Source organism: Pyxidicoccus fallax (genome assembly GCF_012933655.1).
Taxonomy (GTDB): domain Bacteria; phylum Myxococcota; class Myxococcia; order Myxococcales; family Myxococcaceae; genus Myxococcus; species Myxococcus fallax.
In genome coordinates, this window is the sequence record NZ_JABBJJ010000081.1 from 1 (window position 1) to 40,866 (window position 40,866).

Sequence of the window (40,866 nt, forward strand, 5' to 3'; positions counted from 1 at the left end):
ATTTGTATAAGAGACAGGTCCGAAGCCCTGGCCGTGCCGCCACGCCGCGGACGCCACGGCCAGGGCTTCGGACAGGTCGGCCAGGCTGAGCAGACCGAGGTACACGTCGTCGCGGTACACGGCGACGATGCCCACCCGCTGCTCGGCCATCAGCCGGCGCGCGTCCTCCAGCGTGGCGTCCACGTCGATGCGCGGCACGTCCCGCTGCATGAGGCCGGAGACGTAGGTGGCGGGCCCCTCGTACGCGAGTCCCTGGAGGGCGCGCTCGCGGGTGAGCACGCCGAGCAGCCGCTCGCCGAGCACCACCGCGAAGTCGGCCTGGGGGCTGGTGAGGAGGTACTCCATCACGCGAGACAGCCTGTCTCCCGGTGCGAGCACCAGGGCGTGCTTGTTGTAGGCGTCCTCCACGCGAACGCGCGAGAGCACACGGCGCGTGAGCACCTCGTGCTGTTCCCGGCCCGCGCTCATGAAGACGACCAGGCCGATGAGGGCGAGGCCGAGCTGCCCCTGGAAGATACCGAAGAGGCCCATGCCCACGGCGAGCACCCGGGCCACGCCCGTGGCGACGGTGGTGGCGCGCTCGGCGCCCAGGCGCATCGAGAGCGCGGCGCGGAAGATGCGGCCACCGTCCATGGGCAGCGCGGGCAGCAGGTTGAACAGCGCCATGGTGGCGTTGGCTCCGGCCAGCCACGCCAGCAGCGTGGGCAGCGACGGCTGGGTGAGCAGCGTGCTCAGCGTCTCCGCGTCGGTGAGGCCATTGGCGCCCAGGGTGAGCGCGGTCGCGCCGAAGAGCAGCGCGGCCAGCACCGCGCTCACCGCGGGGCCCGCGGCGGCAATCCACAACTCCTGACGGGGCGTCTCCGGGGCGCGCGAGAGCTGGGCCACGCCGCCGATGGGCAGCAGGGTGATGTCGCGCGTGGGGATGCCGAAGCGGCGGGCCACGAGGGCGTGCCCCAGCTCATGCAGCACGACGCACACGAACAGCAGGCTGACGAGCAGCACGCCGAAGAAGGCACCGCGCGGCCCGTGGGGCACACCCCACTGGAGCGCGCCCACCATGAGGATGAGCGCGAAGGTGAAGTGCAGCTTGAGGTCGATGCCGGCGATGCGTCCGATACGGATGGACCAGGGCATGACGAAAAAGGCTCCTCTCCTGGCGGAGCGCGCCGGACGGGGAGACCTGTCTCCCACCTCCGGCGCGTTGACCGCCCGGGCCCGGCCGCTCCATGCGGTGGGCCCGATGGACTTGAACTAAGGAGCCGGTGACGCTTCGTAAATCGGAAAAACAGGAGCCAATCCTTCGGTTTTCCCGAAGAGTCGCCCAGGAGGGTGTCACCCGCTGAAGATTTGCGAGCGGGCCGCCTCGGCGATGGCGACGACGGCGGGGTGGCGGAGCCGGCGCTCCACGGTGATGGCGTAGAAGCAGGTCTCGATTTCGTCGGTGCGGCCGATGACGGAGCAGTTGAACTGGCGCTCCACCTCGGCCTCGATGGCGGTAGGCATGGCGAAGACGCCGTGGCCGCGCTGGCCGAAGGCCTGGAGGAGCGCGCTGTCGTCGAAGTCCCCGGCGATGAGCGGGCGCAGCCCCTGGCGCTCGAACCACAGCTCCAGCGAGCGGCGCACCGAGGACTCGTCCGACGGCAGGAGCACCGGGGCGCCGTTGAGCGAGCGGGGGAAGTCCTTCTTGAGGTTCAGCAGCTTGCCGGCCGCGAAGAAGGACACGCCGCTCTTGCCGAGCAGGTGGTTGAAGGAGCGCACGCTGACAGGCTCGGAGCTGGGGGCATCGGCGAGCACCACATCCAGCTCGTGCAGGGCGAGCGAGGCGAGCAGCTGGGGCAGGGGGCCCTCGCGGCAGATGATGCGCAGGTTGGGGCCGGCATCGAGCGCGGGCTTGAGGAGCTGCTCGGCGACGAGCTTGGGGATGACGTCGAGCACGCCCACGTTGAGGCGGAGCTGCTGGCCGCCGGGCATGCCGGAGACGACGTTCTTCAGCTCGTTGCCGAGCCGGAAGATTTCGTCCGCGTAGCGCATGACGGTGCGACCCACGTCGGTGAGGACGAGCTTGCGGCCCTGGCGCTCGAAGAGCTTGTGGCCGAGCGACTCCTCCAGGAGCTTGAGCTGGCTGCTGATGGTGGGCTGCGCCAGGTGCAGCTCCTCGCCCGCCTTGGCGATGCTGCCTGCCCGGGCCACGGTCCAGAAGTAGAGGAGGTGGTGGTAGTTGAGCCAGCTCATGGACATAGAGATAACCGAAGTATCGTACTCAAACTATCTCATTTTTTTATGGATGTCGGGCACTTAGTTTTTGCGGCGTTCGCGGGGGGGGATTTCCCCCCGCGGCAGACCGGAGGAGGTCCATGGAAGCCGCGAACCAGAACGTGTCCTTTGAGTCCCCGGAGCTCGATCTGACGGGAAAGCAGGCGTCGAGCGAAGTGGTGGAGGAACGTGTCCGGAAGCACCTGGACCTGGTGCAGCGGCTGGCGTGGAAGTACCGGTGGACGGGGTTGCCGCTGGAGGAGCTGGTGGGGGAGGGGAACGTGGGGCTGATGGAGGCGGCGGGCCGGTTCGAGGACCGGGGCATCCCCTTCGCGGTGTACGCGAACCAGTGGATTCGGGCGCGCATCCGGGCCTACGTGGGGCGCAACTGGAGCATGGCGGGTGGGCGAGCGCCCTGGGTGGTGTTCCAGCTGAGGCGGGAGCGGGCGCGCCTGGAGGCCCGGTGGGGGGAGGGGCATCCGGAGGTGGCCCGGCGGCTGGCGGAGGCGCTGGGGAAGCGTGAGGAGGAGGTGGAGCGGGCGACGGAGGCGCTGGCGCGGGACGTGTCGCTGGACGCGCCGGTGACGCCGGACGGGGAGGTGACGCGGCTGGACGGGCTGGAGTCGGAGTGGGCGTCGCAGGAGGACGTGGTGGACCGGGCGAAGTGGGCGGCGAGGCTGCGGGCGAGCGTGGCGGAGGCGTGGCCGGAGCTGGACGCGAGGGAGCGGGCGCTGGTGGAGGAGCGGATGCTGGTGGACGAGGGGGCGAGCGCGGAGCTGCTGGCCCGCCGGTTCGGGGTGACGGCGGTGCGCATCCGGCAGATTGAGCAGGGGCTGCGGGCGAAGCTGCGCCGCAGGCTCACCGCGAGTCTCACGCCCTGGGACGGCGAGACCTTGTCCCTGGCGGCCTGAAGAGGAGGGAAGGGGGAGGGCGAAAATGGATGTTGACGGGTGAGGGATGGGCTCGCTATGAGGGGCCCATCTCGCGGTGACCCTCACGCCCAGATAGCTCAGTTGGTAGAGCAGGGGACTGAAAATCCCCGTGTCGCTGGTTCGATTCCGGCTCTGGGCACAGCAGCTTCGAAGGCCTCTGGACGCAAGTCCGGAGGCCTTTGTCGTTTCCGGGCTCAGGGCAGCGTGTAGGCGTTCCGGGGCGTTGGGGGCATCATGGCGCAATGTCGAAAGTCTCGGTGAATGCGCCCAAGACGCCCGTAACAGAGGGAAGCAGCGGGCTTGCCGCGGCGACGCTCCCCAACATGTGCAAGATGCCGGGCCCCCCGGCCCCGTTCGTCCCGATGCCGCTGCCCAACATCGGCAAGAGCGGAACCGACCCGAAGAAGTACTCCAAGAGCGTGACGATTGGAGGGAAGAAGGTGGCGATACGAGGCGCCACCTTCGGCTCCATGGGGGATGTGGCCAGCAAGGGGACCGGCGGCGGGCTCGTCTCCGCGAACGTGGAGGGGCCCACGAGTTTCGCTGGGCCCGGCTCCATGGACGTGAAGATCGAAGGCAAGAACGTCCAACTCCTCGGCGACCCGATGCTCAACAACTGCGGGCCGAGCGGCAGTCCGGCCAACTCGGCGACTCTGATGGGGCTCGTCCAGGTGTCCAGCGGGATGGTCACGGTCGTCACGGGGGAGAAGCAATGCCCTCTCTGTGACAAGCAACACGGTTCGGAAGGCTCGCTGAAAGAGACGGACGACACTCGGAGCCATGCCAACAAGCTGGCCCAGGCGCTCACCCAGAACAATGCGAATCCTGTCCAGCCCAACAAGTTCCCAGAGGGGACCGGCGACTCAGGAAGAATGCTCGGCGTGGTCCGGTGTGCGTGCCAACAGACGTACGCGGATCACTCGGGCAAGAGGACAGAAGAGGTATTCCTCGCAGTCGTCAGTGGAGAGCTGCAATGGCACGCGCCAGCGGGTGGGGCGCACATCGTCTCCATCAACCGCAAGAATGCAGCGACTGGGAAGGTCGAAAACAAAAAATTCACAAGGGCCGAGGTTTTCGCCACGAACCTTTGCGTGAAGCTGGGCAAGGACCCGGTTCGCGTGAGGGAAAGATGGCTCCTGGCTGAGAATCTTTTCGACCAGAAGAAGAACGACGTCGAAAAAGTTCTTCCCGCGTGCTTTCCGCCAGGATTCTGTGCCGGCCCCAAGGCCCTCGCGCTCGCCATGGACGATGGAGCCCAGGTCACTGGCCTCACCGAGCAGTGGTTCCACAGCGCCGGACAGGGAACCGACGGCAAGGTCCAGCATCTGCGGAGTGACCTTCAGGACCCGGTCATGAGTACCTTCGGTCACGGAGAGAGCGTCCCTCCGTGCGGCAGCTGCAATATCATTCTTCCCTTGTTCCTCTGCTCCGATGGCAAGCCAAAGGACGTGAAATGTCAGCACAAGAGCAAGAAAAAGAGCTAGTGGCCTCGGTCGAGGCGTTGCTCTTGAGGGTCGTGCCTGGGCTCGCGGAGCAGTGGCAGGGCGTCACGCCTGACGCAATTGCTCACATCGAGCAGCTCGCGGGGCGCCCTCTGCCTCACTTCTATCGCTGGTTCCTGGCCCACATGGGCCAGGGTATGGGGGCTCTGACCTTTCCAACTCTCGACTTCTCGGCGCGGCGTGTCATCGAATGCTACACCGAGCGCCTCGTCGAGCCTCATCCCCGGTTCCTGCTGATCGCGGATGACTCCGACGAAATGATGCCCTTGCCACTGTTCTACGATTTCGACGCGCAGACACGGGCCGATGCGCTGGTCACAGCGCGTGAAGCCCGGGGCGACGAGGACGAGCTCTACGATAGATTCGAGACCCTGCACGAGATGTTGTCCTGGGGAGCGCTCTACCGATTCCGGCTGAGCAAGATGCCACAGACATGCACTGGCACGTTCCGGGGCGAGCCTTCGGACATCCAGGTGTTCATCGAGCGGGTGATGGACAGCCTTGGGTTCAGCAAGCCGATCTCCACCGGTTCCCTATGCGGGCTGTACGAGCGGGCCGACGCGGTCATGATCTGCAAGGGAATACCCAGGCATGAGTTCAACGATGTGAGGAGTTTCAATCTCGGAGGCGCCAGCCCGGGAGTCCTCAGGAAGATCCTGGGTGAGCTCGCAATGGTGTCCGCGCTGGAGGTCAAGGTCGCCGAATGGTCTCCGGCTCTTGCGTGAGGTGGAAGGCATTACGCAAGGGTTACCCTCCTCGGGCACGTGGGTGCCTCGGGAAGAACAAGGCCCAGCGAGAATCAATCCGCCTGTCCCACATCGGAGGGCCGCAGCTAGCTGCCACGCCCATGGCCCAGCGCACGCCAGGTGACGTAGTCCACTGGCTCAGCGAGGGCCCATTGGGCCTCGTCATCGCGCCAGCGCGCCACGCCCCAATAGCGCCAGGGGTCCTGTGCCGCCTCGCGAGTGAGCACATAGGCCGTTTCCGCGTGCCGCCGGTCGGCAATGCGCAGCTTCAGCCGGTCCGGCTCGGAGAGAATTCCCTTCTTCGTGACGCAGAGGAAGAGCTGGCCTTCATGGCGCCCCGTCTTCGGTGAGGCGCTCAGACCAAAGTGCTCCATGAGCTGCTCATCTGTGAGCCGCGCCCCGCGCTCCGGACCGAGGTGCTCGGGCGGAATGACGTCGACGAGCAACGCGATGGGCACCACGTCCTTGCCCGCCTCGAACGACGGGCGCTCCGGATTGTCCGAGCGAAGCAGCCAACGCCCATCGACTCTTACGAGCCGCTTCACCTGATAGGCATGGCCGGCCGCGTCCGGAACCTGGACGAGAGCCACCTTGCCTTCGACCTCGCCTGCGCCAGCGGCTCGTGCATAGCGCATCACCAACCAATCGCCGTCGTGGATGGGGCGCTCTCCTCCTTCCATCGAGTCGCCGGAGGCGCGCACCGCGAACAAGCCCTCGCCACGCGCTCGCACCGGCAGACGGACCCGCTCCGCTTCCGGTGCGTTCTCCAGTGAGACCGAATGGTCCACGGCGCCTGCCGCGGCTCGCAGGCTGGGGAAGGCAACGAGCGTTCCGGGCCGGGCGAAGGGAACGACCTCGGCCCGCACGGGCTCCGCCCACCAGCCATCGGGCCCGGGGGCGAACCGGACGCGGAACGCCGTGCCCGGCATACCCGCCTTGGGCCCGAACCACTCCCTCAACAGGTCCGGAAGCTGGTTGCGCTGGGTGCCCGGCCGCCGCGCCACGTTCACGGCGATCTTCACGAAATCGAAGCTCCACACACTGCCATCAGGCAATCGGACATCGGTGGGGCCCGAGGGCAGGTCTGGACGCTTGTCCCGGTCCGGGAGCTTGAGGATGGGGTCTCGCTTGTTGGAGAAGACCTTTGCCTCGAACGCCGTCCCCTGCACCTGGGCCTGCCGTCGCCTCCGGTACTGCGCGAGCCGGTAGTCCACCAGCTCCCGGGTCATCTCCTCGAAAGCCTGCTTCGCCTCGGCGGCAATCGGAAGTCGCGGGACGAATCGGTCACCATCCACATCGAACCACGGCCCTCCCTGTGTCCAAGCCTCGATGGGATTCGACTTCCAGTAGGCGAGGAACTTCGAGGCGCTCGGGCTGCGAGCGTTGTCCAATGCCTCCACGTCCTCCAGGTCCTGGAGCAGCTCCGGCGAGCGCTGGAGGATAGCTAGGCTTCGCGCGGCCAGCTCGGACAGGGACATCCCCTGCACCAGGGCGTCTGCTTCGAGCAGGGCCTCCAGCAGCACCATCTTGAAGCACTTGCGCATCGGCGTGGACTCGAGCTCCTCGAACCACTCCCGTCCCTTCTCGAACGCTCGGGTTTCCTCTTCGGTGAGGTCTCCCTCCTTCCCCACGAAGTGAAACCAGCCATCGTGCGCCTTGCGCAGCGTGCCGGGCGAGTAGCCCTTGCGGTACAGCTCACCCACCGTGGGACGATGGCCACGTGCGGCCCGCAGCTCGCGGTAGACGCGCTCGACCTCCGTGCCTCCGCTGGGCAGCAGTCGCTGGAGCAGCTCCTTCGCCTCCAGCTCCACCTGCACGTCGCAACCCGGAGGCAGGTCCGGCGCCTTGCCGTCCACCAGGAAGTCACGCAGGGACACCGTGCTCCTTCCCAGCGACAGCAGCGTCCTCACCCGGTCGAGGAACACACGGTGGTTGCCCACGAAGTCGATGACGGTGACCTGCTCCTTCCCCTCGAACTTCCGCAGTCCGCGGCCGAGCTGCTGGAGGAACACCACCGGAGACTCCGTGGGGCGCAGCATCACCACTCGATCGATGCTCGGAACGTCGACTCCCTCGTTGAAGAGGTCCACGGCGCACACCGCGTCCAGCGAGCCCTCCGCGAGCTGCCGGAGCGACTGGGCCCTGTCGGCCGAACCCGCTCCCGAGTAGACCGCCACCGCGCGCACGCCCTGCTCGCCCAGCCACCGCCGGACGTAGTCGGCATGGGCCACCGAGCAACAGAACACCAGCGTGCGGCTCGCGGTGTGTTCACGCCATGCGCGCCACAGCGTCCGCATGCGCGCTTCCGTCTGCACCGCCTGGGCGAGCTGCTCGGGGTCGAAGCGCTGGTTTCGCCAGGGGATGTTCTCGTAATCCACCGCATCCTTCAGGCCGAAGTAGGCAAAGGGCGCGAGCAGGCCCTCCTGGATGCCTTCACCCAGGTCCGAGCGCCAGGCGAGGTGGTCATCGAACAGGCCGAGCACATCCCCGTCGTCCGCGCGCTCGGGCGTCGCCGTGAGCCCGAGCAGGAACGCGGGATTCAATTGCGCGAGGATGGAGCGGTAGCTCGCCGCCGCGGCGTGGTGCACCTCGTCCACGATGGCGTAGTCGAACGCCGCCGTCTCGCGCAGCCGCTGGAGTCCCTCCGGACGAGAGAGCTTCTGCACCGACGCGAACACCACGTCACCCGTGAGCTGTGATTGCTCGCCGACGTACCAGCCGAATCGCAGATGCGGCATCTGCCGCCGGAACGTCTCCGCCGCTTGTACGAGCAGCTCCTCGCGGTGCGCCAGGAAGAGCACCCGGGGCGTCTGCTCCCGCTCCTTGCCAAAGGCCACCACGTCGAGCGCCGCGAGCAGCGTCTTCCCGAGGCCCGTCGCGAGGACCACGAGCGCCCGGCGGCGACCCTCGCGCCTGCTTCGCGCCAGTTCCTCGAGCGCTTTGCGCTGCAGGGCATGAGGCTCCCGGGGAGGAAGCGGCGGCTCCACCTCCACATCACCTGGAGGGAGGTTCCGGCTCGCGTCGCGTGCCCGGCGGGCGTAGCGCTCCACCCAGTCCGCATCCAGCGGCGTGGCTCGCTTCCACCAGCCTTCGAAGGCTTCGACCACCTCATTCCAGGCCCGCGGGTCGCGGTCGCGCTCGACGCGCAGGTTCCACTCGATGCCTGTCTTCAGCGCGGCGCGGGAGATGTTGCTCGACCCGACGTAGGCCACCGCCAGCTCCGGCCCCAGGAAGCGCCAGGACTTCGGGTGGAAGGAGGGGACGCCCTGCTTCTCCACCTCCACCACGCGCGCCTCGAAGCGCCCCCGGCCTTCGGCCTGGAGCGCCGTGTCCTCGTCCATCCAGTCGAGCAGCCGCCGCAGCGCATCCGCCTGGGTGATGGCCAGATAGTCGCCCGTGAGGATGCGAACCCGCGCGCCCCTGGCCAGCGCGGCGTCCACGGAGTCGCGCAGCACCTCCAGCCCGCTGTCCTGGACGAAGGCCGCCAGCACCGCGACCTCCATCGCCTTCGCGAACAGGGGCTCCAGGTGGTGGAGGAACGGGTCCTCCGAGCCGCCCGTCGCCAGCGGCTTCGCCTGCCCGGCCAGGTAGTTGCCCTTGCCCGGAATCACGTGGCGGACGCCCCCGCGCGGGTCCGCCATGTCTCCCGTGAAGCGGGGAATCACATGCACGTGCAGGTGGAACACCGTCTGCCCGGCCGCCGCGCCGACGTTGATTCCGATGTTGTAGCCCTGCGGCCGGAGCTCCGCTTCCAGGCCCTGGCGCACCACCTCCACCAGCTCGAAGAGGGCGCGCTGCTCCTCGGGGGTGGCGTCGAACCAGGTGGCCACCAGCCGCCTGGGAATCACCAGCGTGTGGCCGGGGCTGACGGGGAAGCGGTCCCGGATGGCGAACGCCAGGGCATTGGACGCGACCCACTGGGACTCGGGAATCGCCAGGAAGGGGGAGGACACCCGGACACCCTAACCCAGCCATGCCCCCCTGCTCCCCGACTGCACAGGCTGTATGGGAAGGGCAGGGACCTGGAGTCCGCCGCCCATCGCCGCTTCCTGGACGGTGGCTCACGAACCCGGGTGCACGAACCGGCCCTGGCGGGGTACACAGAGGCTCTCGGAGGAACGGAACACGATGGACGCGAACGCAGTGGCGGAGCTGGAGAAGGCGGGCGTGAAGGTGGACCAGCCGGACCGCCTGTATGTCGCCGTGGAGTGGGAGGACGGAAAGCGCGTGCTCCCCGTCGGAGAGCGCGTCCAGGTCCGCGCCGGCGAGCAGCTCACCCACGTCACCCTCCAGCCCATCTCCAAGCTGTGGACCGGTGACAAGCAGCCCCCCAGCTTCGCCAAGGCCCCGCCCCCCGAGTACCACCCCTTCTTCTTCCTCATCGAGGCCACCGCCGCCGGCTACTGCCGCGCCGTCCGCAACACCGAGACCGACCAGGAGTTCGAGCGGCTCTACCGCCACCTCCTCCGTCGCCCCGACGGCACCGACCGCAATCCCCTCTTCTCCTACCTCCAGGGCGCCGCCCGCCTCTACATGTCCCTGCGCGACGTCAGCCAGGCCGAGTTCGAGGCCGTCGTCGAGCGCCTCCACCAGTCCGCCAGGCACCACCAGACCCACGTCGGAAGCATCAACTACTTCCAGGACGTGCTCCGCGGCGTGCTCGGCGCCTGAGCCCCTCCGCCCGCTTCCCTGGAAGCGGACGGGCAAACCTGGAATATCGTGCTCCGCGGCCCGTTCCCGGGCGTCTTCTCTCGACAGGAGCACGGATGTTCCGTCAGTCGTTACTCTGGGCGTCCTGCCTCGCCCTGCTCGCGGCCCCCGTGTCGGGCGCGCGGGCCCAGGGCAAGGCGGCGACCCGGCCCGCCACCTCCGCCGCGCCGAAGTTCGGCGCCGGCATCGAGGCGCGCACCCTCAAGAATGGGATGAAGGTCATCGTCTGGCCCGACCAGGACATCCCCAACGCCGTCCTCTACAACTGGTTCCGTGTCGGCAGCCGCAACGAGTACCCCGGCATCACCGGCCTGTCCCACTTCTTCGAGCACATGATGTTCAACGGCGCCAAGAAGTACGGCGCCGGTGAGTTCGACCGCGTCATGGAGGCCAACGGCGGCGCCAACAACGCCTTCACCTCCGAGGACGTCACCGTCTACATGGAGTGGTTCCCCCGCTCCGCCCTCGAGCTCATCTTCGACCTCGAGGCCGACCGCCTCCAGCACCTCGCCTTCGACCCCAAGGTCATCGAGTCCGAGCGCGGTGTCGTCTACTCCGAGCGCCGCTCCGCCGTGGACAACTACAACGCGGGCGCCCTCATGGAGCAGGTCCAGGCCACCGCCTTCGTCGCCCACCCCTACCAGTTCCCCGTCATCGGCTGGCCCTCGGACATCGAGTCCTGGAAGCTCGAGGACCTCCAGCGCTACTTCAAGACGTACTACGCCCCCAACAACGGCACCCTCATCGTCACCGGCGCCGTCACCCCCGCCGAGGTCTTCGCCCTCGCCGAGAAGTACCTCCAGCCCATCCCCTCGCAGCCCGCTCCCGAGCCCGTCCGCACCAAGGAGCCCGAGCAGCAGGGTGAGCGCCGCATCGTCGTGAAGAAGCTCGCCCAGTCGCCCATCCTCCAGCTCGCCTACCACGGCATCGCCGGCAATGACGCCGACGTCGAGGCGCTCGACCTGCTCCTGCGCATCCTCGCCGACGGCGACTCCTCGCGCCTGCACCACCGCCTCGTCGAGGAGGAGCGCGCCGCCATCAAGGTCGATACCTATTTCACTCCCGGCTTCGACCCGGCCCTCGTCTGGATTCTCGCGGACCTTCCTCCCGGCGGTGACCTCGCGAAGACGGAGGCGCTCGTCACCGAGGAGCTCGCCCGCGTCGTCAAGGAGGGCGTCACCGAGGCGGAGCTGCGCAAGGCGCGCAACATCGCCCTCGCCAACCACTGGCGCAGCCTGGAGACCAATGACGGCCGCGGCCGCGCGCTCGGCGCCGCCGAGGTCTTCCGCGGCGACTACCGCCAGCTCTTCGACGCCCCCGCCCGCTTCGAGCGCGTGAATCGCGAGGCCGTGCGCAAGGTCGCCGAACGTATCTTCAAGACCCAGCGCCGCACCGTCGGCTGGCTCGTGCCGGACACCGCCCCCGAGGCCCCCAAGGAGGCCCAGCGATGATTGCTCCCCCGTCCTGGAAGGCCGTGCTCGGCGCGGCGTTCCTCACCGCCTTCCCGTCCGCCGCCCAGGGGCCCGCGGCCCCGAAGCCCTCCACGCCTCCCGCGTCCACCACGCCAGCGCCCACCGCGAAGCCGTCCTCGCAGGGCGTGACGCTCCCCAAGGCGACCACCGTCACGCTGAAGAACGGCGCGAAGCTGCTGCTCGTGGAGCGCCGGGAGCTGCCGCTCGTCGCGTTCAGCGCGTGGCTGCGCGGCGGCGCGCTCGGAGCCCCCGCCGGCAAGGAGGGCCTGGCCGCCCTCACCGGCGAGCTCCTGCAGAAGGGCGCCGGCTCGCGCGATGCCCGCCAGTTCGCGGAGGCCGTGGACAGCGTGGGCGGCTCGCTGGAGGTGACTCCCGCCCTGGAGTCGCTCGTCATCAACGGCCAGTTCATGTCGCGCGACACCGGGCTGATGGTGGAGCTGCTCGGCGACATGCTCACCCGCCCGCGCTTCGACAAGGCCGAGCTGGAGAAGCTGCGCGAACGCATGGTCTCCGAAATCGCCGCCGCCAAGGACGCCGACCTGCGCGCCCTCATCGGCGCGTACTTCCAGGCGTTCCACTTCGCCAACCACCCGTACGGCGCTCCCGTGGGCGGCACCGAGGCGTCCCTACCGGGGCTGACTCGCGACGACGTGCTCGCTTACGCGAAGAACCACCTCGGTGGAGACAGGCTCATCCTCTCCGTCGTCGGTGACTTCGATTCGAAGGCGCTCGCCGCGAAGCTTGAGGCCGCGCTCGGTGGCTGGGCCCGCGCCGCCGCGCCCGCCCCCGAGGTGCCCGCCACCGCACCCTCGCAGGGCCGCCGCGTGCTGCTCGTGGACAAGCCGGACGCCACCCAGACGTACTTCTGGATTGGCAACACCGGCATCGCCCGCACCGACCCGGACCGCGTCGCCGTGGACCTGGCGCGCACCGTCTTCGGCGGTCGCTTCACCTCGCTGCTCAACACCGAGCTGCGCGTGAAGTCCGGCCTCAGCTACGGCGCCAACTCCAGCTTCCTCCAGTACACGCGGCCCGGCCCCGCGGTCATCGCCTCGTACACGAAGACGGAGTCCACCGGTCAGGCCATCGACATGGCGGTGGACGTGCTCAAGCGCTACCGCCAGAGCGGCATGGACGACGCCACGCTCGCCTCCGCCCAGGCGTACGTGCTGGGGCAGTTCCCGCCCAAGCTGGAGACGGGCGCGCAGCTGGCCGGCAAGCTGTCCGAGCTCGCCTTCTACGGCCTGGACGCCAGCGACGTGGACCACTACGCCCGCGCCGTCACCGCCACCACGCGCGACGGCGTCCGCGCCGTCATCCAGCGCACGCTGCCCGCGCCGGAGAACCTCACCTTCGTCCTCATCGGCAAGGCGTCCGCCATCCGCGACGTGGCCCGCAAGTACGGCACCGTCACGGAGATGAAGATCTCCGACAAGTCCTTCGCTCCGCCGGCTTCGGCGAAGCGCTGAGCCTCCCCGCGCCTCACCGGCCCGACACGCTCCGGGCCGGTGGGGCGCACCCGAAGTGCGGAGGCAGCTCGCCCCGCCGTACACCGCGAAGCGCTGAATCCCTCCGCGTACCGCCGGTCCACAATGCTCCGGGCGGGCGGTACGCATTCGGTGTGTGGAATTGCAACAGTGACTCCGTCACTGTCAGGTTGCTCACCAGGCGACGTCAGAGGCCCCCGGTAGGGTTTCCCACCCTTGCCATTTCCCCGGGGGATTCCTCATGCAAATGCGTCACCTTTCCTTCCTGCTGGCACCCGTGTGTGCCACGTGGCTCGGCTGCGCTGGCGGCGAGCCCGGCACCTCTCCGTCGCCGGACACCGGTCAGTCGCCGGTGAAGAACAGCGACAATCCGAACACGGGCGACGGCACGTGGATGGGCGAGCCGCTGGCCGAGGGCTGTGCGCCCGACGGCGGCACTCCCACGGGCGACACCGTCTTCGTGACGAACACCACCCGCTTCATCACCGCCACGGGCGTGGTGGAGCGGTCCGAGCCGATGTCCACCGGCGCGTACGAGGTGCTCGTCCCCAACGGCGCGACGTTCACCCGCATCCTCGGCACGGCCACCGACGGCGGCATCCAGTTCACCGGCGTGCCCTCCGGCCCGTACTACCTGCGCGCGGGCACCACGCACGTCGTCACCGACGAGCGGCACGTGGACGTCGGCAACAACCGGTTGGGCCGCGCGGACACCGTGTTCAGCGAAATCTACGAGACGCCCGTGCAGGTCAACCTCGTGAACCTGGCGCCGTGGGCGCCGTGGCAGGGCTCCTCGCTGCCCGGCTCCTCGCTGCAGGTCGCCTCGCGCCAGGTGGACCTCTACGGCGGCGTGGATGTCTTCGACATGCCCTATGAGGGGCACACGAACATCGTCTCCGCCAACGCGAACCTGTGGTCCGGCACCGGCTTCATCCCCGTCTTCGAGGCGGACAAGGGGGACCGGCTCGTCGTCAACCAGCTCAGCCCCATGGACGCGGGCACTCTGCCGGACGGCGGCGCGTTGGCGTATACCACCGTGGTGCGCAGCGTGGAGATGGGCGCCTTCGACTTCACGCCAGACGGCGTCACCTCCCTGCCCATCACCGGCGTGATGCAGCCGGTGCGCATGGGAGAGTTCCCCATCGAGTGGCGGCTGCCCCGGTACGCGGCGCTCGCCACCGACGTGCACCCCTCGGCCACGCCCTCCATCCCCTCGTTCTACGTCACGCCCGCCGCGCACGGCCTGCAGCACGGCTGGGTGGGCTACTCGGGTGAGTTGCTCTCGCTGCAGCTTCCCCGGGGTGTCTCCACGCAGGACTTCACGCGCCGGCTGACGTACGGCAACCCCTACCCCTCGAGCTGGGACATGGTGGCCATGGCGCAGCACTCGTTCCGCACCCTCCAGACGATTCCGGACGGCACCGGGACCGCGTTCTACGTGACGGGCTCCGTGGTGACGTACGACCGGCTGGACAACCTCGTCGCGGGGCCCGTCGAGCCGCGCGTGTCGCCGCCCCGGGAACTGAGCATCGACGGGGTGCCCGCGAGCGTGCCGCGTGAGGTGGGCTCGGCCAGCCCCGTCATCTCCTGGCGGGCTCCGTCGCTCGGGTCGCCCAGCGCGTACCAGGTGAGCTTCTACCGGGTCGAGAGCCCGGACGGGTTCCCCACCGCCGGCATCTACCGCCGGCTCTACGCGCCCGGCTCGGCCACGCAGGTGCGGGTGCCGCCCGGGACGCTGGCGCCGGGAGGCACCTACTTCGTGCGCGTGGCGGCCGTGGTCTCGCCCGGGTACGACGTGGAGCGCAAGCCGTTCGTCTTCGGCGAGCCGCTGCCCTTCTACTACGCGGAGGCCGTCAGCTCCCTGTTCACCACGCCGTAGTCCGTGAGGCCCAAAGGCCCGCTACTTCGCCATGTCGCGGTAGCGGGCCTGGCACCTCTGGAAGCGCGCGTCCACCGAGCGCGCGAACCACGCGGTGGTGCGCTCCCCCTTCAGCTTGGGACTCTTGAGCGTCACCTGCGGGAGCTGGGCGTAGGCGGGCGTCTCGCCCGTCTCCCGCGCGTAGACGCGCTTCACCGCGCGGAAGGTGTCGGTGGACTCGAAGTCCAGCTCCTTCTCCTTGCGCACGTCGCGGCGCACCTGCCGCTCGCTCAGCTCCTCCGGCACGTAGCGCTTGCGGAAGGCGAGCAGCGCCTTCAGGGAGTTGCTGTCCTCGTCGAGCGGTTCGCCGTTCTTGTCGTAGAGCTGGAGGTCGCCGTCCGGCACCAGGGAGATGCCCGTGAGGCGCGTCACCTGGACCTGGAGCGCCGCGTTGCGCGAGGCGTACAGGCCCGCGTTGTAGTCGGCGAAGCGAAAGAGGGGCTCGGGGTAGGAGGCCTCGTAGTCCAACAGCCGCGCGGTGCCGTAGCGCACGCCTCCGGCGCGCGTGTACAGCGACTCGCGCACCTCCACCGGGTCCGCGTCCTCGCCTTCCTTCTCCATGGCGTACCGCACGCTCACCTGCATGGAGCCCGCGGTGGTGATGGGGTTGAGGTCCTCCAGACTCCCGGAGGCGAAGATGTGGCTGGCCATCTCCGCCATCGCGTAGGTCTTCGGGTACTCGTCCTCGTAGTACGCGAGGATGTCGCGGAAGAGGCGGTCCAAATCCCGCTCGGTGCGCACCGTGCGCAGCCGCTCGTCGAAGGTCCGCTTCTGCCCCGGTGACCTACCCTCCAGCACGGAGGAGAGCGCCTTGCGGCCCAGGGGCCCCAGCTTGTCGGCATGTGCCTCCAGCCGGCTTCGCACCATCGCTGGCAGGCCCGCCACCGCCGGGTCCGACTTGAAGCCGGACTCCTGCTCGATGACGGCAATCACCGAGCACACCGCGGGCGGGGAGGGGGCAATCTCCTCCGCCTCCAGCGCGGCGAGGATGTCCCGGGCCCAGCCCTCGCGGTCCTCCACCTTCTGCGGGAGCAGCCTCGCCACCTGCGCCGCGCTCAGGCGGGGCGGAGGCGGCACCGACGGCTCCGGCGCCTTGCGCGGGCCGCACGCGGCCAGGACACACGCCACCCAGAGCGCGGCGAACCTGCCACGGCTCCGCCGTCGTGCCTGGGTCCGCCCCGGTTCGGGTTCCTCCATGTGCTCGCCTCCGGGACGGTCCGCCCCGACTTCGTCGGAGAGTGGAACAGCCGGCGCGGCGCCATCCTCCCGGCGCCGCCCGTTCCCTCGACGGGCGGGCGGCCGGGTCCATTCAGTGACACGGGACGTCATGTGTGATGACGCCCCTCTACACCGCCGGAGAGCGACTCAGCGGCGAATCTGCACGTCGCGCGCGACGGTGCGGCCACCCACGAGGTCGAAGCGAGCGCGCACCGGCGTGCCCTCCTCGATGCGCCGCAGCGACACCTTGCGGCCCTGGCGCAGGCCCCGGCTGCGCGCGTCGAGCTGCAGCTCGTAGACGCCGCCCTCCCTGTCGCGCACGGTGATGGCGTTCTTCCCCACGCGGGTGACGCGCCCGCTCACCGTGCTGGAGGCGATGACCACCTCGTCGAGCGAGCTGCCCGCCTTGCCGGAGCCGCCCGTCGCGGCCTCCTGCGCCGCGCGCGCCGCGCCCAGGTGCCACGCCTCGTCGTCGCGGGCCTGCACCGCCTCGTAGCCAATCATCACCCGCCCACCCCGCGCGGGAGCCGCCGCCGTGGCGCCCGTCCCCGCCGGAGCCGCGGCCGTGGTGCCCGTGCCCGCCGGAGCGGCGGCAGTGCCACCCTGGACCGGCTCACGCACCGGAGTGCTCGTGGCCGGAGCCCGCTGCTCGGGCGCGCCCGCGGGAGCCGCCGTGTTCTGGGCCACCGGCGGCTGCGCCGGGACAGCCGCCACCGGACCCGCGGGCACGAAGCCCGGGTTCGCCGGCGCTTCCGCGCGCGGCTCGACGCGAGCCTCACCTTCTCCACGCTCACGGCAACCCGACGTCAACGCGCAGAGACCCACCATTCCCACCCACGCCCATCGACTACCCATCCGTCCACCTCGCGTTCCCATCCGTGCTGCTTCGCGACCTGTGGCTGCAAGCTGCGTGCTCGGTTGCCAGGAGGGGAGGGGTGTCCGCCGTCACACGCTGGCGGGTGGACAGTGGGACACGGGACTGTGCGGTGGCGGACGGACGATGGTGGCGCTCACGTGGGGAGCAGTCGCGCCACGGCCTTGACGTGCGTGCGCACCAGCTCGCGCGCGGCCATCAGCTCCGTGGCGTCGCCCGGCGTGTAGCCCAGGCACAGCACGACGTCGTCCTCCGGGGCCGCGCGCACGCCCAGCTTCATGTAGTCCACCGTTCGCGGTACCGGCTCGCCATCCGTGTCGCGGCTGAAGCGTCCGAAGACAGTGGCCTTCGAGTCCCGCCGCGGGGCCGTCTCCTTCAGCGCGAAGAGCTTCCGCACCGCCGCGAGCACCTCGGGCTTGTCCACCAGCACCTCCGGCTTCGCCGGCCCGCCCAGCTCCCACTCGATGAGCCGCAGGCAGCCGCGCACGAACTCCACGTCGGTGATGACCAGCCCGTACAGGTACCAGTCCGCGCACGCCGCCTGCACCAGCCGCGCCTGCGCGTCCGTGAGCCAGCCGAAGGACGGACAGGTGAAGGTCTCACACACCGACGCGCGGTAGACGCCGCAGTCCCGCAGGTCCACGCCGCCCGTCACCAGCGGGTGCCCCAGGCAGCCCACCTGCTTGCGGTCCTTGTCCAGGAAGCCCAGCAGCGGGCACACCCGCACCGCGGAGAACATCGGCGCCGCGCGCCGCACCGCGATGAGCTCGCGCGCCGCCTCATGCCAGGCGGAGAGCTCCCACGGCGTCCGCCGCAGCCGCTCCGTCTGCATCGCGAGCTGCTCCGTCAGCGCCTCGCGCGAGTGGTCCCGGAAGTTGTAGAGGCCGCAGCAGGCGCCACATGACGCCCCACCGCCGGGTTGGCACAGGTGAAAAGAAACCGTCACGCTTCACATCTTACGTGCACCAAATATCCGTGCAGGGGAATCGTGAGTCACAGGCCCGGGGGCCCGGACCGGCGTGCGGCCGGTGGCTCACTTGGAGTGAAGCACCCGCTCAGAACCACTCCGGGCGCATGCGGGCGTAGGAGTCCTCGCCGGTCCGGCAGAGCTGGATGAGCAGCGGCACGCGCGGCAGTTCCGTGGCGAACCAGTACTGGGCCGCCGCCAGCTTGCCCTCGTGGAAGTCGCGGTCGCCGCCGCCCCGCGCGAGGCCCTCCTTCGCCGCCGCGGCCTGGGCCAGCCAGCGCCACGCCACCGCGAAGACGCTGAACAGGTCCAGGAAGTCCGCGCTGTGGCGCAGCATCAGCTCCACCTCGCCATTCATGCCGTGCGCGCCGAGCTCCGCCACCTGGCACCGGCGGCTCCGCGTCCATGGGACGGTAGGTGGGGTAGAGCACCTCGCGCGCGAAACGGCGGGTGCTGTCCAGCAGCAGGTCGAAGGTGTCGCGCGAGTGCTCCGAGAAGTCGGGCAGCGCGCACAGTGACGCCGCATCCAGCACCTCGTAGAGCTGGAAGTCCACGTCGCGGTCCGACAGCAGCGGATTGGGGCGGGGCGCGGTCATGCCCCGGGTGTTAACAGGAGCGCTACCAGGACGCGATGGGTGCTTCGAAGTCGATCGCGCCCCCGTTCTCTCCACCATTGTATGCCGAGCGCTTGTCCGCTCCGCGTGCGCGCTCGGGAGCCCCTGCTGGAGCGGGCTCCACCAGCAGCGGCAGGGCCAGCGCGCCGAGCATCGCCACCGCGAGCGTCGCCTCCACCGGCTCGCGCAGCGCACTGCTCGCGCGGGCCCGCAGACGGGCCAGCCCCCTGGCGCGCCGCGTGTATTCCGCCAGACGCAACCGCAACAGCCGCAACGTCGCGCTGCCCAGGGTGGCGAAGGCCAGGTTCCGTGTCGTACTCCGCCTGCGGATGAGGGGCAGGCCGTACGACTTGTGGCGTGGAGAGAGGACCCGCAGCACCGCGAGGGTGACCGCGGCCGTGCGCTGGTTCATGAACCCGGCGCGTGGGCGCTTCCGGAAGCGCGCTCGCCAGGACGAACGACTCGGGCTCCGGAACGATGGACTCCACATGGAACCGCCACTCCCCCCCGGATGCAGGCACTCCGTGCAGGCACATCCGCTCCGGAAAGGTGATGCCGCCGGGCCGATCCGCCATGTAGGGAGCGCTCGGCCCCTGGCTGCCTGGAGGCTGAAAGGGGAGGGAGAGGAGCGCACGCCCGCTCGTCCGCCTGACGGTGTTCCCTGTTACACTTGTAGCCACGCTCAGGGGGTGACGCGATGAGATACGCGGAGCCGGAAACGGTGGAGGAGGGGCTCGCGCTCCTCGCCGCCCATGACGATGCGCGCTGCCTCGCCGGCGGTGCCTCGCTGGTGGCGATGATGAACGCGGGCCGGGTCGCGCCCGGGATGCTGGTCAGCCTGCACCGCATCCCGGAGCTGTCCGACATCACGGAGACCGGGGACGGGCTGTGGCTCGGGGCCATGTGCACACACCGCGGGGTGGCGGCCGAGCCGCGCCTGCGCGGGGCCATGGCCGTCGTGCGGAGCGCGGCGGGGCAGCTCGCGCACCCGGCCATCCGCAACATGGCCACGCTCGGAGGTTCCGTGTGCCTGGCGGACCCACACACGGAGCTGCCCGCGGCCCTCGTCGCCGCCTCGGCGCGGGCGGAGGTCGCGGGCCCCGGTGGCCGGCGCCTCGTTCCCGTCGAGTCACTCCTCGTGGACGGCTTCCGCACGTCGCTCCAGCGCGGGGAGCTGGTCACCCGCGTCTTCATCCCCCGGGGCACCGACGGCGCCGTGGGCCACCACCTGCGCTTCAGCCGCGTGTCGTCGGACTACCCGACGGTGTCCCTCTCGCTGGTGCTCGTCATGGACGGCGACACGTGCCGGCAGGCGCGCGTCGTGGTGGGGGCCAGCGGGCCAGTGCCGCTCCACGTGGACGCGGCGGACCAGCGGCTCGTGGGCACCCGGCTGGAGGAGGCGGACGTGGCCGAGGCGGGACGGCTCCTCGTCCGCGCCGCCACGCCCCTCGATGATGTCCGCGGCTCGGCGGAGTACCGGCGCATGCTGATTCCCCGCCTGCTCGGCCGCGCCCTGTCCCAGGCCCGGGAGCATGCCCATGTCTGACAAGGTCTCCCTTTCCCTCTGCCTCAACGGCGCGGAGCACGCGCTCACCGTGGCCCCGGAGCGCACGCTGCTGGACGTGCTGCGCGAGGACGTGCGCGCCACGGGCACCCGGCGTGGCTGTGACGAGGGCAACTGCGGCGCCTGCACCGTGCTGGTGGACGGCGTGCCCGTGCTGTCGTGCCTGACGCTGGCGGTGAGGATGCGCGGCCGCGCCATCACCACCGTCGAGGGCGTGCAGACGGGCGCCGAGCTGCATCCGGTACAGCGGGCGCTCGTGCGGCACGGCGCGGTGCAGTGTGGCTTCTGCATGTCCGGCATCGTCCTCACCGCGAAGGCGCTGCTGGAGCGCAACCCATCCCCCACCGCCGAGGAGGTCCGGCAGGCGCTCGGCAGCAACGTGTGCCGGTGCTCGGGCTACGCGCGCGTGGTGGAGGCCATCGTCTCGCTGGGAGGTCGTCCATGAGCAGCCACCCGAAGCCGGAGCCCGTGGGCGACGTCGTCGGCGCTTCCGTGCCCAAGCCGGACGCGCGCGAGAAGGTGACGGGGCGCGCCGTCTACACGGATGACCTGCGCGTGCCCGGAATGCTGCATGGCGTGCTGCTCGGCAGCCCGCATGCCCATGCGCGCATCCTCTCGTACGACACCTCGCTGGCGAAGGCGCTGCCCGGCGTGCGCGCCGTGCTCACGGCCGAGGACCTGCCGCCCGTGGACATCGGCGCCGTCATCAAGGACCAGCCGCTGCTCGCGCGCGGCAAGGTGCGCTACGTGGGTGAGCCCGTGGCCGCCGTCGCCGCGGTGGACCCGACGACGGCGCGCAGGGCGCTCGAGCTCATCCGCGTCCAGTACGAGGTCCTTCCCCCGGTCTTCGACGCCGAGGCGGCGCTGCGCCCGGACGCGCCCGTGCTCCACGCGCCGCGAGGCCCCGGGCACCCCAACGCCGCCTCGCACATCCGGCTCATCGAGGGCGAGCCGGACGGGGCGTGGGCGAAGTGCGACGTCATCATCGAGGACGTCTACGAGACGCCCGCGCAGCAGCACATCTACCTGGAGCCGTGCTCGACGCTGGCGGAGGTGGACCCGGACACCGGCCGAATCACCCTTCACACGTCCACGCAGACCGCATTCCGGGTGCAGGCCATCACCGCCGAGGCGCTGGCGGTGCCCATGTCCCGCATCCGCGTCCTGGTGCCCCGCGTGGGCGGCGCGTTCGGCGGCAAGGTGGAGTCCACCAACCAGCCCATCACCGCCGCGCTGGCGCTGGCCACCGGGGCGCCGGTGAAGATGACCTTCTCCCGCACCGACGACATGACGATGATGCGCTCGCGCCACGGAGCGCGCATCCACATGCGCACGGGCGCCACGCGGGACGGACGCATCCTCGCGCGCCAGGTGCGCATCTACTTCGACACCGGGGCCTACGCGGACGACGGACCCTTCGTCGCCAACATCGGCAGCTACTTCGCGCGCGGGCCGTATCGCATCCCCCACGTCGACGTGGAGTGCTGGTGCGTCTACACCAACAAGCTGCGCGCCGGAGCGTTCCGTGGCTTCGGCAACCCGCAAATCCACTTCGCCAGCGAGGTGCAGGTGGACCGGCTCGCCGAGGCGCTGGGGATGGACCCCATCGAATTGCGGCTGCGCAACGCGCTGGAGACGGGCGAGAAGTGGCTGGGCGGCGCGCCGGTGGAGAGCGGCACGCTGCACGCCTGCCTGGAGCGCGCCCGCGAGGTGTCGGACTGGCAGCGGCGCCGGCAGCGCGCGCCCCCGGCTCCCGGGAAGCGGCGAGGCATTGGCATGGCGGCCGTGGCCCACGTCTCCGGGCTGCTGGGCTCCAGCGCCACCGTGCGCATCAACGAGGACGGCTCCGTCAACGTGAGCACCGGCGCGGTGGACACGGGGCAGGGTTCGGACACCGCGCTCGCGCAGGTGGCGGCGGGCGCCCTGGGCGTGCCGCTGAGCCAGCTCCACTTCAGCCGCCCCGACACGGACACGTCTCCCTACGACTGGTGCACCGGCGGCACCCGCACGACGTTCACCGTGGGCCACGTCATCACCCAGGCGTGCGAGCAGGTCCGCGAGCAGCTCTTCGAGCACGCGAGCGCGATGCTCCAGCGCCCCGTCCAGCAACTGGAGCTGCGGCCCGGCGGCCACGTGGGCGTGCGCGGCGAGCCCGGGACGTCCGTCTCCTTCGGCGCCATCTCCGGGTACGCGCTCTACGTCGCCGGAGGCCCCATCCTCGCCTCCGCGCGCTGGCTGTTCCCCGCGTGGCAGCTCGACACGCAGAGGACGCACGTCGAGGGGCTGACGTCCATGGGCAATGGCTTCTTCGTGTTCGCCGCGCAGGTGGCCGAGGTGGAGGTGGACGAGCTGACGGGCCACGTCGAGGTGCTGGAGGCGTGGAGCGTCCACGACGTGGGCCGCGTCATCAACCCCGCCGCCGCGGAAGGGCAGATTCAGGGCGGCTTCGTCCAGGGCCTGGGCTACGCGCTGACGGAGGAGCTGCTGTGGAAGGAGGGCCACCTCCTCAACCCCACCATGGGCGGCTACAAGGTGCCCGGCGCGCTGGACGTGCCCCGCGCCATCCACTCCGTCCTCTTGGAGCACCCCGCCGGGCCCGGGCCCTTCGGCGCCAAGGGCGTCGCGGAGGTCAGCCTCGTGGGCGTGGCCCCCGCCATCTGCAACGCCATCCGCCACGCCACGGGCGCGAACATCCGGCGGATACCGGCCACCGGCGAGCGCGTGCTGCGGGAGCTGCTGGCCCGCGAGACACAAGGAGGCCACTGACAGGCGCCACCGGGTGGCGGAAGGGCGTAGGGCCGCCCGGCCGCCCGGTGGGGGGACTGCCCTCGGGGACGATTGTCGGCTGCTGGAAAGGCTGCTCTCCGTCGAAAGGGAGCGGCCCGGACGCGCTGTTAACGTCGGGTGCCTCCCATGACGCACCCCCTCCCCAGCCCTCCGGCCGGCCCGCCGGAGGAACCCCCGGCGCCCACCGCATTGGCCAATCTCCCCGCGGGAGACCTCTTCCGTCAGATTTCCGAGAGCATTCCCCAGCTCATCTGGCTGACGCGGCCCGACGGCTACCACGAGTACTACAACCAGCCCTGGTACGATTACACCGGCCTGACACCCGAGCAGTCGGTGGGCCCGGGATGGCGCCTGGCCTTCCACCCGGATGATTTGGAAGAGGCCGGGCGGCGCTGGGCCGAGGCCCTGCGCACCGGCGAGCCCTACGAGGTGGAGTACCGCTGCCGCCGGCATGACGGAGTGTGGCGCTGGTTCCTCGGCCGCGCCCGCCCGGTGCGCGACGAGAGCGGCCATATCGTCCGGTGGTTCGGCACCTGCACGGACATCGACGACCAGCGGCGCGCCGCGGACGCCATGCGCCTGCTGGATGAGGCCAGCTCGCTGCTGTCCTCCTCGCAGCTGGACTACGAGGCCACGCTGGTGGCGCTGACGCGGCTGGCGGTGCCGTCCCTGGCGGACTGGTGCACCATCGAAATCGCCGAGGCGGATGGCACCACCCGGCAGGTGGGCGTGGCGCACGTGGACCCGGCCAAGGTGCGCTGGGCCGAGGAGCTGCGGCTGCGCTACCCGCCGAAGCCCGAGGATGAGTACGGAGTGCTCGCCGTCATCCGCGCGGGCCAGCCGAGGCTGGTGCCGGAGATTACCGACGAGATGCTCGAGTCCGGCACGTACGACGCGGAGCACCTGCGCATCGCGCGCGAATTGGGGCTGCGCTCGGCGCTGGTGTTGCCCTTGACGGCGCGCGGGCGCACCCTGGGCGCGCTCATGCTCGTCAGCGCCGAGTCCGGCCGGCGCTACTCCGCCGCGGACATGCCGCTGGCCGAGCAGCTCGCCTCGCGCGCCGCCCTGGCGGTGGACAACGCGCGCCTGTTCCGCGATGCGCAGGAGGCGCTGCGGCGCAGCGAGAAGGAGCGGCGCGTCGCCGAGACGCTGATGCGCATCGGCGGCTCGCTGGCCTCCGAGCTGGACGCGACGAAGCTCGTGCAGCGCATCACCGACGAGACGGTGGCCCTCACGGGCGCCGCCTTCGGTGCCTTCTTCGAGAACCTGGTGGACGAGCGGGGCGAGTCGTACATGCTGTACACGCTGTCCGGCGCGCCGCGCGAGGCCTTCGCGAAGTTCCCCATGCCGCGCGCCACCGCCGTCTTCGGCCCCACCTTCCGGGGCGAGGGCACCGTGCTGCTGGACGACGTGAAGAAGCACCCGCACTACGGGAAGAGCGCGCCCTACCACGGCATGCCTCCGGGGCACCTGCCGGTGTGCAGCTACCTCGCCGTGTCGGTGGTGAGCCGCTCGGGCGCCATCCTGGGCGGGCTCTTCTTCGGACACCCGGAGCCGGGGCGCTTCACCGCCGAGCACGCGCGCCTGGTGGAGGGCGTGGCCTCGCAGGCGGCGGTGGCGCTGGACAACGCGCGCCTCTTCCAGGACGCGCGGCGGATGGAGCAGCGCTTCCGCTCGCTCGTCACCGCCTCCGCGCAGGCCGTGTGGGTGACGCAGCCGAATGGCGACGTGGTGGAGGACAGCCCCTCCTGGCGCGCCTTCACCGGGCAGACGTACGAGGAGTGGCGGGGCCACGGGTGGCTGGACGCCGTCCACCCGGAGGACCGGGAGATGGCGGCCCGGGTCTGGCGCGACGCCGTGGCGCAGCGGACCCACTACGAGGTGGAGTACCGGCTGCGCCGCCCGGACGGCAGCTACTCCCCCACGCGCGTGCGCGGCGTGCCCGTCTTCAACGCGGACGGCAGCGTGCGCGAGTGGGTGGGCACCAACACGGACATCACCGTCCAGCGCCGCGCCGAGGAGAGCGCCCGCCGGCTGGACCGCGAGAAGGCCGCCCGCCGGCTGGAGGCCCTGCGCGCCGAGGTGAGCCAGGCGCTGTCGCGCGAGGGCACCGTGCCCGACATCCTCCAGGCCTGCGCGGAGGCCCTGGCGAGACACCTGAGCGCGAACGCGGCGCGGCTGTGGCTGCACGTGCGCGGCGCGGACCTGCTGGAGCTGGCGGGCAACGCGGGCCCCTCGGCCCTGCCCCGTGACAGGTGGGCCCGGCTCACCTTCGAGCAGGGGCTGCCGGGCGCGGTGGCCCGCACGCGCGAGCAGGTCTGGGTGGATGACCTGGAGGAGGACGCGCGCCTGCTGGACCTCGCGTGGGTGCGGGAGACGGGGTGCCGCGCCTTCTCGGGCATCCCCCTGCTGGTGCGCGACGAGCTGGTGGGCGTGCTCGGCGTCTACAACCGCCAGTCGCTGAACGAGGACGCGGTGGCGGCGCTGGCCGCGGTGGCGGACGCCATCGCCCAGGGCGTGGAGCGCCGCCGCGCCGAGGAGGCCCTCAAGCAGCACGCGCAGGAGCTGGCGCGCTCCAACGAGGAGCTGCAGCAGTTCGCCTACGTGGCGTCGCACGACCTGCAGGAGCCCCTGCGCATGGTGGCCAGCTACACGCAGCTCCTGGGCCGCCGGTACCGGGGCAAGCTGGACGCGGACGCGGACGAGTTCATCCACTACGCCGTGGACGGCGTCACCCGCATGCAGCGGCTCATCCAGGACCTGCTCGCCTATTCACGCGTGGGCACGCGCGGCCGCGAGCCGAAGCCGGTGGACGCCGTTCGGGCGCTGGAGCGGGCGAAGGCCAACCTCCAAGCCTCCATCCAGGAGACCGGGGCCACGGTGCTGTCGGGCGCCCTGCCGCAGGTGTTCGCGGACGAGACGCAGCTGGCCCAGGTGTTCCAGAACCTCATCGGCAACGCGCTCAAGTTCCATGGCGCGGCGCCGCCTCACGTGGAGGTCTCCGGCGAGCAGCGGGGCACGGAGGTCCGCTTCGCGGTGAAGGACCGGGGCATCGGCATCGACCCGCAGTACTTCGACCGCATCTTCATCATCTTCCAGCGCCTGCACGCCAAGGAAGAGTACCCGGGCACGGGCATCGGGCTGGCCATCTGCAAGAAAATCATCGAGCGTCACGGTGGCCGCATCGGTGTGGAGTCCCAGCAGGGGCAGGGGACGACCTTCTGGTTCACCCTGCCGGCCGCGCCGTCCACCCCGGGAGCGTAGAGACATCATGAGTGACGACACTGGACGACCGATTGAAATCCTCCTGGTGGAGGACAACCCCGGCGACGTGCGGCTGACCATCGAGGCCCTCAAGGAGGGCAAGGTGCGCAACATCCTCTCCGTGGCGCGTGACGGCGTGGAGGCGCTGGCCTTCCTGCGGCGCGAGGGCCCGCATGCGAAAGCGGCCCGGCCGGACCTCATCCTGTTGGACTTGAACCTTCCCCGGAAGGACGGGCGCGAGGTGCTGGCGGAAATCAAGGAGGACGTCTCGCTGCGCCGCATCCCCGTGGTGGTGCTCACCACGTCCAAGGCCGAGGAGGACATCCTCCGCACGTACGACCTGCACGCCAACTGCTACATCGCCAAGCCGGTGGACCTGGAGCAGTTCATCTCCGTGGTGCGTTCCATCGACGACTTCTGGCTGTCGGTGGTGCGGCTGCCACCCAAGCCCGAGGTGTCATGAGCTCCCGCGCGTTGGACGAGCGCGCGCTGCGCGTGCTGCTGGTGGAGGACAACCCGGGCGACGCGCGGCTCCTCCAGGAGGAGCTGCGGGAGTTCTCCTCCGCGAACATCGAGCTGGTCCACGTGGACCTCATGGCCGAGGCGCTGCGCGTGGTGGAGACGGCGCGCGTGGACGCGGTGCTGCTGGATTTGTCGCTGCCGGATGGGGCGGGGCTGGGCAACATCTCGCGCCTGTTGCAGGCCGCGCCCGCGACGCCGCTGGTGGTCCTCACCGGCACGGACGACGAGCGGCTGGCGGTGCAGGCCGTGCACGAGGGCGCGCAGGACTACCTCGTGAAGGGCCAGGTGACGGGGCCGCTGCTGGTGCGCGCGCTGCGCTACGCGATTGAGCGCAAGCGGGTGGAGGAGGGGCTCAAGCGCGAGGAGGCCGCGCGGCAGACGGCGGTGTTCCGCGAGCAGTTCCTCGGCATCCTCGGGCACGACCTGCGCAATCCGCTGCAGGCCATCTCCGGCAACGCGGCGCTGCTGTTGCGCTACGGCGGGCTGGCCGAGCCCCAGCGCAAGGCCGTCAACCGCATCTCCATCTCCGCGGACCGCATGGCGCGGATGATCAACGACCTGCTGGACTTCACCCGGACGCGGCTGGGCGGCGGCTACGCGCTGAGCCGCACGCGGATGAACCTGCACGAGGTGGTGCGGCAGGTGGTGGAGGAGCTGGAGGTGGCGCACCCGAAGCGCCAATTCGAGCTGGGCCTGTCCGGCAACGGCTGGGGGGAGTGGGACGCGGACCGCATCGCCCAGGCCGTCTCCAACCTGGTGGGCAACGCCGTGCAGTACTCGCCGGAGGACACGGCGGTGAGCGTGTCACTGCGAGACCAGGAGGGCGGCGTGCGGCTGGAGGTCCACAACTGGGGGCTGCCCATTCCCGCCGAGCGACTGCCCCACATCTTCGACCCGTTCGTGCGCGCCGGGGACATGCGCAGCGCGCAGCGCAACGGGCTGGGGCTGGGGCTCTACATCACCCACGAAATCGTGCGCGCCCACGGAGGACTGCTGCGGGTGACCTCCACCGCGCAGGGCGGCACCCGCTTCTGCATGGACCTGCCGCGCCACGTCGCCCCCGCGGCCGCCGTCGGCTAGGGACGGCGGCGCGGGAGGGGCAGGGACTTCAGCTCCCCTGCTTCGGGCCCGACCCATGTCGGTGAGGGCGCAGCGCCTTTCCGCACACAGTGAAGCGCACAGCCGAACCTGTCGGAATCATTATGGAAATGGCCTTATTTAAGGCCGCTTTCCTTGGTGGGAGCCCTATTTAATTATACGCCTGTTGACTTAAATAGGGCTCGTTCGAATGGTGGCTGCATGACTGACACCTCACCTGCGCCTTCGAGGATGGGCCGGTTCGTGGAGACCACCGCCGCCGGGGAGCGTGTGCGGTCGTTCGTCCCGCCGCCCTTGCCGCCAGCCCCGCCTATCGATGTCCTGGGATTGCTGAACCGGCTCAGCCTCGCCGAGCGGGCACTGGGCCGCCTCGATGGCACACGATGCTCCTGCCGCGTCAGGAGCTGTTCCTCTACATGTACGTGCGCAAGGAGGCAGTGCTCTCCTCGCAGATTGAGGGGACGCAGTCGACGCTGTCCGACCTGCTCCGGTTCGAGACCGAGGCTCAGGAGGGTCAGCCCATTGACGATGTCCGTGAGGTCTCCAATTACGTCGACGCGATGATGTACGGGCTTGAGCGACTCAAGGAGTTTCCACTCTCGCTCCGGCTCATTCGCGAGATGCATGCACGGTTGCTACAGAGCGGACGCGGTGGCACGAAGGACCCGGGTGAGTTTCGTCGCTCGCAGAACTGGATCGGAGGGACTCGACCCGGAAATGCCCTGTACGTTCCGCCTCCAGTGACGGAACTCGACGACTGCCTCAGCGCCCTCGAGAACTTCATGCACGAGGAGCAGTCCCGGCTGCCGGCCCTCATCAAGGCGGGGCTCCTGCACGTGCAGTTCGAGAGCATCCACCCCTTCCTCGACGGCAATGGCCGCATCGGCCGCCTCCTGGTGACGCTCTATCTCTGTGTTCAGGGCGTGCTCCGCAAGCCGCTGCTCTATCTGAGCCTCTATCTGAAGACGCGCCGGGCCGATTACTACCGGCTACTCCAGGAGGTTCGCGAGCGGGGCGCATGGGAGGCCTGGCTCGAATTCTCCCTTGAGGGAGTCGAGGAGACGGCGAACCAGGCGTTCGAAGCGGCGACAAGAATCGTCGAACTCTTCAAGCGAGACCGGGAGCGCATCACGGCTGAGAGTGAGCGCGCCAACTCAGCGCTTCGTGTGCACGAGTTGCTGCAGACGCAGCCGTACCTCACGTCGAACCAGCTCGTAGAACGGACCGGACTGACCGCCCCCACGGTGAACGCGGCGCTTGCGGACTTGGAGCGTCTGGGCATCGTGGAGGAGGTCACTGGACGTAAGCGAGGCCGTGTCTTCGCGTACCGTGGCTACCTCGCCATCTTGAACGAGGGGACGTCTCCGTTGCAGGAGACGCTGTAGGGCCGATGTCCTGGCCCGACAGGTATCCAAAGAGTCAGACCTGCGGAGCGCTCTCACTGAGCGACTCGCTCGCGCCCACCTGGACCTGTCGCGCCACGTCGCCCCCGCGGCCGCTGTCGGCTGACACGAAATGCATCGGGGCTGGCCCATCGGGGCCAGTCCCTGCATCCGTCCTGGAGCCTCGGGCTCCCCGTCCGTGATGGCGCGGGAACGGCCCGGCTCCGACGGGAGGCTCAGCTTCCCTGCTTCGGGCCCGAGTCGCGGTGGCCCGTCTGCGAGGGGCCGCTGTACGTGACGTTGCGCTCCTCGTCGGTGGCGCCCTTCTCGCTCTCGATTTCGGACTTGCCGTAGATGGCCTTGCGGGCCTCCTCCGTCATCTTGCCCTCCTCGTTCATGGGGGCGCCTTCCTTGTTCTTGCGCGGCATGGCCTTCTCCGTTGCTGGAATGGTGTCGCGTTACCTCCCAAAGGTCGGAAGGCGGACGGGGCGCGGCAAGGCGGTGCCCGTCGTGCGCAGGACGGGCGCGGGAGCGAGCCACGCGGCGAGGGGAATGCGTGCAGCCGCGAGGCGCGGAGCCCGGAACGATGCCTGCCCGCCCGGTGGCAGGGCAGGCGTTCTTGAGGGGGGCGTGCAGGGAGGCAGGGCCACAGGCGGCGGGAAGACACACCTTTCGGACGTGAGTGAACGCGGCCGCCGTCGTGGGACGCGCGGCCCCCGAACCGTGAGGTCACCGTATGGAGATTCTCGGATTCACCGTGGTGGGGGTCATCATCTTCTTCGCGCTCATCTTCGCGGTCATCATTGGAGGCGCCTTCGGCAACAAGCAGCTGAAGCACCTCCGGGAGCTGACCGAGCAGCAGCGGGCCGCCGGGCTGACGGGCGACTCCACCATGAACGACCCCCACGCCATGGACTACGACGACAAGCGCCACGTGCCGGCGTAGTCCGCCGCGCCAGCGACTTCAGCGGGGCCGCGGGCTGTAGTAGCGACGCAGCCAGCGGCTCAGCCCGTCCAGGCCGGGGAAGAGCACGCGCTCGGTGACGTTGGCCTGGTCCAGCTTGTCGCGCACCTCCCACTTGAGGGAGGCGGGGACGATGAGCCGGCGCACGCCCTTCTCCTGGTCCTCGAGGAACTCGTCGAGGCGCAGCGCCGGCCCGTTCATCACCGAGAAGAGCGCGAACTGGTTGATGATGCGCGCGTCCAGCGAGGGCGGCTCGAAGAAGAGCACGAAGGGGTGCTTCGCCAGCCGGTCGAAGGTGGACAGGTCCCCCGCCACCTGGGTGAGCATCTCCGCCGTGAAGACGTCCGCGCCCTCCCGCTGGAGCTGGGTCTTCAGCGGCCGGGGCAGCAGGCGGTTCGTCACGCGGTAGTCCACGCACCACACCACGCCGTCCTGGTTCGCGAGGTCCGTGTCCTCCGTCAGGAAGTGCAGCGCGACGTAGGGGCTGAACGTCCAGTCCAGCAGCCGCGTCGGCAGCCCGTGGTGCTGGGCCAGGGCCAGCCAGTCCCAGAGCGACTCCATGCGCGGCTGCGGCACGCCCGGCGCGTACTTGCGGAAGGCGCGCAGCAGGTCCCTCTCCTGCCGCACGAACATGCCCTTGCGGTTGAGCGCGGTGGACAGGTCGTGCTCCACGTGCGGCATGCCCCGGAAGACGAAGCTGGGCCGGTGGCGGCCCAGCTTCTCGTTCCAGGAGTCCGCGAAGAGCGCTTCCTGCAGCTCCACCCACGTGTTCACCCGCTGCTCACGCATGGTGGGTGCCTCTTACGGGAGGCGGCCCCGGAGCGCCAGGGTTCACGCATAGCGGCGGACCATGCGTGCGCAGAAGTCGGCGAATTCCTCCGCCTGCAGCGGCGGGCTGGTGTGGTGCGGCTTGTGGCCGCGGTGCTCCGGCGTGAAGCAGAAGGTCAGCGTCACGTCGAAGTCCTCCAGCGCCATCATCTGCCGGTCGAACCAGGCGTCCGCGTTGGGGCGGAAGCTGTCCGCCCAGCTCAGGCCGGTGCGCAGCTTCCTCACGCCCAGCTTCTTCAGCCAGGACACCGCGTCGTCCAGCCGGTGGTCCTCGAAGTGGAACCACTGGCAGATGCCCATCTTCGGCGTGTAGTCCGCGAAGTGGCGCAGCGCCTTCTTCGGCGTGCCGTCCTCGCGAATCAGCCCCATGTAGAAGTGCCGGTAGTACGACGAGCCCTCCGCCTCGCGGTGCCGCGTCGTCGCCGGCCACGCCTTGGGCAAATCATAGAGGCTGTACCAGTGCACGCGCGGCGCCAGGTCCAGCAGCAGCTCCGCGCTGCGGCGCAGGCCGAACTCCTGCACCTCCTCGGCGCCGAAGGTGGAGACGCCCACCTCCGTAATCCACACCGGGTGCTTCACGATGGACTGGATTTCGCGGTAGCGCGTGGGCCACTCGTCAAGCTGCCAGTGGTTCCAGTCCAGCGGGAAGCCGTGGATGGCCACCACGTCCACGTGGTCCAGCACGCCCTGGCCTTCCAGGTTGCGGATGAAGCCCGCGTCGATGGGGGACATGCCGCCCAGCACCCGCGTCATGTCGGGCCGCTCCGCCTTCACCGCTTCCCCGGCGAGCTTCGCCATGTTGGCGAACATCCGCCAGCCCTCGTCGACTTCGAAGTCCCAGTGGGACTTGTTGTTCGGCTCGTTCCAGAGCTTCACGGCTTCAATCATGGATGCGTACTCCTAGGTGCGCGGATAGACGGCGCGGGGGTACTGGTACGAGAACTCGCGGCGGCGGCAGATGTAGAACTCGTGCGCGGGGTTCTGGACGATGTCGAAGCCGGCGGCGCGCAGCAGGGCCTCCACGCCGGCACGGTTGGGAACCCACCAGTTCGTCCAGTCGTGCGCGTAGCTGTCCTCGATGAAGTACGCGAGCGGGAAGGACAGGTCCTCGAAGATGGCGCGCTCCTCGAACGGATAGTCACGCTCCACCTTCGGCACGCTCTGGCTGCCGCGCTGCATGCTCTGGAAGACGAGCGTGTCCTTCACCACGTGCTCACGCAGCAAATCCAACGCGAGCAGCGGGTGGCGCAGGTGGTAGAGCACGCCCATGAAGAGGACGAGGTCGAACTTCTCGCGCAGGGCGCCGACGTCGTAGACGTCCAGCAGGCGGAACTCGATGTCCAGCCCGTTCACCTCCGCGGCGAAGCGGGCCTGGTTCAGGTAGCGCTCGTCGCTGTCGATGCCGACGACGCGCGCGGCCCCGCGCCGCTTCAGCTCCATGGCGTAGAAGCCGGCGTTGCAGCCGATGTCCAGCACCGTCCTGCCCGTGAGGTCCTGCGGAATGGCACCGGAGATGTAGCGCCAGTTCATGGCGGGGTAGTCGCCCAGGAAGTGGTTGGGCGCGGTGCGCACGCCCTTGAGGTCCAGGTTGTGGAACCAGTCGCCCAGGCTGCGAACGCGCTCCTCGATTTCCCGCGGCGTCATGGCCGCGGCGCTCTTCGACGGGTTGGGGCTCATGCGGGCTCCTGCGCTTCGAGGGAGAAGTCGGGGGTGTCGGCCAGGTCGCTGCTGGCGCGCGGGGACGCGGGCTCGATGACGCCCAGCCGCTGCACGGCCTCGCGGTAGCCGTGCAGGGTCCCCACGTCCATGTACGCCTCGCCGGCTCGCACCGCGGTGGCTCGGCCGCCCCGCTCCATCCACGCATTGACGAGCGTGCCCAGGTACGGGTCCCTCGGCTCCCGGGTGAGCCACAGCGCGTGCAGTTCGCGCAGCACGGCGCCGGTGAGCTTGAAGGCGCCCCATATCCAGTGGGACGCGGCGCCCTGCTGCTTCACCTGGATTTCGCGGACGGACACCACCTCGCCATCGCCGTCGGTGACGACGGCGTCGAAGAGCTCCGGCGTCTCCACCGGGAAGAGGAGGAAGGACAGCCCGCCGCCGGGCAAGCGCGCGAGGCCGTCCTCGGGGAACCAGACGGTGTCCGGCAGTCCGACGACGACCTCCTCGTCCGGAGGGATGAAGGGCAGGGCGCGGAAGATGGAGTCGCACAGGCCGAGCGGCTCCTCCTGCACGGCGTAGCAGACTTGCGCGGGCCCCACGCGGCCCCGGTAGTACTCGATGATGTCGGACTTGCCCGGGGAGATGACGAAGCAGAGCTTGCGCGCGCCCGCGTGCAGCATGCGGTCCACGAGGTACTCACTCACCGCGCGGGGGCGCTCCGTCTTGCCGTCGTGACGCCCTCCGACGGGGAGCAGCTCCTTGGAGAAGGCGAGTGGCTGGATGCGGCTTCCGATTCCGGCGGCTGGAATGATTCCCCACATATGGCCTCACGTCCTCATGGCATCGGGTTCGACGCACGCGGGGTCGAGCAGCGCCACCAGCTCGCGGGCGCGGTGCTCGGAGGTGTGCTCGGCGAGGACGCGCTCCCGGGCGGCGCGGCCGATGCGGGAGAGTTCCTCGGGTGAGCGGGACAGGGCCTCCACCGTGTCCTCGGTGGTGCGGCACACGAGGATTTCCTCGCCGGGGCGGAAGAAGGTGTCGAGGCCCTCCCAGTCGTCACTGAGCACGGGCGTGCCGCAGGCGCCGGCCTCGAAGAGGCGGCCCGAGGGGCAGTAGCCCATGGCGGCCATGGGCGCGCGGGTGACGTTGAGGGTGAGCGCGGACGAGCAGTAGAAGGCCGGGTGCTCCGGCGGCGGCAGGTGCTGGACGAACCAGAGGTTCCGCGTCCACGCGAAGTCCGCGGGGTACTGCGCGCCGCCGATGACGAAGCGGCGGTGGGGCAGCTTGCGCGCGGGCTCCAGGAAGAAGCGCTCCAGCGCGGCCTGCCGGTTGGCGGCGTACGTGCCCAGGTAGCTCAGGTCACCGCGGTAGGATTCCTTCGGAGGGGTGGCCCGGTACGCCGCGGGGTCCACGTGGCCGTAGAGCGGGGCCACGCGCCGCGCGCCCAGCTCCTGCCGGAGCGCGTGCAGCGCCATGCCGCCGGTGTAGCTGAGGACGAGGTCGAAGCCGCCCAGCCCCTCCGGCGGCAGGTACTCCACCGTCTCGCCCGCGCGCGTGCGCTCGACGGTGACGGGCGTGTCCAAATCGTAGAAGCACTTCACGGCCGCGCGCGAGTCCAGCACCAGCCGCGAGGCGGCGACGCCGTCCGGGCAGTAGGACGTCACCATCGCCACGTCCGCGTCCGCGAGTTCCCGCCTCGCGCGCGGCAGCACGTCCTCCCAGCCGGGGTAGAGCACCAGCTCGCCGCCGGGCGGCAGCTCCTTGAGGTCGCGGTGCGGGGCGTAGAAGGGCAGGTCCCTCTCGAAGAAGACGACGCGGTGGCCCCAGGACGTCAGCGACGCGATGAGGCCGCGCCACAGCGTGGCGTGGCCATTGCCCCAGGACGAGCTGACCGCGAGACCGAAGATGACGAGCTTCATGCCGTCTCCATCGGAAGACTGAGGGACGCGAGCTGCACCTCGAGCAGGCGTCTCACCGTGGGGGCCAGGCGCATCTGCCCCAGCCTGCGCAGCTGCTCGGGGCGAAGGCGCGCGAGCGTGTAGGCCACCTTGCGCCGGCTGTGCTCCGGGTCGAAGTAGCGGATGAAGCCGGAGGAGTTCAGCGAGAAGAAGGACAGCGCGTCCGCGTCGTTGAGCAGCGCGAGGTCCGGGTCTCCGCCGGGGCGCTCGTGCTTCGCCACCAGTTCCTTCACGCGGCGGCAGGTGGCGTCGTCCGCGCCCACCTCCTCCAGCACCTCGCGCGTCATCTCCGCGCCGCGCGCCGCGTGCGCGTCCTTGAAGGCCTGGTAGTCCTTCGCGTGGTGCTCCACGCGCTTGTCGGCTTCCGACAGCAGCCGCTCCACGTCGTGGAAGAGGGCGGCGGCCTGCACCGCGAGGCTCGCGTCCGGGCGCAGCCGCAGCACCCACTGCCACGCGTCCAGCGCGTGCTGGTAGTCCGCGCGCACCAGCGGGCGGCTCAGGTCATGGAGCGCGCGGTGGCGCGCGAGCAGCCGGTCGAAGAGGGGACCGGCGGAGGCCGCGTTGCGGCGGCCCACGAGGCCCTGGTAGCGGGTGAGGACCTCCAGCGCGGCGATGACGAGCGCCTCGCGGTGCGCGCCCTCCAGGTGCAGCGAGAGCGGCTCGGTGCCCTCGGCCGCGCCGAAGACGCGCCCGTCCCAGTCGAAGGGGTCGAACGTCGCGGAGGCCCACTCGCCCACGTCCAGGCGCAGCACGCGGCTGCCATGACCGGCGGACAGCGGACCCACCTCCACGGTGGGGAACTCCGCCTGCACCAGCGACCAGCCGTCTCCAACCGGGGGGCCCTCGTTGCCGTAGTCGGAGAGCAGGAGCTGGCGGAGCATGGGCCCTTCCTTCGAGCGACACACGACGCCCGAGCAGGTTGCCCGGCAAGCTGTAGTCACACGTCCCCGCCGCCCACTACCTCCCAAGCCAATAGGGCCGTGGCCTACCTCACAGAGAGGATGGAGCGTGTGCGTCCGTCAACGCGCGGAGCGTCGCGGAGAGCATCCCTGGCACGGAAGCTCAGGCCACGCGGATGTCGGAGGACGGCGGAGTGTTGGTGGGCAGACGGCTGGGGTGGGTGAGCCGGCGCAAGAGGCGCGACAGCTCATCCGGAGCGAAGGGCTTGCGCAGCAGGCACACCGCGCCCTCGAAGCTGGGCAGCTCCAGGTCCAGGCCGGTGGTGAGGACGACGGGCAGCTCCGCCAGCTCGCGCTGCGCGTGCAGCAGCCGGATGAGGTCGCGGCCCAGGATATCGGGCAGCACCCAATCCAGCACCAGCACGTCCACGCGCGGCTCGGTGAAGAAGGCCTTCAGCGCGGCGAAGCCATTGGTGCAGGGGACGACGCGGTAGCCCTCCAGCTCGATAGCCTCGGCCAGCGTCTCGCACAGCAGGGCATCATCCTCGGCCAGGACGACGACGGGACGGTGAGGCATACGGACGTGCTCGCTTCCCGGAAGAGAGGACGGGCGGGAGGAAGTTCCGGGGATTCAGGCTCCGCCGTGGGAAAGGAACCCCGGCTCTCTCGCCACCTCGTCCCGAGGCAGCGCGCGGCGCTTCGAGTCCGTTCCCACGGCGGCCGGGCAGGCTACGGCCGGCCGGGGTCGGCGGGCTGGTTGAAGGCGTAGGCGTCCGCGCCGGGCGCCCGGTCCTCGCGGAACAGGGGGCACTTGGCGCAGGTGAAGCTGTCCCAGTCCTTCTTCACGGCGACGTCGATGCAGCCTCCGTAGAAGCGGCAGTGGACGTTGCGGTGCTCCTCGATGGCGAAGGTCTCTGCCCGCAGAGGCAGGCGGAACTCGGTGGGACGCGGCTGTGGACAGGACATGATGGCTCTCTTGCCCCCCTCGTGAAGGCTGTAATCCCACTACCTGCTGGTGCAGGACGTCATTCCCGAAGCGTCACGGGCGCGTCGCGAGACTCGCGAGGCAGGCCTCATGGGCTCCAGCAGGGGGCGTCGTTCTCTAACGACGCGAGGGGTCGCGCGCATCGGGCCGCCACGGAGCCCGGACATGCCCGGCTCCCCTCCCGCGAGGGGGCCGAGCGGGCGCGCGTGAGCCAACGTCAGACGGCCAGCGACTTCTCGATGTCCGCCAGCTTGAAGCGGGCGAGCGCGAGGTTGGCGTTGCTGCGGTGCAGGGCGAGGTAGAGGAACAGGCCCTCGCGCGTCGAGAGCGGGCGGATGACGTGGTACTGCTCGCCCAGGGTGATGAGGATGTCCTCGATGCGGTCCTTGAGCCCGAGCGCGTTCATCGTCTTGAGCTTGGCGCGCACCACCTCGGTGTTGCCGGCCGCCGCGGCCTCGACGTTGAAGGTAGGGCTGCCGCCGATGCTGCCCAGGGTCATTCCGCTCTTCGCGTCCACGAGGCAGGCCGCGAAGGCGCCCTCGATCTTCAGCGACTCTTCCAGCGACTGCTTCACGTTGGCCATGGGGATTCTCTCTTCGGGGGAGTGCGGGGGAGGGGGCTGCGAAACCGGAGGCACCAGCTCTTCCAGGCGGAAGGTGAGCTGGCTGGAGTAGGCCCGGGGCTGGGGCACGAAGAGCGCCTGCGCGTCCGTGAGAGCGAGCAGCGCCCGGAGCTGACGGCTCAAGTGCTGGAGCAGCAGTCCGCGGACGGTCTCCCGGGGCACCAGCCCCCAGGCCACCAGCGTCTCGCAGAAGTTGCCGCCCTTCTTGCGGCACTCGGCCATCACCTGCTCGATGTCGTCGCGGCTCACCAGCCGCTCCTCCATCAGCAGCGACGAGAAGTTGGGCGCGGAGGGCTCGGTGATGACCACCCACGCCACCTTGCGCTCCACCACGAAGATGCGACCCGACAGGGAGGCGGACTTCACCACCACCTCGCCGCCCTGCTTGCTCTCCAGCGCCTCCCGCAGCACGGTCCGCACCACGTGCCGCGGCTGCGAGGACACTGTTCGAGGTGCCGGTTCCATGGGGGGCGAGCAGCGGGGCCGTACGAGTGGGGTCGCCCAAGAACCAGGCAGACGTGGCTATATATTGCTAAATTGAATTTTCGCAACCCTGCTGGAATTCTGTTGAGTTTCGAGCAGTGTGGGGTATTGAATCACCCTCTTGGGTTGAGGGGAACCCCTTACGGCCGGGCTGGTGGGCATGAGGCCGGGCCGGCGATGGGCGGCTGCCAGGAGCGGGCCGGGGAGGCATCCTCACGGGATGCTCCGAGCAACGCGCGGGAGCGGTGGGCCCGCCCTGGTCATCGACTGCCACACGCACCTGAATCGCTACACGCCCGAGGCCCCGGCGACACTGGCGGAGCGCTACGCGCTGCTGCGCGCGGAGATGGAGACGCACGGCATCCGGCAAGCGCTGGTGCTGTCCTCGTACGCGGTGACGCCGGAGCGGCCGAGCACCCGCGACATCCTCGAGCTGGTGGGGAACGACGCGCGCATCGGCGTCGTGGCCGGGGTGCGGCTCGGCCGTGACAGGGCCGAGGAGCTGGCGGAATTGCGTGAGCTGCTGGAGGCCGGGCGCATCAAGGGGCTGAAGCTGTATCCCGGCTACGAGCCGTTCTACGTGCACGACGCCGGGCTGCGCGAGCTGTACGCACTGGCGGGGCGCTTCCACGTGCCGGTGATGATTCACACGGGCGACACGTACGCACCGAAGGCGCGCGTGAAGTACGCGCACCCGCTGACGGTGGACGAGGCCGCCGTCGAGTTCCCCGACGTCACCTTCGTCCTCTGCCACCTGGGCAACCCCTGGTTCGCGGACGCGATGGAGGTCGTCTACAAGAACGCGAACGTCTACGCGGACATCTCCGGCCTCACGCTGGGGGCCTTCGAGGAGCGCTTCGAGCGCTTCGCGCTGGGCAAGGTCAACGAGGCGCTCGCGTACATCAACAACCCCGACAAGCTGCTCTTCGGCAGCGACTGGCCCATCTCCGACATCGGCAGCTACCTGGACTTCACGCGGCGGCTGGACGCCACGCCCGAGGAGCGCGAGGGCCTGTTGTGGCGGAACGCCGCGCGCGTGTTCCGGCTGGAGCTGGAGGGCGCCCCTGGAGCCACCCATGGAGACGACCGGACTGCCTGAGCACCGCGTGGTGGAGGTGACGGACGAGCGCGGCCCGCTCGCGCGCCGCGCGATTTCCCTCATCCAGGAGGCCATCTGGGACGTGCACCCCACGGGCTTCCTCCTGAGGGAGCTGGAGGAGACCCGGCGCGGCACCGCGCGCGGCGGGGGCTACCACCTGCTGGCCATGGTGGGCGCCGACGACGAGGAGCCGCTCGCGGCGGCGGCGGGCGCGTACCTGCAGGCGGTGAATGCCGGCTTCGTCTCGTACCTCGCCGTGCGCGAGGACCTGCGGGGCCGGGGGCTGGGGCGCGCGCTGCGGGAGCACCTGCTGGACACCTTCCGCGCGCAGGCCCGGCGGGAAGGCGGCGCGGAGCTGGGCAACGTGCTGGGCGAGGTGGAGCGCGAGAGCCCCTGGCTGCGGATGATGGTGCGCGAGGGCCGGGTGATGCCGCTCGCCTTCCCGTACTTCCACCCGTGGATGTCGCGCCACTCGGAGGGTTACTACGCGCTCTACCGCGAGCCCCTGGCGGACACGCGGCCCGAGCTGCCCGCGGAGGAGGTGGCCGACATGGTGGACGCCATCTGGCGCCGCGCCTACCGCGTCCACGCTCCGCAGCAGCGCGACACCTGGCGGTACATGATGGAGTCCCTGAAGGACCGCGCCACCGTGGGCGCGGACCCGGACTTTCTCCGGCCGCTCTCGTCCTGACGGCCGGTGGGGATGCCATACTCACCCGGCCTGGGGCGGGCTCGGTCCCCAGGCGTCCAGGGGGAGGGCCGCATGTGGCTGGAGAAGGGTGAGCATGGGTGGAGCGGGGAGCGGACTCCCGATTGGACGGATTACGTCGCTTTCGCCATCGTGTTTCCGCTCCTGTGCATACCGCTCGTGGTGGGGGGGGCTGGCGCCTTCCTCTGGGGCGGCCTCATCTACTACTTCGTGTGGCGAGTGGCGCCGGGCGCGGGGCTGGCGTCCCTTCCCGGGGCCTTCCAGCCCGTCGTCCTGCCCCTCGCGGGGTTTGTCTTGCTGTTCATCACCATGCTCGGAGAGCTCCTGCTGCGGGGAGTCCTCTCCGTCGGCTGGGAGATACTCTCGGAATCGCTCCGGCAGTTGTGCCGCGAGCGAGTGGTCCTCGACCACGACGGGGTGACGCGCGGGTTGTCGTTCGGGCCCTGGCGCTGGGAGCATCGCGCGCGGCGCCAGGACGTGGTGGACGTGGAGGAGGAGGCCCACGGGGGCATCGTGGTGTCCCTGGCCAGCGGCGAGGAGCTGCGACTGGATGGCTTCGACTCCACGAAGCAGCCGACGGAGGAGCGGCTGGCCCTCCTGCGCGAGGTCCTTGGCGTCCCGAGCGAGATGGAGCGGCTCTCGGGCCGGGTGCCTCCGGGGTGGGAGTCGCGGACGCAGCCGGACGGCGTGCTCGCACTCGAGCCCACGCGGTGGCTCCGCGCGCGAGCGGCATGGTGGGACGGTGTCATGACGCCCATCTACGCCCTGGGGGCCGTGCTCGTGGCTTGCCGGGTGGTGCTGGATGGCCGGGACTGGCAGCGCCTCCTGTTCGCCCTGGTCCTGGGAGGGCTGGCGGTGTGGACCACGCTGTGGGGCCGGTGCTACCTGCGGGGATGGCGCCGCATGGAGGTCCAGCCCGGCGTGCTGGTCTGCGTGGACCGCGGGCTTTTTCGCACCAGTTCCACCCGGTACGAAGCGCCCCTGGCGCTCGCCGTGGTGCGGACGGGGAAATCCAAGTGGCGCGTCACCCATGACCTCTGGGGAGAGCACTCCGGAGGCCGCGTCCGCCTGTGCACCCGCACCCGGTTCGAGTCCGAGTCCCCGCGCCGGCTGGAGCACCTGGGGTGCTGGCTCGGCCGGCACCTGGGGGTGACACTCTCGCTCGAGCGGGCGGGTCCGCGCCGCGAGGAGGAGTCCTCCCAGAAGCAGAGGGCGGCCCCGAAGCGCCGCGTGGGCTGAAGCGGTCCGCCCGTGCCCCCCGGAAGGGAGGGCAGGCGGGCGTGCGGCCGAAGTCTTCACCCGGCGGGTGCTTTCCCCGAAGATGCGGGCCATGCCTGTCCCCCCGCGAAG

General features: G+C 70.1%; 35 protein-coding genes, 1 tRNA gene and 1 pseudogene. 19 read left to right on the forward strand and 18 right to left on the reverse strand.

The window, feature by feature from the left end:
- Both HG543_RS18685 and nhaR read right to left on the reverse strand, forming a co-directional pair.
- A partial coding sequence (locus tag HG543_RS18685) for a site-2 protease family protein (protein WP_169346159.1) occupies window positions 1–1,134 on the reverse strand: 1,134 nt, incomplete at its 3' end.
- 198 nt (window positions 1,135–1,332) lie between these two features.
- Window positions 1,333–2,232 (reverse strand): transcriptional activator NhaR, encoded by a 900-nt coding sequence (gene nhaR, locus HG543_RS18690; RefSeq protein WP_169346160.1) that lies wholly within the window; start codon window positions 2,230–2,232, stop codon window positions 1,333–1,335.
- Window positions 2,233–2,354: 122 nt separating this feature from the next.
- Between nhaR and HG543_RS18695 the strand changes: the two genes are divergently transcribed.
- From HG543_RS18695 to HG543_RS55425, 4 genes are all read left to right on the forward strand, one after another.
- Entirely contained in the window at window positions 2,355–3,164 is an 810-nt protein-coding gene (locus tag HG543_RS18695; RefSeq protein WP_169346161.1) for a sigma-70 family RNA polymerase sigma factor, read from the forward strand.
- A gap of 87 nt (window positions 3,165–3,251) precedes the next feature.
- Window positions 3,252–3,324: transfer RNA gene (locus HG543_RS18700), tRNA-Phe, on the forward strand.
- A 103-nt stretch (window positions 3,325–3,427) separates the two neighbouring features.
- A complete protein-coding gene (locus tag HG543_RS18705) occupies window positions 3,428–4,669 on the forward strand; it encodes a PAAR-like domain-containing protein (protein WP_169346162.1) in 1,242 nt (413 codons plus the stop codon).
- Complete coding sequence (locus tag HG543_RS55425) at window positions 4,639–5,412, forward strand: SMI1/KNR4 family protein (RefSeq protein WP_246357142.1); 774 nt, start codon at window positions 4,639–4,641, stop codon at window positions 5,410–5,412. Before HG543_RS18705 ends, HG543_RS55425 begins: the two co-directional genes overlap by 31 nt.
- A 107-nt stretch (window positions 5,413–5,519) precedes the next feature.
- On the opposite strand, the gene HG543_RS18715 is transcribed toward HG543_RS55425, so the two are convergent.
- Window positions 5,520–9,386, reverse strand: a complete 3,867-nt coding sequence (locus HG543_RS18715; RefSeq protein ID WP_169346163.1) for a DEAD/DEAH box helicase family protein — start codon at window positions 9,384–9,386, stop codon at window positions 5,520–5,522.
- A 175-nt stretch (window positions 9,387–9,561) separates the two neighbouring features.
- Between HG543_RS18715 and HG543_RS18720 the strand changes: the two genes are divergently transcribed.
- From HG543_RS18720 to HG543_RS18735, 4 genes are all read left to right on the forward strand, one after another.
- The gene (locus HG543_RS18720) at window positions 9,562–10,104 is read left to right on the forward strand and encodes a hypothetical protein (RefSeq protein WP_169346164.1); all 543 of its coding nucleotides are present in this window, start codon (window positions 9,562–9,564) and stop codon (window positions 10,102–10,104) included.
- 95 nt (window positions 10,105–10,199) lie between these two features.
- Window positions 10,200–11,594, forward strand: coding sequence for a M16 family metallopeptidase (locus HG543_RS18725; protein WP_169346165.1), 1,395 nt, complete (start codon window positions 10,200–10,202; stop codon window positions 11,592–11,594).
- A complete protein-coding gene (locus HG543_RS18730) occupies window positions 11,591–13,084 on the forward strand; it encodes a M16 family metallopeptidase (RefSeq protein WP_169346166.1) in 1,494 nt (497 codons plus the stop codon). Before HG543_RS18725 ends, HG543_RS18730 begins: the two co-directional genes overlap by 4 nt.
- 265 nt (window positions 13,085–13,349) lie before the next feature.
- Window positions 13,350–14,981 carry a fibronectin type III domain-containing protein gene (locus HG543_RS18735; RefSeq protein WP_246357143.1) on the forward strand — a complete coding sequence of 544 codons (1,632 nt, stop codon included), beginning with the start codon at window positions 13,350–13,352 and terminating at the stop codon, window positions 14,979–14,981.
- A gap of 21 nt (window positions 14,982–15,002) precedes the next feature.
- Here HG543_RS18735 and HG543_RS18740 read toward each other — a convergent pair whose 3' ends face one another.
- From HG543_RS18740 to HG543_RS18765, 5 genes and pseudogenes are all read right to left on the reverse strand, one after another.
- Entirely contained in the window at window positions 15,003–16,217 is a 1,215-nt protein-coding gene (locus tag HG543_RS18740) for a DUF1615 family protein (RefSeq protein ID WP_169346168.1), read from the reverse strand.
- A 168-nt stretch (window positions 16,218–16,385) separates the two neighbouring features.
- Window positions 16,386–17,093 carry a hypothetical protein gene (locus HG543_RS18745; protein ID WP_246357144.1) on the reverse strand — a complete coding sequence of 236 codons (708 nt, stop codon included), beginning with the start codon at window positions 17,091–17,093 and terminating at the stop codon, window positions 16,386–16,388.
- 155 nt (window positions 17,094–17,248) lie between these two features.
- Window positions 17,249–18,058, reverse strand: coding sequence for a hypothetical protein (locus tag HG543_RS18750; RefSeq protein ID WP_169346169.1), 810 nt, complete (start codon window positions 18,056–18,058; stop codon window positions 17,249–17,251).
- A gap of 109 nt (window positions 18,059–18,167) precedes the next feature.
- Window positions 18,168–18,461, reverse strand: a pseudogene (locus HG543_RS18755) (acyl-CoA dehydrogenase C-terminal domain-containing protein); the annotation flags it as partial.
- A 236-nt stretch (window positions 18,462–18,697) separates the two neighbouring features.
- Window positions 18,698–19,105: a hypothetical protein gene (locus HG543_RS18765; protein ID WP_169346170.1), complete on the reverse strand. Its 408-nt coding sequence runs from the start codon at window positions 19,103–19,105 to the stop codon at window positions 18,698–18,700.
- A gap of 285 nt (window positions 19,106–19,390) precedes the next feature.
- On the opposite strand from HG543_RS18765, the gene HG543_RS18770 reads away from it, so the two are divergent.
- The 7 genes from HG543_RS18770 to HG543_RS18800 all read left to right on the forward strand — a co-directional run bounded on the left by HG543_RS18770 (window position 19,391) and on the right by HG543_RS18800 (window position 29,313).
- Window positions 19,391–20,239, forward strand: coding sequence for an FAD binding domain-containing protein (locus HG543_RS18770; RefSeq protein ID WP_169346171.1), 849 nt, complete (start codon window positions 19,391–19,393; stop codon window positions 20,237–20,239).
- Window positions 20,232–20,702 (forward strand): (2Fe-2S)-binding protein, encoded by a 471-nt coding sequence (locus HG543_RS18775; protein WP_169346172.1) that lies wholly within the window; start codon window positions 20,232–20,234, stop codon window positions 20,700–20,702. Before HG543_RS18770 ends, HG543_RS18775 begins: the two co-directional genes overlap by 8 nt.
- Complete coding sequence (locus tag HG543_RS18780) at window positions 20,699–23,023, forward strand: xanthine dehydrogenase family protein molybdopterin-binding subunit (protein ID WP_169346173.1); 2,325 nt, start codon at window positions 20,699–20,701, stop codon at window positions 23,021–23,023. The genes HG543_RS18775 and HG543_RS18780 overlap by 4 nt, the downstream gene beginning before the upstream one ends.
- A gap of 147 nt (window positions 23,024–23,170) precedes the next feature.
- Window positions 23,171–26,308 (forward strand): GAF domain-containing protein, encoded by a 3,138-nt coding sequence (locus HG543_RS18785; RefSeq protein WP_169346174.1) that lies wholly within the window; start codon window positions 23,171–23,173, stop codon window positions 26,306–26,308.
- A 7-nt stretch (window positions 26,309–26,315) separates the two neighbouring features.
- Window positions 26,316–26,771 carry a response regulator gene (locus tag HG543_RS18790; RefSeq protein ID WP_169346175.1) on the forward strand — a complete coding sequence of 152 codons (456 nt, stop codon included), beginning with the start codon at window positions 26,316–26,318 and terminating at the stop codon, window positions 26,769–26,771.
- Window positions 26,768–27,910: an ATP-binding response regulator gene (locus HG543_RS18795; RefSeq protein ID WP_169346176.1), complete on the forward strand. Its 1,143-nt coding sequence runs from the start codon at window positions 26,768–26,770 to the stop codon at window positions 27,908–27,910. Before HG543_RS18790 ends, HG543_RS18795 begins: the two co-directional genes overlap by 4 nt.
- A gap of 401 nt (window positions 27,911–28,311) precedes the next feature.
- The gene (locus HG543_RS18800) at window positions 28,312–29,313 is read left to right on the forward strand and encodes a Fic family protein (protein WP_246357145.1); all 1,002 of its coding nucleotides are present in this window, start codon (window positions 28,312–28,314) and stop codon (window positions 29,311–29,313) included.
- 233 nt (window positions 29,314–29,546) lie between these two features.
- Here HG543_RS18800 and HG543_RS18805 read toward each other — a convergent pair whose 3' ends face one another.
- Entirely contained in the window at window positions 29,547–29,738 is a 192-nt protein-coding gene (locus HG543_RS18805; RefSeq protein WP_169346177.1) for a hypothetical protein, read from the reverse strand.
- Between the two features lie 308 nt (window positions 29,739–30,046).
- Between HG543_RS18805 and HG543_RS18810 the strand changes: the two genes are divergently transcribed.
- The gene (locus tag HG543_RS18810) at window positions 30,047–30,256 is read left to right on the forward strand and encodes a hypothetical protein (protein WP_169346178.1); all 210 of its coding nucleotides are present in this window, start codon (window positions 30,047–30,049) and stop codon (window positions 30,254–30,256) included.
- A gap of 18 nt (window positions 30,257–30,274) precedes the next feature.
- Here the strand turns inward: HG543_RS18810 and HG543_RS18815 are convergent, their stop codons facing one another.
- The 9 genes from HG543_RS18815 to HG543_RS55430 all read right to left on the reverse strand — a co-directional run bounded on the left by HG543_RS18815 (window position 30,275) and on the right by HG543_RS55430 (window position 37,669).
- The gene (locus tag HG543_RS18815; protein ID WP_169346179.1) at window positions 30,275–31,063 is read right to left on the reverse strand and encodes an FRG domain-containing protein; all 789 of its coding nucleotides are present in this window, start codon (window positions 31,061–31,063) and stop codon (window positions 30,275–30,277) included.
- A gap of 42 nt (window positions 31,064–31,105) precedes the next feature.
- Complete coding sequence (locus HG543_RS18820) at window positions 31,106–31,990, reverse strand: glycoside hydrolase 5 family protein (RefSeq protein WP_169346180.1); 885 nt, start codon at window positions 31,988–31,990, stop codon at window positions 31,106–31,108.
- A 12-nt stretch (window positions 31,991–32,002) separates the two neighbouring features.
- Window positions 32,003–32,779 (reverse strand): TIGR04290 family methyltransferase, encoded by a 777-nt coding sequence (locus tag HG543_RS18825; RefSeq protein ID WP_246357146.1) that lies wholly within the window; start codon window positions 32,777–32,779, stop codon window positions 32,003–32,005.
- Window positions 32,776–33,582 carry a nucleotidyltransferase family protein gene (locus HG543_RS18830; RefSeq protein WP_169346181.1) on the reverse strand — a complete coding sequence of 269 codons (807 nt, stop codon included), beginning with the start codon at window positions 33,580–33,582 and terminating at the stop codon, window positions 32,776–32,778. The genes HG543_RS18825 and HG543_RS18830 overlap by 4 nt, the downstream gene beginning before the upstream one ends.
- A gap of 6 nt (window positions 33,583–33,588) precedes the next feature.
- Window positions 33,589–34,680, reverse strand: coding sequence for a CgeB family protein (locus tag HG543_RS18835; RefSeq protein ID WP_169346182.1), 1,092 nt, complete (start codon window positions 34,678–34,680; stop codon window positions 33,589–33,591).
- Window positions 34,677–35,600, reverse strand: a complete 924-nt coding sequence (locus tag HG543_RS18840; protein ID WP_169346183.1) for a DUF4202 family protein — start codon at window positions 35,598–35,600, stop codon at window positions 34,677–34,679. The genes HG543_RS18835 and HG543_RS18840 overlap by 4 nt, the downstream gene beginning before the upstream one ends.
- 181 nt (window positions 35,601–35,781) lie before the next feature.
- Entirely contained in the window at window positions 35,782–36,195 is a 414-nt protein-coding gene (locus HG543_RS18845; protein ID WP_169346184.1) for a response regulator, read from the reverse strand.
- A 152-nt stretch (window positions 36,196–36,347) separates the two neighbouring features.
- Window positions 36,348–36,584 (reverse strand): hypothetical protein, encoded by a 237-nt coding sequence (locus HG543_RS18850; RefSeq protein WP_169346185.1) that lies wholly within the window; start codon window positions 36,582–36,584, stop codon window positions 36,348–36,350.
- Window positions 36,585–36,820: 236 nt separating this feature from the next.
- On the reverse strand, window positions 36,821–37,669 hold the full coding sequence (locus HG543_RS55430; RefSeq protein WP_343073389.1) for a hypothetical protein: 849 nt from the start codon (window positions 37,667–37,669) through the stop codon (window positions 36,821–36,823).
- 259 nt (window positions 37,670–37,928) lie between these two features.
- Between HG543_RS55430 and HG543_RS18860 the strand changes: the two genes are divergently transcribed.
- The 3 genes from HG543_RS18860 to HG543_RS18870 all read left to right on the forward strand — a co-directional run bounded on the left by HG543_RS18860 (window position 37,929) and on the right by HG543_RS18870 (window position 40,755).
- On the forward strand, window positions 37,929–38,807 hold the full coding sequence (locus tag HG543_RS18860; RefSeq protein ID WP_169346186.1) for an amidohydrolase family protein: 879 nt from the start codon (window positions 37,929–37,931) through the stop codon (window positions 38,805–38,807).
- Window positions 38,785–39,498 (forward strand): GNAT family N-acetyltransferase, encoded by a 714-nt coding sequence (locus tag HG543_RS18865; RefSeq protein ID WP_169346187.1) that lies wholly within the window; start codon window positions 38,785–38,787, stop codon window positions 39,496–39,498. Before HG543_RS18860 ends, HG543_RS18865 begins: the two co-directional genes overlap by 23 nt.
- Window positions 39,499–39,570: 72 nt before the next feature.
- A complete protein-coding gene (locus HG543_RS18870) occupies window positions 39,571–40,755 on the forward strand; it encodes a hypothetical protein (protein ID WP_169346188.1) in 1,185 nt (394 codons plus the stop codon).
- Window positions 40,756–40,866: the final 111 nt, after the last annotated feature.

Excerpts from the sequence above, each read along its gene's own strand:
- nhaR (WP_169346160.1), bottom strand. The coding sequence starts at position 2,232 with ATGAGCTGGCTCAACTACCACCACCTCCTCTACTTCTGGACCGTGGCC.
- HG543_RS18695 (WP_169346161.1), top strand. The coding sequence starts at position 2,355 with ATGGAAGCCGCGAACCAGAACGTGTCCTTTGAGTCCCCGGAGCTCGAT.
- HG543_RS18705 (WP_169346162.1), top strand. The coding sequence starts at position 3,428 with ATGTCGAAAGTCTCGGTGAATGCGCCCAAGACGCCCGTAACAGAGGGA.
- HG543_RS55425 (WP_246357142.1), top strand. The coding sequence starts at position 4,639 with ATGTCAGCACAAGAGCAAGAAAAAGAGCTAGTGGCCTCGGTCGAGGCG.
- HG543_RS18720 (WP_169346164.1), top strand. The coding sequence starts at position 9,562 with ATGGACGCGAACGCAGTGGCGGAGCTGGAGAAGGCGGGCGTGAAGGTG.
- HG543_RS18725 (WP_169346165.1), top strand. The coding sequence starts at position 10,200 with ATGTTCCGTCAGTCGTTACTCTGGGCGTCCTGCCTCGCCCTGCTCGCG.
- HG543_RS18730 (WP_169346166.1), top strand. The coding sequence starts at position 11,591 with ATGATTGCTCCCCCGTCCTGGAAGGCCGTGCTCGGCGCGGCGTTCCTC.
- HG543_RS18735 (WP_246357143.1), top strand. The coding sequence starts at position 13,350 with ATGCGTCACCTTTCCTTCCTGCTGGCACCCGTGTGTGCCACGTGGCTC.
- HG543_RS18740 (WP_169346168.1), bottom strand. The coding sequence starts at position 16,217 with ATGGAGGAACCCGAACCGGGGCGGACCCAGGCACGACGGCGGAGCCGT.
- HG543_RS18745 (WP_246357144.1), bottom strand. The coding sequence starts at position 17,093 with ATGGGTAGTCGATGGGCGTGGGTGGGAATGGTGGGTCTCTGCGCGTTG.
- HG543_RS18765 (WP_169346170.1), bottom strand. The coding sequence starts at position 19,105 with ATGAACCAGCGCACGGCCGCGGTCACCCTCGCGGTGCTGCGGGTCCTC.
- HG543_RS18770 (WP_169346171.1), top strand. The coding sequence starts at position 19,391 with ATGAGATACGCGGAGCCGGAAACGGTGGAGGAGGGGCTCGCGCTCCTC.
- HG543_RS18775 (WP_169346172.1), top strand. The coding sequence starts at position 20,232 with ATGTCTGACAAGGTCTCCCTTTCCCTCTGCCTCAACGGCGCGGAGCAC.
- HG543_RS18780 (WP_169346173.1), top strand. The coding sequence starts at position 20,699 with ATGAGCAGCCACCCGAAGCCGGAGCCCGTGGGCGACGTCGTCGGCGCT.
- HG543_RS18785 (WP_169346174.1), top strand. The coding sequence starts at position 23,171 with ATGACGCACCCCCTCCCCAGCCCTCCGGCCGGCCCGCCGGAGGAACCC.
- HG543_RS18790 (WP_169346175.1), top strand. The coding sequence starts at position 26,316 with ATGAGTGACGACACTGGACGACCGATTGAAATCCTCCTGGTGGAGGAC.
- HG543_RS18795 (WP_169346176.1), top strand. The coding sequence starts at position 26,768 with ATGAGCTCCCGCGCGTTGGACGAGCGCGCGCTGCGCGTGCTGCTGGTG.
- HG543_RS18800 (WP_246357145.1), top strand. The coding sequence starts at position 28,312 with ATGCTCCTGCCGCGTCAGGAGCTGTTCCTCTACATGTACGTGCGCAAG.
- HG543_RS18805 (WP_169346177.1), bottom strand. The coding sequence starts at position 29,738 with ATGCCGCGCAAGAACAAGGAAGGCGCCCCCATGAACGAGGAGGGCAAG.
- HG543_RS18810 (WP_169346178.1), top strand. The coding sequence starts at position 30,047 with ATGGAGATTCTCGGATTCACCGTGGTGGGGGTCATCATCTTCTTCGCG.
- HG543_RS18815 (WP_169346179.1), bottom strand. The coding sequence starts at position 31,063 with ATGCGTGAGCAGCGGGTGAACACGTGGGTGGAGCTGCAGGAAGCGCTC.
- HG543_RS18820 (WP_169346180.1), bottom strand. The coding sequence starts at position 31,990 with ATGATTGAAGCCGTGAAGCTCTGGAACGAGCCGAACAACAAGTCCCAC.
- HG543_RS18825 (WP_246357146.1), bottom strand. The coding sequence starts at position 32,779 with ATGAGCCCCAACCCGTCGAAGAGCGCCGCGGCCATGACGCCGCGGGAA.
- HG543_RS18830 (WP_169346181.1), bottom strand. The coding sequence starts at position 33,582 with ATGTGGGGAATCATTCCAGCCGCCGGAATCGGAAGCCGCATCCAGCCA.
- HG543_RS18835 (WP_169346182.1), bottom strand. The coding sequence starts at position 34,680 with ATGAAGCTCGTCATCTTCGGTCTCGCGGTCAGCTCGTCCTGGGGCAAT.
- HG543_RS18840 (WP_169346183.1), bottom strand. The coding sequence starts at position 35,600 with ATGCTCCGCCAGCTCCTGCTCTCCGACTACGGCAACGAGGGCCCCCCG.
- HG543_RS18845 (WP_169346184.1), bottom strand. The coding sequence starts at position 36,195 with ATGCCTCACCGTCCCGTCGTCGTCCTGGCCGAGGATGATGCCCTGCTG.
- HG543_RS18850 (WP_169346185.1), bottom strand. The coding sequence starts at position 36,584 with ATGTCCTGTCCACAGCCGCGTCCCACCGAGTTCCGCCTGCCTCTGCGG.
- HG543_RS18860 (WP_169346186.1), top strand. The coding sequence starts at position 37,929 with ATGCTCCGAGCAACGCGCGGGAGCGGTGGGCCCGCCCTGGTCATCGAC.
- HG543_RS18865 (WP_169346187.1), top strand. The coding sequence starts at position 38,785 with ATGGAGACGACCGGACTGCCTGAGCACCGCGTGGTGGAGGTGACGGAC.
- HG543_RS18870 (WP_169346188.1), top strand. The coding sequence starts at position 39,571 with ATGTGGCTGGAGAAGGGTGAGCATGGGTGGAGCGGGGAGCGGACTCCC.